Raw genomic sequence first — 44,990 nt, forward strand, 5'->3', positions numbered from 1 at the left:
CTGCAAAATAGCTATTAGTTTTGTGACATAATAAGCAATATGTGGTTGTGGGGAATTTGAGGTATGGGAAGTTCGTGTAAAAACTTATTATTCGATATACTGGACTACAGCCTGTATTATATGCTATCATAGGTTTTGCAAAATGGAACTACGATGATAATAAGGAGGGTTCACATGTTATCCGAAGAAAAATTATCAAAAATCATCGGTGATATTGCCGATAACTACGAACAGGAAGATTTATTTACAATAGAAAGCGGGCATCAGCTCCCAAATCGAGATGCAGTTATACACATTATCATGGGGCTGCGCCAGATCATGTTTCCGGGCTATTTTGACAAGGAACATTTAGAACGGACGATTCCGGAATACTTTTTAGGACACAACATTATCCGGATCTATGACACGTTGTCTGAGCAGATCCGCTTTGCACTGATCCGAGAAGCAAAGTCACAGGCAAATCTTACAGAGATCAATGAACGTACCGAGGAAATCTGTGAACAGTTCTTTTCTTCTTTCGCACATATCCAACAGCTTTTGTTAAAGGATGTTCAAGCAGCTTTTGATGGCGATCCGGCCGCCAAGACCAAGGAGGAGATCATCTTCTGTTATCCGGGACTGTTTGCTATTTTTGTATATCGTATGGCGCATGAGCTGTATCGCCTGAAAGTTCCTTTCATTCCGCGTATCATGTCTGAGTATGCGCACGGTCATACCGGTATTGATATCAACCCGGGTGCAGTGATCGGTGAATACTTCTTTATTGACCATGGTACCGGTATTGTTATCGGCGAAACAACAGAGATTGGCGATCATGTCAAGATCTATCAGGGTGTAACACTCGGTGCTTTATCGACACGCAGCGGACAGCTTCTTCGCGATGTAAAACGTCACCCAACGATTGAGGATAATGTAACGATCTACTCCAGTGCTTCTATTCTTGGTGGCGAAACTGTGATCGGCAAAGGCTCTGTGATCGGTGGTAATGCATTTATCACTTCTTCTGTTGCACCGGGCACGCGCGTCAGCGTCAGCAGTCCGGAACTCACCTTCACCGAGAAAAGAGAAAAGAAACCGGGAGACTTATTTGACTAAAATAATAAAGGCGGCGTATTACTGTTTTCACACTACAAAACAGTAACACGTCTATTAATCCAAAGAGATCGGCTCTGATTTTCACGTCAGAACCGATCTCTTTCTTTTCATCATTAATATTATCACGCTGCATCACGAAACTCTCCGCTCTTTCGTGCAAAGCTATATAGACCTTTTTAGATAACTTCTTTGATCGCTGCCATCAATTCCTCATACGTCTCATATGCCGGAAGTTGTGGATACTCTTTCTTTATCGCATCCGTACTCTTGAACAAAAATCCCGCCTTACTTGCCAGGATCATGCCAAGATCATTATGACTGTCACCGCTCGCAATCGTGTCATATCCGATAGATTGCAATGCTTTCACTGTTGTCAACTTAGACTGCTCACAACGCATCTTAAATCCTGTAATCTCTCCGTCCTCTGCAACAATGAGTTCATTACAGAAAATGGTCGGATAACCCAGTTTCTTCATAAGTGGTCCTGCAAACTGTGAAAACGTATCACTGATAATAATAACCTGTGTCAGGCTGCGAAGCTCGTCCAAGAACTCTTTCGCACCCGGCAGCGGATCAATGCCCGCGATCGTCTCCTGAATTTCTTTCAGACCAAGTCCATGCTCACGAAGAATATCTAATCGATAATTCATCAGCTTATCATAATCCGGCTCATCTCTGGTCGTTCTTTTTAACTCCGGAATACCGGTTGCCTCACTAAATGCGATCCAAATCTCCGGTACCAACACACCCTCTAAATCTAAACATACAATTTCCATGATCTTCCTCCTGTATTTTCTGTCATTACAATAATTTTAGTATATGATGTCCTCATCCGCAAGTATTGTTTTTCTATTTTTTACTTCTTAAGCTTCGCCCCTGCGTTGATGATAGCATGCTTCGCTAATACTTCAAGTACATCAAGACAATCGTTTTCCAATAATTCCTTAGTACGTACATGCTGTGCAAGCTCCGGCTCCCGCTTTAATAACGGCAGTTCCGTGCATCCTAGTACAAGACAGTCTGCTCCGCTGGCCAACATATTTTCCGCAATCTGTTCAAATTCCGACAAGTCCGCAGGTCTTCCGGCTTTGATCTGCTTATAAATAATGTACATCAGTCGCTCTCTGCTGTCTGGATCCGGCAATAAGACCTCGATTCCCCGATCACGGATCGCCTGTGCCAAAACTCCGCTCTGATGAACTCCGGTCGTTGCTAAGATCCCTACCTTGCGTGCACCACGAACTGCGAGCTGCTCCGCCGTCTCCTCCACGAGATTGACAATGGGAATGTCTACTGCCTGTGTCAACTGTTCGTAAAAATAATGTGCCGTCACACAGGGAATCGTCAAAAAATCTGCTCCGGCATTCTGCAAACTGCGGGCTGTCTCTACCAGCAATGGAAGCGGACTTTGCGTGCTCTTGCCTGTTATATATGCCGTACGATCCGGACTGTCTGAAATACTTTGCAACAATATACGGGGATGCCCCTGATCAACCATTGTGTCAACCATTCGTGTAAGCAACTCCAAATAATATACCGTCGCCATCGGACCGAGGCCCCCAATGATCCCTATTTTCTTCATACCAATCACTCATGCCTTTCTAATCCCGCAAACTTTGGGCCACAGGCACAAATTTGCCATATGAAAAAACTGTACTATATGCTTTTTCATATTATTTCGAGGCAAAATAACGAATTGCACTCACTTTATTTCCATTCAACATGATCTGCAGCTTGCTGCTTCCCTTTTTGAACGTATACACGCCGAATCTTGCCTTTGCTTTTCCGTACTTTTTGGTGACAGCTTTCAGAGAACTGCCAATGCGGATCCCTTCTTTTGTCACTGCCTTATTGCTGCGAAAACGGATCTCACTGACATATTCTGCACCATTGTTGGTTTTCGAATATGTTTTGAGCTGAAAATCCTTATAGGTATATGTACGATCTTTTCCCTTATAAGCACAACTCTTCTTCACTGTTTTTTTAGATGGTTTGCCGGCCTTTTTGATCAGCTTTTTGGCTGCACCGTTCATCGTAACGGATACCCCTTTGTACTTAAAAACATATCCCTTAGATTTTGCACTGGCTGGCATCGACACGCCTCCTATAGCAACCACTGCCGTTAGACATACTACTGCCAATTTACTCACAATACTTTTTTTCATATTCATCTTCCTTTCCATTCCCAATAACTATGGATCTTACCATATCCGTTAAGTTCCTTTTGTTACATTAATAGCTGCGGATCTCGCCATAACGGTCAAGTTCCTTTTGCTGTGCACGAATCATATTGTCGTGAATACGACACCTTTCATCATACACCTTTGCCAATGTTTTGTCACCTCGATGATCTTTGATCCCATAATCCTTGACCAAAACATTTCCAAGATATTTGGATAACTTTTCTGCACCACTTAAATTCATATGCAGACCACCATCGTAAGTATCTGTCTCATAATCTATGCCGGTTTCTTTCAGCAATTCATAAAAGTTAATATATGGCAGTTTATTCTTCTTCGCATATTCTACAACCTGTGCATCCTCCGAATCATACCACTGTGGTGCCAAACTCGGTGCCTTGATAAGGACCAGTTGTATATTATTCCTTTTGCAAAGTGCTGTCATCTTATCCAAATATTGCATTGGATATTTACCAAAGACTACGCCGCCGTCAGCCGAATCATCTTCTTTCTCAGTTGTTCCGGCTTCCTGCTCATCAACGGCATCCCATGGATCCGAACTATCCGTCTCCTCGGCATCATCCTCCGGAATATCATCCCACGGATCATAAACATCATCCTCCGCACTGCCGTCTTCCTCTTCACCAGCTGTATCTGCACCACTCATGTCCTCTCCGGCACCGTTTATCGTGGAGTTCTGTTTTCCAAGCAGCCACGTTGGATCTGCGACATCCGACTCACTTGCCGGAAGTACGTCGATACGCATATAATAACCGTTGTGCGTTACCTTTCTGGCACTCGCAAAATACGTAAGATCACTACGCGATAATGATGTGATCCTGGAATGATAACGCAAGATCGGAAAGATATAATCCAACATATTCTCCCCTTTACACATAGAAGCATTGATCGCATTCCATTTCGTTTTAGACCATTTCATGCCATCTAACGTCATACGGTTATACTCTTCTTTCTGCGGCTCTCCATGTGTCAATGCCTGCACATTATAAACAACCAGTTTTGGCTTTTCATATTTCAGAGTATCCTCTAACATATAATAAGACTGCCATGTGAGCTGCTGTGCATTGCCGCGAATATAACTGGTAATCCCGTAATCTTTTCACAAATAGATCGGATCGAAATTCTCATAGACTTCACAGTCACCTATCATGAGTACATCATGCTTTGTCGTCTCCTGATAGTATTCCGCCGTAAAATTCCCCTCCAAAATATCATCGGCATATTTTGGCTGCACCAGACGCTGCAATACTGCAAATAGCAAGACAACGACTGCAGCGGAAAGTATCCCGACTGCTATTTTCTTTCCTCGTTTCACTCTAATCTGCCATTCCTTTCCGGGTCCGCACACATTAAAACGCAGACACAATTGTTCTTCCAACGGTCAGACCTGCTTAAGGAATACCGTTTCTCCCTTGAAGTTAAAATTGATTGTAAATAAACTGCTGTGCCTCAAATCCTACGCCATAACTTCCCAGCAAAAGTACTGCAAAGAATAAGAGGACAAACAAACCATATCGAATGACATAAGGTTTTTGTGAAATCTTTTCACGCACGCTTCCATTTCTGCCACACATACTGACCGTAAACATTGCGACCACGCCAAATGCTACAATGCAGTAATCCTGCACCGATAATCCCAGATCAAGCAATTCCTTACCGGTAACTTTCGATAGATCGAACTGCGTAAACATATGTATAAACTGCCGAATCGCCCCGCGCACACTGGCGTAAGTATCAAACAGGCGAATACAGCACATCATCAAAAAGGTCCGGATCACCTGAAACGCACGATATCCCCAACTGTTTCCTAATTTCGGAAATCTGTGGTGAAATTTATTGTATAATGGCGTGCATTCTTCAGAGATCAGAATGATCACACCATTTACCAGTCCCCAAGCAACAAAATGCCACGCTGCACCGTGCCAAATACCGGTCGCAAACCAGGTAACCATTGTCGAAATATATACTGCAACGCGTCTTGCACCTGCCATGCCAAAATGTTTTTTGGTCGTCGAGGTCAGCTTTTTGAGCGGTTTGCTGATACTCATCGGATAAAAAACATAATCACGGAACCACGTTCCCATCGTGATATGCCATCTGCGCCAATATTCCGCAATATTCTTTGAAAAGAAGGGACGGATAAAGTTCTCTTCCACATGTATGCCAAAAAATTGTGCAATACCGATCGTAATATCAATACCACCCGTAAAGTCCGCATACAACTGTGCTGCATAAAATAACATCCCGATAAGCACATAAGCCCCGGTATAATATTCCGGATCTCCCATCAGCATGCTGATCGCACCACTTAAGCGATCTGCGATCACCAGTTTCTTAAAATATCCCCACAAAATACGTTCTAAGCTAAAGCGAACCTGCTTGCCATCAAAGGAATGTTTTGCATAAAGTGTCTGTGACAGATCCCCATAACGACTGATCGGTCCTTGGATCAACTGTGGAAAAAAAGACACAAACAGTATAAAACGCGGCAGATTTTTCTGTGCGCTGCATTTGCCCCAATATACATCCAGCAGATATGCAACTGCCTGAAACGTATAAAAAGAGATTCCTAACGGCAGGATCAGATCCGCATAAGGCAACTCTGTTCTGCCGGCTGCATCCAAAACGGTATTTACATTGTCGATCACAAAATTGGTGTACTTCAATACAGCAAGTATGCCTAAATTAAAGAGCAGACATACAAGCATGATGCGTTTTTTCTTGCCACCGATCTTTGCCTTGACCGCCTTCTTCTCGTCTCTGGACGGTTTCTCTATCTTTCCTGCTTTAATTTCAGCCTGGTATGACTGCCACTGTCCTTCCTGTCGATCAATACAAACACCGGCAAACCATACCGTCACTGACGTTGCCAGAATAAATAACGGATAAAATGCTCCCGCAGAATAATAAAACAAAAAGTTTGCGATCAATAATAGGATCCACTGAAACCGCTTAGGAATGACATAATATACCGCAAACAATACCAGCAAAAACAGGATAAACTCGTATGAAATAAACAAAACGCTACTTTCCTCCCACCACAGCTTATTCTTCTAACAGGCGAGCAATCATATCGGCAAGGCTGTCAACGGAATTGAAATTTTCAGCAATAAAATCTTTCGCTGTAATATCAACATCAAATTCTTCTCCAAGCTCTGTCACCAACGTGACAAGATCAAAAGAATCCAGTATTTTGTCTTCTACCATTTTATCTTCTGCTTCAAAATCAATATCCTCATGAAGTTCCTTTAAGATTGCTAAAACTCCTTCTCTGATCTCCTCTACATCCATTTCATTGTCCTCCATCTTATTATTATAGTTTTAACTGCGTTTCACAGATCTTCGTTTCTGAGCCGCATAAATTTCCTGCATCTTCAAACGATCCATTTTGCCGTTCGGCGTAAGCGGTAATGTCTCCAACCTCACGATCGCATTTGGGATCATATAACGTGGCAGCCGTTCCTTGAGTTCCACTGTCAACGCTCTCTTGTCAATATCTCCCACATAAAAGAGAACGATTTTCTTTGTCTCCTGTATAAAAATACAGCAACAGGTCTTGATCCCCTCTATCAGATCAACATCTGACTCGATCTCGCCAAGTTCTATTCGGTGCCCCATGTGTTTGATCTGATAATCTTTGCGCGATACAAAGATCAAATCTCCTGCTTCATTCTTCCTTCCTAAATCCCCGGTATGATAAATGCGGTCCGGAAAATATGGATTTAACGGATTCTGTGTAAAGACTTCCGCTGTTTTTTCCGGATTGTTGTAATAACCATGTGTGAGGCAAGTTCCGTGAATACAAATCTCCCCTGTCTCACCATCTTTCACCGGTTCGCCCTGCTCATTCAGCAACAAAATCTGTGTATTTTTGAACGGACGCCCGATAGGGATCACTTCTTTCTCCTCAAATACATGTGCTGCATGATAATAACAGCTCATACCGGTCGCTTCTGTCGGTCCATATAAATTAAAAAACTCTGCATCCGGAATTGTCATTTTCCATAAATTAAACTGTTTGACCGGGAACACTTCACTGCCAAACGCAATGGTATGTAAATGCTTAGGTGTCACTGTATCGAATGTACCAAATGCCGAGATCATTGTCAATGCCGAAACAACCCAGCATATCGTATTGATCTCATGGTCATTCAGAAACTCCACCAACTTGACCGGGAACATAAAACAACTCTTAGGAATAAGCCAAGTAGTTGCTCCATATTTCAAGGTTGGATATATTTCTTTCATACACGCATCCAAATACAGCGGCGTCTGATTTCCAAAAACGGTACTTTCGTTAAAACCTAATACCTCAGATAAGCTTTCAATGTAATCGATCACACCACGATGATACCCCACAACACCTTTCGGGACACCTGTTGATCCGGAGGTAAATAACACATAGATCGGATCAATATCCAGTGCACCCTCCCGGATCTTAGTCAACACTTCTTCATCCATCTCAGTCTTACTGCAGGTTTTGTATGGCAAAGCCGTTCCTTCAAAGCCAAGCGCAGCAATCTTATCCTTCGTACTCTCATCATAGATCAAATAATTTGCATCTGTATTTTCCAAGATCAATTGCATACGTCTTCGCGGCATCTCTTCGTCGATCGGCACATAGTAACATCCCGCGTAGATCACTCCGAAAAAAGCGGCGATCGTCTGCGGACATTTTTTCATATATACGACAACCGGCTCACGATATGCCCCCTGTCTGCTTAGCTCAGTTCCAATACTTTTGGCCTGTTCGGACACCTGTATAAAAGATAATGCACTTTCTTCATCTGCAAAAGCAATCTTATCCGGTACTCTATCCACTGTATTTTCCAAGTACTCCAGCACATTTGTCTGCATATGTATCCCCCTGTTAGTGTGTTTGCTTTAATATATCTCCACGTCTTAACACTTTTAAGATCTTTTTGATCGCGAAACGCGGACTGCGCTGCATCAAACTGTCCCATTGTTCCATATTTTCATCCGAATTTTCAATCTCGCGAACATACCAGTGCGCCAGCTCTGCTTTTTCATCGATCGTAAGCATATCATCATTTTCCATCCAGCGCATAAACCAAAGCTCACGAATGATCAGAACATTCACTACAGCCATTTTGCATTTAGCAAGCAGTTGTTCATCGTATGCACTGGTGCAGCAGTACACATATAGGAAATAAACCAGCATCTGCTCTAACTCGATCTCATCTTCCTGCTCCGTATATTCTGCCATACGGCCTCTGGACTCTTCTCGAGACATTTCTTCCCTGATATTTAATATACTCTGTAAAAGCGGCGGCCATTCAGGATTCAGTGCTTCCATCGTACTCAACGCAAAAAGCATATCTGTCATGATCGTTGACACCGGCTCCTCATTTTCCTGTCTAAAATATTTTTCATCATAAATAATCTCATCAAGCCTTTTTTCTATCTTTTCATAGGCAGTATCCTCACAATATGCTTTACGGATCTTGCGCAGTTGATGTTTCTCCCGATCTGTAAAATTCGGAAAAAAAGGAAGATTTTTCAATGGAAAAGAAGTGTGCTTACGTTCGGCACGATGATGGATCCGACTCTCCACATCGTGTGCCATTCCAAGTATCATTACCATTCGCTGGTTCATGCTGAATTTACGATCTTGTGCTATTGATAATAATGTGTCTCTGGTCGGCACCAATTCTGCAAACAGTTTATGGTCAAAAAACGGATCCCACTCTTTGCGGGCATGCACTTCATAACAATCAATGTTTACCGGCTCTTTACGCTCCAGCAGTTGTTTGCATGCGATCGGACACGTCATGGCTAACGAGCGTTCCCGCACATTTGGATATACTTCCTCGTGGCGCGGATGTGTATGGCATGTCTCACATAGCGCATTTTCGCCGAGTTCTAATACAATGTCACATAAATTGTCCTCATTTAAAAATTCACAACGATTATCCTCTCCATGCGGACAAATACGTCCTGTTGAAAAATCAATCTTTTCTGCCATACGTTTTCCTAACGGTCCTTGTACATGCCGATACTTCTTTAATGTATCCGGATCCACAACGATCTGCCAGCGAATACAGCAGCTATCCGGGCACTCATGTCCCGGAACACATTCAAAATCATCAAAATAATCAGGATAATAATATTTCATCGCAATAGCCATACCTTTCTTCTGCTCTGCAGGTTTTTCCAATCAGAACCCCATTCTTGCAGGCATCAATATATACTGTAATACATATAAAATCAACAAATGCACCGGATAAAACCAGTAAAAAACTGTGCGATTTCCTCTGCCTCGTTCGCCATTATACCACTGTATACACAAAAGTGCTACCAGCGAAGCCGGCTGCCAAAAAAGCAGCACTGCAGCTGCCAGATTCCTTTTTGTTTTTTGGTCATGAAAGACATAGAATACTACAATCAGCAAAATGCCATACCACGAGTAATCCACCCGCAGCAAATATGCTGCAGCGCAGCCGAATAATACGATTCCGTACATCGGAATGCTCCAAAGTTCTACTTTGGTGAGCATCCACATGACCAACAATCCGATTACAAACGTAAATAATACGTTCTGTCCATCCAGCTTAACAATCTTTCCATAAATTGCCAAATCATATGGTATCTCCGCCAAAAAGGCAAATCCAAGCATTCTTTGAACGTACTTGCGCAAATTACCTGTATGATAAAATCCTTCCACCAACAAAAAACAAAATAAAGGAAATGAAAGCCGCCCTATATAGCGGCTAAGCGAATACACTGACAACAGTGCATGGCTGCCATACGATAAATAAATCACTCCGATATGATCGATAAGCATCGACAATAAGGCGATCCACTTCAAAGTATTTCCATCCCATCCACGATGGTTGCCCGTGTTCATTCAATCCTTCCCTTTCCTTTAACTCATAAACTCATACTTCCCATACCGCAAATTCGCCACGACCACATATTGCTTATTATGTCAATGACTATATTGCATTTTGCAGCCACCAAAGAGCGATTTCTGCCATCCAAGAACTATAGTAATTGCCTTCCCGCATTTTCGTTTTTGGTGATTTCTAGATTTTGTTGTCTCTGATGATTGATTTACATGCCCTTCGGAAACTCGAAGTCCCGGAAGCAAGGTATTCATCATTTTTGAAAGGGACTTTGCGCTCGTCGTTACTTATGTCTCGTATTTCAGAGACATTAAGTAACGTAACGTAGCGCATCGTAGCGAAAGCGTCCCGTCCAAAAATGGATGATGCCTTGCTAAACCGGGACATCTCAAACAATCCTTCGGGCATGTATTCATCAGAGACTTAACAAAATAAGAAATCAACGAAAAACGTTGCGTTCTGCGGCAATTATCTTAGTTCTCGGATGACAGAACAATTTAGTTTGTTGGTTGCAAAATTTTTTGTTTATTGCCGACATAATAAGCAATATGTGGTTCAGGCAATAACTTCCGGTATAGGAAGTTTGAGTTATAAATATTACTGTCTAACCTTAATATGGACCTCTCGGAGCTGCTGTTCGGTCACCTCTCCGGGAGCACCACACATAAGATCCTGTGCGTTACCATTCATTGGGAACGGAATGATCTCACGAATATTCTCCTCATTGCGAAGAAGCATGATCATGCGGTCAACACCCGGTGCCATTCCTGCATGTGGCGGTGCACCAAACTGGAAAGCATTATACAATGCGCCAAACTTCTCCTTGAGATCCTCTTCCGTATAACCTGCGATCTCGAACGCTTTTACCATGATCTTCATATCGTGATTACGCACTGCACCGGAAGATAACTCGATTCCGTTACATACAATATCATACTGATATGCCAAAATCTCTGATGGATCTTTTGTCTCCAACGCTTCTAAACCGCCCTGTGGCATAGAGAATGGGTTATGCGTAAAAATATACTGCTTCAGCTCTCTGTCGTACTCATACATTGGGAAGTCATTAACATAGCAGAAACGATATGCATTTTTCTCCAACAGATCCAGGCGGTTTCCAAGTTCTGTACGAATCTGTCCTGCATATAACGCTGCCAGCTCTTCTCTGTCCGCAATAAAGAAGATCGTATCCCCTGCCTGAAGTCCTGCGATCTCAGCGATCTCTGTCTTCATATCATCCGGAATAAACTTATCGATCGGTCCCTTATAGGTCATATCTTCTTTCACTTCCAAATAACCAAGGCCGCCCATACCGATAGACTGCGCAAATTTCAAAAGTTTCTCATGTTGTCCCTTAGACAACTTCGCATGTACATTGATGGCACGAACTGTCTTACCGTGGAACGGCTTAAACGTACATCTCTGGAAGAAGTCAGTGACATCCACAATGCGGAGCGGGTTACGCAGATCCGGCTTGTCGGTACCAAACTCCAGCATCGCCTGCTTATAGCTTATGATCGGATATGGTGCCTGAGTCACTTCTGCTCCCTCCGGTGCAAATTTTTCAAAAGTAGCACTCAACACTTCCTCACCAACGCGGAATACATCTTCCTGTGTTGCAAAACTCATTTCAAAATCAAGCTGATAAAACTCTCCGGGTGAACGGTCTGCTCTTGCGTCCTCATCACGGAAACATGGTGCAATCTGGAAATATTTATCAAATCCCGATACCATTAACAACTGCTTATACTGCTGCGGTGCCTGCGGCAACGCATAGAATTTACCCTTAAACTTACGAGAAGGCACGATATAATCACGAGCGCCTTCTGGAGAAGATGCACACAAGATTGGTGTCTGGATCTCCAAAAATCCCATTTCCGTCATCTTCTCGCGGAGATAACTGATGACTTTGGAACGGAAGATCATATTATCGCGCACTTTGATATTTCTAAGATCCAAATAACGATATTTCAAACGAACATCCTCTCTCGTCTCTTTCGAAGTTGCGATTTCAAACGGAAGTTGACGATACACCTTGCCAAGAATGTCTACATGATGTGCCTCTAATTCAATCGTTCCGGTCGGGATCTTCGGGTTGTACGTCTCCTCGTCACGATGTTCAATCTCGCCCTCTACACTGATGCAATCCTCTTTGTTGATACCGTCCAACAAAGAAGTATCGCGCATAACAACCTGCATTACACCATACATATCACGCAGATCAATAAAAGATACACCACCGTGATCACGAATGTTTTCTACCCAACCTGCAATTTTCAGATTGCTTCCAACATCCTGTTCCGTTATGTCGCTCATTATTTTGTCGCGGTAAATATTGTTCGTATTAGTCCTCATAATATCCTCCTTCAAGATGAAATGTACTTTTAAATAAGAACTGAGGGGTTCTTATTCGTAAAAGAACAAAGAGTCGCTTGCGACTCTTTCGCGCTCGAGCGGTGCTGTTTACAGCTAACTTCTTCTCCGCGAGATGCGCATCCTCGCGGAGCGTTTTTTACTTTATAGGAAACGAGAAGTTTCCTATAAAGCAAAAAAAAGTCCGCCCCAAACACACTTGTTCAGGACGAACGTATTGTCCGCGGTACCACCCGAATTACTGTTCTACAGTCTCTCTACGGTCATAATAACCTTTCTGTTTGTCGCACAGCTGCGGCGCACCTACTAATGAATGTCTCACGTTCAGATTGCGGCTGATAAAGTGTTATTCACTAGGATTCCTTCTATGGGGTTCACACCATCCCCCACTCTCTGCAAGCGATTCTCCTGCTACTTCTCTTCGTCATAGCCATATTATGAAAATTCCGCAAAAACCGGAATTTTATGCAAAAAATTAATCATTTAACTCATTGACAGTCTCTGTCAACTGCGCAAGCTTGAACGTAATCTCCTTGCTCACGCTTGCCATTCCCTCTGCCAGCTTCTGAACCTCAGAAGCTACCACAGCGAAACCACGTCCGCTCTCACCGGCACGAGCTGATTCAATGGATGCATTCAATGCGAGCATATTCTGCTTCTTGCTGAATCCAACAATCTTTGATGTACTCTCATTCGCCTCACTGATCTCTTCAGCCGCCTTCGCAATGCCAACTTTCAAGCGTTCCAGCATCTGATTATTCTGATACTCTTGATAGCAGGCACGTACATACATGTTGATCACGTCCCCCAGCAACTGTGCAGACGCTTTGATCTGCTCTTTGGACTTAACACCAACTTTATGCAAAGCCTCAATATAAGCATCTTCATTAATACCAAGCTCTCTGGCAACACTGCGGAACTTGTCATCATCCGGATTCTCCGGTAATATCTGACCTCCGATCACACTTCCAAGAACGGTGCCGTCATTCAACGTGATAGGGATGCCGAAATCCATCAGACCGGCATGGCACTCATAGACACCCTCACCTTCACGGTCACACTTCTCACAACGACGAAGTCCTTCTTCGCTGCCTCTTGTCAGATCAATACAAAATTCCGTGAAATTATAACATTCGCTAATATACTTTCCATCGGCGCCAACTGCTACTGTCGCCAAACCTGTACTCTTCGCCCAATTGTTCATAATTTCTTCGAATTTAACCATATCGCAAAAATCTTGAATCCTCATTGTCATACGCCTCCCGTACTCTATACTGTAACATATATTATAGTGTATATTGTAGCATATATCTGTAAAATTGTAAATCCAAAGCAACCGCTATTTTTGTGCATAACGTTCGCTCTGTGTGCGGATCAGATCCTGATCCTCAAAATAATCGATCTTCATCGCTCTTTTGACCTCAGATAATGTCTGAGCTGCCGTTTCTCTTGCAACATCACTTCCCTTCTTAAGGATGTTGTAAACTTCCGGAATATCTTTCTCAAACTCAGCTCTTCGTGCACGGATCGGAGACAACTCCTCCTGCATAACGTTATTTAAGAAACGTTTGATCTTGACATCGCCAAGTCCGCCTTTCCGGTAATGTTCTTTTAATTCATCCAGATTTGCATAATCCGGCATGTATTCTTCAAAATGCTCCGGTCTGCTAAACGCATCCAGATACGTAAACACCGTATTACCCTCTATATGTCCCGGATCAGACACCTTAATGTGAAGCGGATCCGTGTACATTTCCATAATCTTAGCACGTACATCTTCTTCCGTATCCGACAAATAAATACAGTTACCTAATGATTTACTCATCTTTTGCTTGCCATCTATGCCCGGCAGACGCATACAAGCCGCATTGTCCGGCAACAGCACCTCAGGTTCTACCAAAACTTCATCATAAATACCATTGAACTTACGAACGATTTCCCTTGTCTGTTCTATCATTGGGAGCTGGTCCTCTCCAACCGGCACTGTCGTTGCCTTAAAAGCGGTAATATCAGCTGCCTGACTAATTGGATACGTGAAGAATCCCACCGGAATGCTCGTCTCAAAGTCACGCATCTTAATCTCTGATTTTACTGTAGGATTGCGCTGCAATCGAGACACCGTAACCAGATCCATGTAATAAAAAGTAAGCTCACATAATTCTGAAATCTGCGACTGGATAAACAATGTCGATTTCGTTGGATCAAGCCCGCAAGACAAATAATCCAATGCCACTTCTATAATATTCTGGCGCACCTTCTCCGGATTCTCAAAGTTATCCGTAAGTGCCTGTGCATCTGCGATCATAATAAATATTTTATCGTATTCACCGGAATTTTGTAACTCCACGCGCCGGCGCAATGAGCCAACATAATGTCCTACATGTAAACGTCCTGTCGGGCGATCTCCGGTTAAAATTATCTTTGCCATAATGTTTCATTCTCCTTCAGTCTGTTATTTTATTCCTCGCTGTCCATCATACCGCTCCAATACAGAAGATTCTGTATGGCGATCTTGCTCTTCCACCAGTTCTTGGCAACTCCCCAAGCGGCAGGATAACTTTTCCCCCACTCCCAAGTCACTTCCCACGAACCGTCTCCCAACTGTGTTTTGGCGATAAATTCCAATTCAAACTCTGCAATATTTTTGTTCATTTCATAATACATACTGTCTTTGGCACGCAAAAAAGTCGATGGACGGCAAATATTGACATCCCACATTGTAATGTATAAATTGACATCCTGCGTGATCGTTTGAAATACAACTTCCTTTAAGCGCTTTTCAAACGCTTCCATTGGAAACTCCGCTTCTAATCCTGCCTCTGCAATATAATCATAAAGTCTGCAAAAACAAGCGACCACATGCATCTCTTTACAATCTTTGATCATTAAAAACTGATTGATCGCCTCCGTCGCCACTTCCTTAGCCAGATCATAAAAATCCGTATCCGGATCCTCAAAATACAGAATAAATCCTGCCAGGCCTGCCGTTGGATTGTAATCCGTCGAAAAACGATTAGCCGGAGTGTCCTCCCACCATGAAGCATATGGATAGTGCCACCAGTCCGCATGTGGGTAATTGTTGTTCGTATCGATCGTATGCGCCCAACTATTATCTTCAAACTCTTTGCCACTGCTCAAATATTCCAAAATCCCCTGAATGACCGGATGATCTGCATCTTCGCGCTCCATTCCGATTTCCCAGATGATCTCTGTTGCCTCATAGGTCTGTGACGGTGATGAATGCGGATTCCAATAGTCCGGCTCCAATCCGTAGCCAAACCCACCATCCGTATTTTGGTAACAGGCAAGTGTATCCAAAACCGCCTCACGACTGCCATCCTCAAAGTGGTACTGCCACTTGGCCAGCTCCAGTGGTCGGGCGTTTTTGTACACAAATCGCCTTGCACGATGGTAAGCATTGTCAAATGCTTCCTTCTCCTCTTCCTTCATATGCTTCTCCCCCAAAAATATAATCTGAATCCCTTGATTCATTGCACAGTGTTTTGCCATACTGCAATAGTTTTCCAGAATTTACAGCACATTGAAATATATAATGATAGTATAACATATTTTACAATCATTGGGAAATACTAACATAGAAATTTTTGCCGGGAAAAAATTTGGAAACAGCTAACTTTGCAGTAATGTAAACGTAACACCAAAAGGAGGACGATATCCATGGAAACAAACAGCAAAGAGTTTGATACAATACGACTTTTACAGGAATGTGATGCCGGAAGCAAAATGGCAGTATCCGCCATTGACGAAGTGCTGGACCGCACACAGGACAGCGCCTTAAAAAATCTGTTGTTAGACACCAAACAGCACCACGCCAAACTCGGAAATGACATTCACTCCGAATTAGCGCACTATCACGGCAATACCAAGGAGCCAAGTCCAGTCGCAAAAGGAATGGCATGGGCGAAAACCAATATGAAACTGACATTAGAACAAAGTGATGCAACGATAGCAAATTTGATCACAGATGGCTGTGACATGGGCATCAACGCATTACAGCGCTGTCTAAATGACTACCCGGATGCCAGTCATGCAGCCAAAGATCTGTGTCGACGCCTCATGTCTATCGAAGATACTCTCCGCGAAGATCTTCGCAGCTATTTATAATCACCAATCGGTACCGGACAGCCGCTCCCGTAAAATACGGAAGCCCTGTATAATAATTGTTGGAAGTCCTGCTAATACAGCCACACTTGCTGTCTGCGCCCCTGTCAGAGACGATGCTGCGAATGCACTTCTTGCGGCCGGTATGCACAGTACCAATGCCAATAGCAGGACTCCAACACCAAATGCTGCAAGGCTCCATTGGTTGCTGCACAATCCGATCCGTACCAGCGAGTATTTACTGCGCAGATTGAACCCATGAAACAATCGTGCTAACGTTAATGTTGCAAACGCCATCGTCATTGCTGTCTGAACATTATGCACCGGATTGCCTAAGTAGAAAGCCGTAATAGTAACCGCTGCGATCATACTTCCATAGATCAACATATTGCGAATAAAGGAGCTATTCAATAATTTATCCGATGGATCCCGCGGCGCATCCTGCAGCAACCGTTCATCAACCGATTCCATGCCGATAGCTAAGGCAGGAAGGGAATCTGTCAACAGATTGATAAACAATAGATGTACAGCTGCAAAAGGTGCCGGCAGCCCTGCCACACAACAATACAATACAGCTAAGATTCCTGCCATGTTACCTGACAGCAAAAACTGAATTGCATTTTTGATATTACGATATACATTTCTTCCATTGCATACGGCCTTGATAATTGTGGCAAAGTTATCATCTGTCAAGATCATCGCTGCTGCATCTTTGGACACCTCTGTCCCTGTAATCCCCATTGCCACGCCGATATCCGCTTTTTTAAGCGCGGGCGCGTCATTAACACCATCTCCCGTCATCGCTGTGATCTTCCCCTTTTGCTGCCATGCGTCAACGATGCGAATTTTATTTTCCGGTGATACTCTTGCATAGACCGCAATCTTCTCCAATTGCTGCAAATGTTCTTCCTCAGACATCGCATCCAGTTCCTGTCCCGTAACCGCAATATCCCCCTCGCCAAAAATCCCCAATTGTTTTGCGATAGCGGTTGCCGTCACCTTATGGTCTCCGGTGATCATAACCGTACGGATTCCTGCACGCTTAGCATCCTCTACCGCTTTTCCAGATTCTATACGCGGCGGATCGATCATTGCCGCAAGTCCTATAAAGGTAAGATCCCTTTCCTGATCCAGTGTCAGGTGCTGGTCTTTTGCAACAGATCGCTGGCCAAAAGCTAACACTCTGAGCCCCTGTTCCGAAAACTGCTGATTTTGCCGCAGGATCATTCGCTTATCTTCCTCCGTGATCGGCTGCATTCCCTTTGATGTCAGAATGTGGGTCGTACGATCTAATAATACATCTACTGCGCCTTTCGTATACACAACATCAGATTGCTCTTCTTCTATTCCGAGATATTTGGTACTCATCAATTTGCGGTCTGAGTCAAAGGGAATTTCCTCTAAACGCTGCATAGTATTGCGAAGCTGTTTCGTATCTGTCAAATTCTGTGCCAACACAAGTAAACAGGACTCTGTAGGGTCACCAAGCTGTTTTCCTTCTGTCAATACAGCATCATTATTTAAGACCGCATTGTATAAAAATGCCTTCTGCACTAAGGAGTCACCCGTCAGCTCCTGCGGATCCACGCAATGTTTATCGAGATACAATTTCGTCACTGTCATCTTATTTTGTGTCAAAGTTCCTGTCTTATCAGAACATATTACTGAGACACAACCAAGGCTCTCAACAGCTGATAATTTTTTAATGATCGCACCCTGCACTGCCATTTTCTGCGTTCCCATTGCCTGAACGATCGTCACAATAGAGCTTAACGCCTCCGGAATTGCGGCCACTGCAAGTGCCACTGCAAATAACAGCGCTGGCAGCAGTCCATTGCCTTGATACCACTGCATTCCAAATACCAACAAGCAGATTACCATAATGAGCACCGCCAGCTTTCTGCTAAAATCATCCATGCTGCGTTGTAGTGGTGTTTTGACACTCTTAGTTTGATTCATCAATCCGGCAATCTTGCCCATCTCTGTATCCATTGCCGTCGCAGTTACCAAGGCCTCGGCTCTGCCATACGTAACAAGTGTACCTGAATATACCATATTCACACGGTCAGCAAGAGAGGTTTCCTCGGTTATTTCTATATCCTGTTTATCAACATTCGTTGATTCTCCGGTCAATGCACTCTCATTAACCTGCAACGAGTGATTGCACAGTATTCGTGCGTCCGCAGCGACCATATCTCCTGCCTCCAGCAGCAAAACATCCCCGGGAACTACCTGTGTAGAAAGGATTGCACATTTCTTGCCATCCCGCAAAACATGTGCATGCGGTGAAGAGAGCGATTTTAGTGCTTTCAGAGACTTTTCGGCTTTGACGCTTTGAACGGTACCAAGCACCGCATTTAATATCAGCACCGCAAAAATAACAATTGCGCTCTCAACATCGCCCGAAAATAATGATATACCTGCTGCGATCATTAATATCCAGACTAACAGGTCTGCAAACTGCTCCACAAAAATATTAACTACACTCTTTTGTTCTCCCTCTGCTAATGCATTTGGTCCGGTTTGAACCAGCCTTTGCTCCGCCTCTGCAGATGTCCATCCACATTCTGATGCCCCCAGATTGCGCAGTACATCTTCTTTTTTCATTTGATAATATGCCTTCATCATGATCACCCATTCCTTTCCCGCCGACAGCCACTAACCATATGCCCGCGGAGTGCTTTACTCATCAAGAATTACCGCAGCAATTCTTGATGATCTCTCGCTGCGCAATAGCAATTGCCAACAGACAATTTACGATTAAACAATTTGCGATTAACGAAAAAACGAGACTTCTTGTGTACCAAAATAGCACACAAAAAGTCTCGTTCAACGTTTCACGTTCCACAGGCTCCGGGTCTCACGACCGTATTGACGAAGTCCTGTAACATATCCAAAACGATATGCAACTACTCCCCTTTTGCAAGAGTTTCTAGATCTATTCTATTCTCTAATCCTGCAGTTATATCTGCTTAGTCGTATTTTATACGACTCACAGCAATTTGGCAAGTACTTTTATATTATAGTTTCTCTCCGGTGAGAAGCTCATATGCCTGTAAATATTTGTCAATTGTTTTATCGACAATATCCTTTGGCAAAGTCCAATCATGTCCATCATTTGCTTTAAGCCAATCTCTGGCAAACTGCTTATCAAACGATGGCTGACCATGACCCGGCTCATATCCTTCTGCCGGCCAGAAACGGGAACTATCCGGTGTCAGCATCTCATCACCAAGTACAATGTTACCATCTTCATCTAAACCAAATTCAAACTTTGTATCTGCAATAATAATACCTTTGCTCAGGGCATACTCTGCGCATTTTTTGTACAAGGCGATCGTATAATCACGAAGCTTTGCAGCATACTCTTCTCCTTTACCAGGGAAATATTTCTCCAAATGCGTAACGCTCTGCTCATAAGAAATATTTTCATCATGATCGCCAATTTCCGCCTTAGTAGATGGCGTATAGATCGGTTCCGGCAGTTTGTCGGATTCTTTCAATCCTTCCGGCAATTTGATGCCACATACGGTTCCGTTCTCCTGATAGCTTGCCCATCCGCTTCCGGTAATATAACCACGAACAATGCATTCGATCGGCAACATTTCTAACTTACGACATAACATGCTGTTTCCGTCAAATTTATCCTGTTGAAAAAACTCCGGCATATCTTTTACATCAACTGAAATCATATGATTTGGCAAAATATCTTCTGTCAAATCGAACCAGAATTTTGACATCTGTGTCAAAACAGTACCTTTCTTTGTCACCTCATTGTTAAGAATGACATCAAAGCAGCTAATGCGGTCTGTTGCAACCATGATCAAGCTGTCTCCATTGTCATAAATTTCTCTTACTTTGCCCTCTTTGATTGGCTTTAATTCCTTCATAATATCCTCCATTCCTTCCTGCAAGTTCGCTTATGTAAAAACCACCATATAACTATAACAGAATCCGCGAATGGGTGCAATAGCCTACACCTCGTAATCCATGCAGACACGATTCTGCGTGTATGGTCTTACATTACCATCTGCGATCTTAACATGCTCAGGATGCGTTGCATAGCCCTTCAATGCATCTGCATTTTCAAACGAACTGTCTAACATGATATCTGCATTTGACGATGGCAGACCTTCCGTCTGCACATGAATCGACAAAAGTCCCGGAATTTTTCCCTGAAGGCTTTCCAATCCAGCCTTGATCCCCTTCTTCACCGTCTGCTTTTCTTCCTCATCCATCTCTTTTAACTGCCACAAAATAATATGCTTTACCATACTTATCCTCCTTAACTTATCCCAAATCAATATCTTCATGCTGCTCTGTAACTTAGCAGCCTGCCGGGAAATTTAGACCTTTTGACACCTTAATCCTATAATACAAAAAAAGGTCTGCCACATTAATAAATGCAACAGACCCCATAAGACAATGATGTTACTTTAATTATTTAGCAACAACTGTGAAAGAGATCGTAAGCTTCTTCTTGAATGCAAATGCTTTAGCATTGTTTGTCTTAGAGTTGTCACCCTGATTACCCCACTTGTTGTAGAAAGATAATCTCCAGTTGTTCTTGCTAGCAGGTTTGTTCTTCTCGAAAGATCCCTGATATACTTTCTTAACTTTTACTTTCTTACCATCAGCCTTAACTGTGATACCAGAGCATTTTACTTTCTTGAAAGAGCCAAGAACATTTACTAAATCTACTGTACATACAGTAGCTCCTGTAACTTTCTTTAACTTCTTGCTCTTGCTGCCTACTTTGTATTTAGCAGGTTTCTTAATTGTAAGAGTAACTTTTGTCTTCTTACCCTTCTTAAGAGTTACATTCTTAGATACAGCCTTAGCGGTCTTGCCGTCACCAGCAATCCAAAGACAATCAGTACCTTTTGCATTACCTGCGAAGTAAACTCTAGCATTTACTTTCTTGGATTTTGCCTTTGCTGCGCTAGCATCCTTTGTAGGTGCTACTGCTACAGAACCAACTGCTACTGCCATTGCCATAGCTACTGCCATGGATTTCTTTGCTACTTTAGAAATTCTCATTGTAATATCCTCCTCAACTTTGTTTGTGAATTTTCTATGTTTTTTATTATACTCTTTTATGCATAATTGTCAATAAATTACGTTTCCGTTTTTTAATTTTGTTACTATTGTTATATTTCAGAATAACATTTTTATATTTTTCCACAAATTTTCTCTAGGATTTTTACAATGTATACGCACATTTCACTATTTTTTTCGATATCCATTTCTTCATCCGCCTTATACTCGAAGAAATCAAAGTCCGCATAGTATTTCAATAAAAAAGCAAGGCCAGCGCTTTGCTTTGCAAGAATTGCTAAGGCAATTCTTGTTGGCTTCCCTCTACGTTACGAGCATTTCCCTATAAAGTAAAAAAATGTCTGGATGCAAGTAAACTTGCACCAGACATTTTGTTATTGTTTATCGTTCGATCGACTTAACGTCAAAAGATTACTCGATGATTGTTGCAACAGCACCTGATCCTACTGTACGTCCACCCTCACGGATAGCGAAGTTAAGACCCTGCTCCATAGCGATTGGATGAATCAACTCGATTGTCATCTCTACGTTATCACCAGGCATGCACATCTCTGTTCCCTCTGGAAGGTTACATACACCAGTTACGTCTGTTGTTCTGAAGTAGAACTGTGGACGATAGTTGTTGAAGAATGGAGTATGACGTCCACCCTCGTCCTTAGTAAGAACATAAACCTGAGCTGTGAATTTTGTATGGCAAGTAACAGTTCCAGGAGCTGTTAATACCTGTCCACGCTCAACATCCTCTCTCTTGATACCACGAAGAAGAGCACCGATGTTATCACCAGCCTGAGCCTCATCAAGAAGCTTACGGAACATCTCGATACCTGTTACAGTAGTCTTAGTTGTCTCTTCCTTAATACCAACGATTTCAACTTCCTCATTTACATGAAGAACACCACGCTCTACACGACCAGTTGCTACAGTACCACGACCGGTAATTGTGAAGATGTCCTCGATAGGCATCAAGAATGGCTGATCTACTGCACGCTGTGGATCTGGAATGAAGCTGTCAACAGCATCCATAAGTTCCATGATCTTGTCTCCCCACTCGCCGTTAGGATCTTCAAGAGCCTTCAAAGCAGAACCCTTAATGATTGGGCAGCCTTCGAAACCATACTCTTCAAGGTTCTCAGTTACTTCCATCTCTACAAGCTCGATAAGCTCTTCATCATCAACCATATCGCACTTATTCAAGAATACTACGATATAAGGAACGTTTACCTGACGAGACAAAAGGATATGCTCCTTTGTCTGAGCCATAACACCATCAGTTGCAGCTACTACAAGGATAGCACCATCCATCTGAGCAGCACCAGTGATCATGTTCTTTACATAGTCAGCATGGCCTGGGCAGTCAACGTGTGCGTAATGTCTCTTCTCTGTCTGATACTCTACGTGAGCAGTAGAAATTGTGATACCACGCTCTCTCTCTTCCGGAGCCTTATCAATATCCTCAAAGTTCTCAGCCTCGTTACCAGCAACTCTAGCAGCAAGAACCTTTGTGATTGCTGCAGTAAGTGTTGTTTTACCATGATCTACGTGACCGATGGTACCAATGTTACAATGGGGTTTGGTTCTCTCAAACTTTTCTTTAGCCATTTCTAAAAATCCTCCTTTAATTCCTCGACGCCCTATGCGTCATACGGTTTGCGCAAAATCACGCTATGGGCACTATTATAGGGTATAACGCTTGTTTTTTCAAGTATTTTCTGCAATAATGCCCTGTGATTTCTATATTTCTATGAATTTCCATTCATATGATAACTTTTCCCATCAGAATGTGTGCACATCTCTGATTTCTCGACATTTTACAACGTCAACGGCAAATTATTCACTTGCCTTATTTGCAAGAACTTTTTCCTGTACGTTCTTAGGACACTGCTGGTACTTCTCGAAGAACATGGAGTAGTTACCACGACCCTGTGTACTGGAACGAAGCTCTGTAGAATAACCGAACATCTCAGCCAATGGTACGAATGCTCTAACAATCTTACCACCACCGATGTCGTCCATTCCCTCGATCTGTCCACGCTTAGCATTCAAGCTTCCAATAACATCGCCCATGTACTCCTCAGGCATTGTTACTTCAACCTTCATGATAGGCTCTAACAGAACCGGATTACCCTTCTTCATAGCATCCTTGAACGCCATAGAACCAGCGATGTGGAATGCCATCTCAGAAGAATCGACCTCATGGTAAGAACCATCCCATACATTTGCATGTACACCGAGTACAGGGAATCCACCAAGGATACCAGCCTGAGCTGCTTCCTCGATACCTTCGCCGATTGCTGGGATGTATTCCTTAGGAATAGCACCACCGACAACAGTAGACTCGAACTTGAATGTTTCCTCACCATTTGGATCCATAGGCTCAAACTTAACTTTACAGTGACCATACTGACCACGACCACCGGACTGCTTAGCATACTTGCTGTCAATGTCAACTGCAGTCGTGAATGTCTCTTTGTAAGCTACCTGTGGAGCACCTACATTAGCCTCTACATTAAACTCACGAAGCAGACGATCTACGATAACTTCCAAGTGAAGCTCGCCCATACCAGCGATGATTGTCTGACCTGTTTCCTGATCTGTATGTGCACGGAATGTAGGATCCTCTTCTGCCAATTTAGCAAGTGCCTCACCCATCTTACCCTGATCATTCTTTGTCTTAGGCTCGATAGCAAGCTCGATAACCGGCTCAGGGAATTCCATGGACTCTAAGATTACCGGATGCTGCTCATCACAGATAGTATCACCTGTTGTAGTGAGCTTAAATCCTACTGCTGCTGCGATATCTCCAGAGTAAACTTTGTCGATCTCGCTGCGGCTGTTAGCATGCATCTGTACGATACGACCAACACGCTCTTTCTTCTGCTTTGTAGCATTCAATACATAAGAACCGGAGTTCAATGTACCGGAATATACACGGAAGAATGCAAGCTTACCAACGAATGGGTCAGTCATGATCTTGAATGCAAGTGCTGCAAATGGTTCATCATCAGAAGACTTACGAACAACTTCGTTACCCTCTTCATCTGTACCAGTGATATCAGGGATATCTGTTGGTGCCGGCATATACTCAACAACACCATCGAGCAGCTTCTGAACACCCTTATTCTTGTATGCAGAACCGCAATATACAGGAACTGCCTCACAAGCGATCGTGCCCTTACGAAGTGCTTTTTTCATTTCATCGATAGATGGCTCTTCACCCTCAAGATATTTCTCTAATAAGTCGTCATCCAACTCACAGATCTTTTCTACGAGGTTGCTATGCCATTCATCAGCAAGGTCTTTCAAATCATCCGGGATCTCTGTGATCTCGATGTCCTCGCCCTTGTCATCCTTATAGTAATATGCATCCATCTCGAACAAGTCAATCAATCCGATGAAGTCATCTTCCTTACCGATCGGAATCTGAACAGGGATTGCATTCTTGCCCAAACGATCAATGATTGTCTGCACAGACATGAAGAAGTCTGCACCCATCTTGTCCATTTTGTTGATAAATGCCATACGTGGTACATTGTATGTGTCAGCCTGACGCCATACGTTCTCAGACTGAGGCTCAACGCCTGCTTTCGCATCAAATACACCAACTGCACCATCAAGTACACGTAAGGAACGCTCTACCTCTACAGTAAAGTCCACGTGACCCGGTGTATCAATGATGTTGATACGATGCTCTAATGCACCAGGTTTCTTCTTATGATGATCCTCAAGTGTCCAGTGACATGTTGTAGCAGCAGAGGTGATTGTGATACCTCTTTCTTTCTCCTGCTCCATCCAGTCCATTGTGGACGCACCGTCATGAGTTTCACCAATCTTGTAGTTTACACCGGTATAGAATAAGATACGCTCTGTAAGCGTTGTCTTACCAGCATCGATATGAGCCATGATACCAATGTTTCTTGTTCTATCAAGTGGATATTCTCTTCCAGCCAAGACTATTACCTCCTATATTAGTACACAAAAATGATACCAGATCCGCCAAGCAGCGATCTTATTACCATCTGTAATGAGCAAATGCCTTGTTTGCTTCTGCCATCTTGTGCATATCTTCTTTTCTCTTTACTGCTGCACCAGTATTGTTTGCAGCATCAAGAATTTCGTTTGCAAGTCTCTCCTTCATGGTCTTCTCGCCTCTCTTACGTGAGAAGAATGTCAACCAGCGAAGAGCTAACGCCTGTCTTCTGTCAGGGCGAACCTCGATAGGTACCTGATAGGTAGCTCCACCGATACGTCTAGCCTTAACCTCCAACTGTGGCATAATGTTGTTCATTGCCTCTTCGAACACTTCGATAGCGTCTTTACCAGACTTCTCTGCTACCTGCTCGAATGCGCCATAAACGATTTTCTGAGCAACACCCTTCTTACCATCCAACATGATGTTGTTGATAAGCTTTGTCACAACCTTGTTGTTGTAAACAGGATCTGCTAATACATCTCTTTTCTGTATATGTCCTTTACGTGGCACGTTACTTCCCTCCTTAACATGATTTAGCGAATACTAACAGCCGACACTGCTTCAAACGTATTCTCTAATATTAATTCATCGGTACTCACAATTGTTTAGTGTCCGCACCAGGTTAATCAGTGAAAATTAATCCGGCACTTCCCCAAATTAGTGAATTATTTCTTAGGCTTCTTAGCACCGTATTTAGAACGGGCCTGCTTTCTGTTGGCAACACCTGCTGTATCCAATGTACCACGAACGATATGATATCTGGTACCTGGCAAATCCTTTACTCTACCACCACGGATAAGCACAACGCTATGCTCCTGAAGGTTATGTCCCTCACCTGGAATGTAGCTTGTTACCTCAATACCGTTTGAAAGACGAACTCTGGCTGTTTTACGAAGAGCTGAGTTAGGCTTCTTAGGTGTAGCAGTACGAACAGCGGTACAAACACCTCTCTTCTGAGGGGAGCTCTGTGCTACCGTCTTCTTGTTCAGAGAGTTGTAAGTGTACTGAAGTGCTGGGGAGTTAGACTTCTTGGTAGAAACCTTTCTTCCTTTTCTTACTAACTGGTTAAATGTTGGCATTAATTTCACCTCCTGCGTGTTTTATTCAATATTTCCAAATTGTGGTACTTTTATTCATCGCCTCTTCCGTATCACTATTAGAATAGACAACGGGCTATCGCCTGCACGCCAAAAAAGGGCGCAAAAAAGCACACTCAATTAGTATAACGACGTCACCAAAACTTGTCAATACCCTTTGCATTATTTTTTCTTGTTATTTTGCGATGATCTGTTTTTTAGATGGATCCATTGAAGCTTGCCCTCTTGCAGTAGAAAATAGTTGCGCATTCCCTTAGCCGGAAACAAGCCATCTGCCTGTTTCGACAGCTTGCAGTCCCATTTCTCCACACCGTTCTTTCGGTAGATCTTACATCCTTCTGTCGTAACCATATATATTTCTTTGTCTGCCATCGTAACATTTGTAAAGTCTGTGGTAACCTGACGTTCAAATACTTTACCGCCCGACGTGTTAAACAGATACATCCGTCCACTGCCTTTCTTGCTGCCGGCGGCAATCACTCCGATATAACGGTCATCATAAAAAGCACTCAGTATCTCTCGGTTCCAATCTTTTTTGAATGCTTGTTTTGGCTTCTTCATATTCTTCCAAAGGCTGAAACCTTTTTCGCTGAAAAGCGCAGCATGATCTTCATCCAAATATTTCACCTCTGCGACAATGCGGTCCTTATACTCCTGCGCACCAACCAGGCAGTTCGTATTTTTGCCCACGTTTGTAAAATCGTAAAATGCCACCTGACTCTTAACTGCGCCACTGGTCACACAGATGCTTGCACAGATCACGCCCGTACCGTCCGGCGACAGATCGATCGAAACCGGGTAGCCTTCTTCTACGTTGGTCGGAATTTCCACGAGAAGCTTTTTATTGTCATCATACGGATTGTATACCTGGATCACATTAGATGACTGATCTTCTAACAATACAGCTACTACGCCCTGTTTGGAGACGCACGCCTGCAAGATCGGATAGTCTGTCGTCAGCTTCGTCCCGCTGTCACTTCCATTGTACACATATAAGTACTTCCCCTGTATATCTGCTACAACTGCATATTCCTCGCAAATATCTAATGCAGGATTCTCCATATCATAACTTCCATTCCACATTTCATTTCCATCACGATCTACTGCTGCCGCTCCGTCTCTGCTGTAGCGAAGCACCCCATTTTGATAGGCACTACATTTCATACCACTGCTTTTTTTTAGTGCGATCGTATTTTTCACTTCGTAACTGCTATATTGATGATTGACGTAAAAATAAATAACCGCTGCTAATATCACTGCCACCAATAGAATACAGGCGATACTCAAAAAAATCGTCCTTTTGATCTCTTGACGACGTTTCGTTACCACCTGAACATCTCTGGCTCTTCCTGCTAAAGTTTCCATTATAATTCCCCATATCTTCTATATATTATTGCTTTCAGATATAGTATAACTGATTTTTACGGTTCGGGCAATAAAATACACTGCCCAATATAGATCTCATCACTATTTTTAATCCGGTTGGTATTCTTGACCCGATCTAACAGGTCAAACGAATGATACTGCTGCCATACGATCTGACTAAGCGTATCACCCTTGCGGACTATATAGCTTTCCATCTGCGAACCACCTGTAACTGATGCTGCCACCGACCGCTCCGGCGCTGTTGTCGCTTTGGAGCCGGACCGAGCTGTCGCCTTCTGTCTTGCGGCGGTCTGTGTTTTTACTTCCTGTGCAGGAGTAGCAGTAGGTTTCACTGCGACAGTATGCTTCGATGTCTCTAAGGACTGCTGTGATGTTTCTCTGCTCTGCGGCTCCGCAGACTGCTTTGGCGCCTCGGTACTCTGTGTGCTCTGCAGCTCAGCCGTTTCCTTATCACGCAGTGCATCTGATACAACGAACTCGCGGTTATTCTGTTCCTGTGCCGTTACATATCCGGATAACGTCTGAATAGATTCTTCCATGGCCTGTATCTTGGAAAGACTTTTCACAAGAAGATTCGCTCCCATCAATACCATAAAAAACAAAATGACACCTGCGCTCCACGCAACCATCTGCATGCGTTCCTGTCTGGTCTTCTTTTGCCGGATCGTACTGCGGATCGCATCCGTGACCTCATCCTCATAGTCTGCTTCCCCACTGATCTCTTTCTGCTCCCGCAGCATATATTCCTGCATTTGTGGATTTTTTGCAAAATAAATATAATAACCGCTCAACTCTTCAAATGCTCCATCTTCATAAAAAAAGACTTTTTCTTCTTTTTCGGATAAGTCCGCCAAGAATAAGATCCTGCTCATTTCTCCAAATTGTTCTTCCTGAATATGACGAACCTGCTTGTCCACTTTACTGTTCCACATACCAACGCCAAGACCCCAGCCAAGCACTTTTGCACCGGCGAAATATTTATGTATGTCCTCGTATAACTTGTCCCACTGTGCATCCCCAAGGGCTCCTGTCTCGGGATCAAGTTCCACCTCTATGCAGCCATATAAAAACAAGCCGTCTTTTGCCTCCTTGATACCCTCTCTTCCCAAAAATACAATAATGGACTCTTCCTGTTTTTCTAAAAAGATCTTGCGGATATCTGTCAGCACATAATCTTCAATATAAATTCTTCTTGCCCCGCCGGTCTCCCCAATCTGCTTTATATTTTCCGGATAGGTTTCATATTCATACACGTTTTTTTCTCTGTTTTTGCTGCCCTGCTCCATATCACACCACAACCTTTCATTCACCTGTTCTCTATTACCGAAAAGCATTGTAACACGCTCTCCCGTGCACACTTTGTCGAAACAGAGGTGCAAACGCCCCTTTCTGACAACATCTTTCGACGAACAGATATGAACCGACAGCCCCTTTCTGACAACATCCTTCGACGAACAGGTATGAACCAACAGCCTCTTGGAGATACTGACAGCAGTTATGTGACGTTATGTGACGCCATGAAGCACCACACCGCAACAACCGCGCAGATCGTGCAGCACATTCACAGCATCACGTTTCCGCCTCACATGCTAATCCTACAGGAAGGTTACTATGATTATGATGACATCTTCGAAGCAGCAGCTTCAATATTTCAATCCGATAACTCCTCTCTCTATGTCCAATTTTACGGACAGCTTGACGGAACGACTGCAGCAGATCCACACCGCCTCACGTCCTATCATCTTAGTCTGCATTGGTTCCGATCGCGCCACCGGCGATTCCCTTGGCCCATTTGTGGGACACGAGTTGCTGCATCCGTTCCCCACTGACAGAAGACAATCTTTTGCAGACAAGCGCAATAGCAAAACCCGTTTTTCATGCAAAAAAGGACAGTACACTCGTACTGTCCCGAAATCTTCACGCTCTCTTTGGAACTTGCTGACGACATACTCTGCATTTCCAAAAAAGTATTATGTCTATGGTTCTCTGCATTCCCCGGTCCATGCTGTCAACTTAAAAGCAACCTTACAAGACATTTATCGTTCGTTTGATGATCCATATATCATCGCTATTGATGCTGCCCTTGGCGCTAAAGAACACATAGGCACGGTCACTCTAGGCGATGGTGCTCTCTTTCCCGGTATCGGTGTCAGCAAACAGCTCCCCGCTGTCGGCGACATCCATATCACAGGGATTGTAAATACCATCAACTGCCAAAACCGTAACTTAATCTTACAGACAACACATTTGTCAACAGTTGTCTCACTTGCCACCTTCATCAGCAAAGGGATCCGGCAAGCCTTGCTGCAACAGGATCTCACATGTCCGTGCGACCCTCTAGTGCACGATACAAAGTGACCTCATCAATATATTCCAAATCTCCACCTGCAGGCACACCACTGGCGATACGGCTGACTTTGATGCCTAGCGGCTTGACCAATTTGCTGATATACGTTGCCGTGGTATCACCCTCGAGATTCTTATTGGTAGCAACGATCACTTCATCAACATCTTTTTGCAAACGCACCATCAACTCGGATAAACGAATATCATCCGGGCCAACTCCTGCCATCGGAGAAATTGCTCCATGAAGTACATGATACACGCCGTCAAATTTGCCGGTCTTTTCGTATGCTGCCAAGTCTCTCGTATTTTCCACAACCATGATCTGCCGATGATTTCTTTTCGGATTTGCACAGATCGGGCAGATCTCGCCATCTGTATATGTACAGCATTCTTTGCAGTAATGCACATTTTTCTTTGCCGACATCATAGCCCCCGACAGCCCTGCCACCTGTTCTTCCGTCATGTTCAATATATGAAATGCTAGTCTTTGTGCAGATTTTGCGCCGATTCCCGGCAAGTGGGATAATTGTTCCACCAGATTCGTGATCTGAGAACTATACACATCCATAGGAAACCTCCATTCCCCACAGTCCATAGGCATGGGACTGTCCAATACAAAATCTGTCCTTAGAACAACCCACCAAGACCACCGGTCAACTGCTGCATCATCGCTGCATTTTCATCTTCTACTTTGCGCAATGCCTCATTGGTAGCTGCCACGATCAAATCTTCTAACATTTCAATGTCATCCGGATCCACTACTTCTTCATCCAATTTTACAGACAAAATTTCCTTTTTGCCGGAAACTTTTACGGTAACAGCTCCACCGCCTGCCGTTGCTTCCCACTCTTTTTCGCCCATCTCTTTGGACTTTTCTTCCATCTGGCGCTGCATACGCTGTGCCTGTTTCATCAAATTGTTCATATTACCAGGCATTCCACCCGGAAATCCACCTCTTTTTGCCATAATAATTCTCCATTCCTTTCTACTTGCTGGCGCATCGCCACAAATACTATATTTTCACTGCGAAATTTTTCGCATTCATCCATTTCATTAGATCCTACTACTGAATCTCGATTCCGTCAAACTGAATCAGCTCCATCACGTCCGGATACATAGCGTCCGTCTGCGCATCCACCGTGCGGGTCAAGATCACAACCTCTTTTTGGATCAAAGAACCAATGATCCGTTTTAACTGCTCCAGAGCATCTCCCTCTTTCTGCGTAAAATATTCCTCATTCAGCGGATCTGTGAACTGAAGTACCAGCCGATCATCATCCGGCACCGGTCTGCACTGGTCAAGCATATTGCGCATGACCGGATCACACATAGCACTGACGTCTCTCCATCTGCCAAGCACCGCTTTAACATCTTCTCCAATTGCCTTTGGCATGATCTTTGGTGTCGAAGCAGTCTTCTCATCCGCCGCCTGTACCGTTTCCGGGACACTTTGCGTCTGCTGCGGTGCTGCAACAATACCTTTTTCCAGCTGCGCCTCAATATTTGCAATACGATCTTTTAAAGTCGTAATATCCTGCTCGGTATCCATCTGTGGCTTACACAATTTGATCATCGCAACCTCTGTCAGAACACGTTTTTGCGATGCGAAACGCAAATTGCCGGACAGATCCGATAATATACGTATATAACGGATCAATGTTTCCGTATCCGCAAGCGTCGCCTCTTCTTTCATCTGCGCTAAACGCTCTGTCGAAACATCCAACATGTCCTCTCCTTGATCGGATGCAGAAAGCATCATCAACCCACGAAGATACCACACATATTCGTTGACAAACTGTGTAAGATCACGCCCATCGATCAAAATTTCACTAACGATCTCCACGCATCCAACGGCGTCCCCTGCTATCATCTGCCGAAACAAACGGCTGTACACCTCTGTATCTACCGCTCCAAGCACTTCCAGTGCTTTATCGTAAGTCAACGTCTCACCTAAGTTAAAGGCGATGCATTGATCCAATAAGCTAAGCGCATCACGCATAGAACCATCCGCAGCTTTAGCAATATAACGCAATGCCTTATCTTCTGCCGGGATCTGTTCACGCTGCATAAGATCTTGCAATCTTGCTGCTATCGTATCAATCGAAATTCGCTTAAACTTGTATTGCTGACAGCGCGATGTGATCGTAATCGGTATTTTGTGTGCCTCTGTCGTTGCCAAAATAAACACAACGTATTCCGGAGGCTCCTCTAATGTTTTTAGCAGCGCATTAAATGCTCCCGCTGACAACATATGCACCTCGTCGATGATATAGACCTTAAATCTGCCTTCTGACGGAGAATATTGCACTTCATCGATAATGTCTCGAATATTGCCCACACCGTTATTGGAGGCAGCATCAATCTCGATGACATTCATGGAAGTCTGCGCCGCTATTTTACGACACATCTCGCACTCTCCGCAAGGACTGCCATCTATCGGATGCTCACAATTGACTGCCTTTGCCAAAATCTTTGCCACTGTTGTCTTACCGGTACCTCTGGTGCCACAAAACAGATAAGCATGCCCGATGCGATCCGCCCGAACCTGATTTCTGAGGGCTGTCACAATATGATCCTGCCCCTTTACCTCGTCAAACTCCCCCGGACGAAACTTTCGATATAACGCTGTATACGACATTTCCTCAACCATGCCTTTCTATCTGTAATCAATATCCCTTATGTTAAGGACAACGCATTAGCACAGGCCTTTGCGTCACAATCTCTGTCCATTTTTTTACAGGCTGTCTCCAAAACAGATACCCATGTCTTTAATTTCTTGGATCAGCGGATCCTTTGGATCTACCATTTTAAGCTTACCGGCTACTTCCTCCAGCGGAACAGGAACTGTTTTGCCATCGCGCATACCGACCATATATCCATACTTCTCATCAAGGATCAATCTGGCTGCCGCAGCGCCCAGTCTCGTTGACAACACGCGGTCATAAGGGCACGGTTCACCACCGCGCTGCATATGTCCCGGTACCGTAATACGTACTTCCTGTCCGGTTCTCTCCTCGATCTCATGTCCGATCTGATAAGATACCGAAGGATACGTAGAATTCTTCCGTTTCGCCTTAAACTCTTTCTTGGACAATTCGGCCTCTTCTTTTGAAATACATCCTTCCGCTACCGCCAAGATTGAAAATCGCTTGCCCTCTTTGGTTCTCTTCTCTAAGGCCTTTACGATGGAATCTATATCATATGGGATCTCAGGAAGCAAAATAATATCAGCGCCACCTGCAATACCTGCATGCAATGTAAGCCATCCAACTTTGTGGCCCATAACTTCGACGATAAACACTCTTCCATGAGATGCTGCTGTCGTATGAATACAATCGATCGCATTTGTCGCAATATTCACTGCGCTTTGGAATCCAAAAGTGATGTCCGTTCCCCAGATATCATTGTCAATCGTCTTTGGCAGAGTAACTACATTGCACCCCTCTTCATGCAAAAGGTTTGCTGTTTTGTGTGTGCCATTACCACCCAAGATAACAAGACAATCCAGTTTCCACTTCTTATAATTGGACTTCATCGCCTCCACTTTGTCCAGGCCATTTTCATCCGGAGTGCGCATTTTCTTAAATGGCTGACGCGATGTGCCAATGATCGTGCCACCCTCCGTCAAAATACCGGAGAAATCTTTTGGTTCCATCTTGCGATAGTTGCCATAGATCAGACCCTTGTAGCCTTCCAAAATACCATAGATCTCTACATCCGGGCAGTTTTCATATAATGTCTTGGCAACGCCCCTCATTGTTGCGTTCAAGCTCTGGCAATCTCCACCACTTGTCAAAAATCCAATTCTTTTCATGGTTTTGCTCCTTTCCTATTTCATGTACGCCCGTAATCTTCAAACGAAGAATTTCGAGCATACATTTTATTTTAATTTCCAAATATCTTCATTGTACTGCGCAATCGTGCGGTCAGAAGAGAAAAATCCCGCTTTTGAAATATTCACGATCATTTTCTGTGCCCAAGCATCACGATCCTCGTAATCCTTAAGCGCCTGCTCTTTGACCTTAATATAATCTTTGAGATCAAGCAATGTCATAAACCAATCTTTGGTCACGATCTCCATATACAAACGGATCAAACTCTTCTTATTACCAATCGCAAACATCTCCTTGCTAATAATAAAGTCGACAAGTTTTGCAATTTCAGGATCTGCGTCATAGATCTTTTCTGCACTGTAAGCTGCCTTGTCATACAACGCAATGACATCTTCACTGGATTCACCAAAAATATAAATATTGTCATCGCCAACAAACTGATGGATCTCTACATTGGCGCCATCTTCCGTACCAAGCGTGATCGCACCATTCAGCATGAATTTCATGTTACCGGTTCCCGATGCTTCCTTAGAAGCGAGTGAGATCTGCTCTGAAATATCTGCTGCCGGAATAACCTTCTCCGCATAAGTGACGTTATAATTCTCTAACATGACAACTTTCAGATACGGACTCACTTCCGGATCCTTACTGATCAACTCTGACAGGCAGAGGATCAAGTGAATAATATCCTTTGCGATCGTATAGGCAGGCGCCGCTTTGGCACCGAAGATCATAGTGATCGGCGTCTTTGGCTTATTCCCCGCCTTAATGTCCATATATTTGTAAATAATATACAATGCATTCATCTGCTGTCTCTTATATTCATGCAGACGTTTGACCTGAACATCAAAGATGGAATGATCGTCGATCGTGATTCCCTCTTTATCCTGCAAATATTGCTTAAATTCTGTCTTCTTGGTCTGTTTCACATTCAAAAGAGCCTTGACAAATGCCGGATCACCTGCAAATTTCTGCAGGTTTTCCAATTCAGAAGCATCCTTTTTATAACCCTCACCGATCATATCCGTGATCAAAGATGTCAGTTCATGGTTACAATGCAGCAGCCAGCGGCGGAATGTGATACCGTTTGTCTTGTTATTGAACTTATTTGGATAAATATCCTTAAACGGCTTCAACTCACTCTTCTCTAAGATTTCCGTATGCAGTGCTGCAACACCATTTACACTAAATCCATAGTGAATATCGATATGTGCCATGTGCACGCGCTGATCCTTATCAATGATCGCAACGCGTTCATCCCCATATTTTTCTTTGGCCTTAACATCCAGCATCTTGATAACCGGAATCAACTGCGGCACTACTTTCTCCAAATACCAAATCGGCCAAGTTTCCAGTGCCTCTGCCAATATCGTGTGGTTTGTGTATGCACACATCTTAGATACAATGTCGATTGCTTCGTCAATATTAATATCACGAAGTAACAGCAGACGGATCAACTCCGGAATAACCATCGTTGGGTGCGTGTCGTTAATCTGGACGACTGCATAATCAGCCAGATCATGAATGTTACTGCCCTTAGCCACCGCCTCATCAATGATCAGCTGCGCTGCATTGCTGACCATAAAGTATTGCTGATAGATACGAAGCAGTTGTCCCTGATAGTCACTGTCATCCGGATACAAAAACAATGTAAGATTACGGCGGATATCCTCTTTATCGAAGTTAATTCCATCTCCTTCAACAATACTTTCATCCACAGTATCAAGATCAAATAATTTGAGTGTATTACACTGGTTATCATATCCTGTTACATCAATTTCATACATGACCGACTGCACTGTCTGCCCACCGAAAATAACCGGATAACTCACATTAGTACGTCGCAAGACACTCGGATCCGTAATCCACGGATTTGGCGTCTCTTTCTGCAAATTGTTTTCGAATTTCTGCTGAAAAAGTCCCAAATGATAATTCAAGCCGACACCATCTCCCGGAAGACCAAGTGTTGCGATCGAATCCAAAAAACATGCCGCCAAACGGCCTAATCCACCATTACCAAGAGATGGCTCATTCTCTATTTCCTCAATCTGTGCCAAACTCTTACCATGCTCTTTCAACGCATTGGCTACCTGATCGTAAATTCCTAAATTGATCAAATTGTTTGAGAGCAGCTTACCGATCAAAAACTCCGCTGAAATGTAATAAAGTTTCTTCTTGCCCTGAATCTGACCCTTCTGCTTTGCGATATCTTTCGTTAACTGCAATAGTCCTGCATAAATTTCTGCATCACTTTCTCTGGCTGCGATGCTTTGGATCTCATTCTCGTACATAATGTCCTCCATCCGTATTAAATTAACCATTTTCGCAATGTCCCACCCATCGGCAAAACACTCCGATGATATTTTACCACATTTTTTTTGAAAAGAATAGAAAAAAAGAGCAAAACATTTTGCTCTTTTTTCATCAAATAATATACCAGCGTTAACGTGGGAACATCAAGAAAAACAGGACTTTACGCAATTTACCGGCACTGTTTCGAATAGCCTGTACGTATTCTCTCGTCTGTTTCCAGAACTTCTGCTGTTCCTCCGGCGATATATCATCGGGACTATAACCGCTGCGCCAGATCGTCTCGATATACCATTGCCGCTGCTCTTGCGAAACTGCTCCCTGTAAATTGGTTTCTAAAAGCTTCTGCAGCCCCTGTTCACCAGAACCTTTTGGTACGGCATTTCCGGCAAGCCACAATGCATCCATCAGATAAGAGATACTGCGTCCAACCGCAATTTTTCCCTTCTTCCTGCTCGCTGTCACGATCCTATGTTTTCGATTTTCCTGCCGCAGTCTAAAACACAACACGACAAAAATCACAAGCAAAACAAGCAAAATCAATACTATCTGCGGTACTGTCAAATGAACGGACCGCTTCTGTCCATTGTGATGATCCTTGGCGTTCTTTTTGCCCGACACATCCGCCTTTTGCTTTGGTGTTGGAACAGGTGTCGGTTCCAGCGTCTCAAGCGGCTCTTCATCCGGTTCCTGTGTGATAGCTGCCGCTGTCTCCGTTGGCTCCGGTGTGGCACTCTGCGCTTCTGCCGGTGCTGTCGCCTCTGCCGATTGGTCATCTCCTCCATTTCCTGCCGTAGACGGCGTCATATCCCACGGCATCCATCCAAAGTGTTCGCCATATGTCTCCGTCCAGGCATGTGCATCAGAATCAATCACCGTCGCTGTGTACTTTCCGTCTTTCCCTTTATGAAAACTCTTCTTAGAAAGCCGATAACCGGATACATATCTTGCAGGCACACCCAGATCACGAAGTAATATCGTTGCCGCTGTCGCATAATGCTCGCAGTAACCTTTCTTTTGTCCAAACAAAAAATATTCCGCATAGTCCTGTCCTGCCGGTACGCTGTCAAGCTTCAGGCTATAGGAAGTATTTTCTGCCAAAACCTCTGCAACACCATTTACCGCCCACAAAAGATCTCCTTCTTGGTCCGCTGAATAATAACCCTTAAAATATTTTTGGACAAGCTTTTTATATTTTTCTAACTCCGGTGCATTGTAGGATCCATAATGTCTCGAAGCATACTCCGTATACTTCTTTTCTATAGACTGTTCGATACTGCTGTACTCTAACGTATCATCCGAATCGTAATCGTCTTCGTACAAACTCGGATCATCAATTGAGGAAATATATGATTTCTGCTCCGTTTGTGACATTAGATAATAATCTGTCGTATAGGATTTCTTAGCCCGCTTGATCTCTCCATCTCCGATCAGTTTCACGACCGTGTCCGACGAGTTGCTGTCCGCCGTCCTCAAATTTGCAAAATACGGCAAAAACGCCTTGCCGCCAATGGGTGACATTCCATGATATTCCACTGTGATCTCGCCATTCTGTATCGCACTTTGCAGACTTTTGGAATAGGAAGCCTCCACTGCCAGAACTCCATAGTTCTGCCCCCAAAGGTATGTTTGCACATCTTCAAACTGTTCCTTAAACTCTTTGTCGTCTCCCGCAGACCATACACCATTATGATACGTCTCACCGGTAAAACCGCGAAAATACAGATCACTATCCGGTTCAAAGTCCAAGGTGACCGTCATAATCTTTTTGCCGGTGTAATGCGGTGCAGTATTGCTCATGATACCCTCGCCGCCAATGCCACCTTTGCTACGCACAAACTGTGCCGCCTGCTGGATCTTTTCGATCAACTGCTTCTCCAACTTCATCTCTTTACGCTGAAAAACAGCCGAATGCTTCAAAACCGGTTTCTCAATCTTATGTGTTACGACACCACCGACACACATACTTACCGCCAGCAAAATACAGGCAGCAACTAACGCAGGCACGATGTTGTGCGGCATCATTTTGCGCCAATGTATTCGAACCATTTTGGTACGCGTTTTCGTACGCTTGCTCTGTTTCCGTATATACTCATATTGTCTGCGCAGCATATTCCAGACACGATCCCGCAAATTTTCTTGAATACTGATAATATATCCTGACTTTCTGCGAAACATTTTACACAACAACAAAATTACCATGCCGGCAATTAACTGTATGATCGTATTTTTGCCCGGTGCCCTGCCACAGCACAAGCAGCCGGAGATTGCCAGATAAACCGGCGTATACGCTAATATCTCCCAAGAAAGCTGCAGCATCATAAATGCCGCCAGATAACCGATCAAGATGCATCCAAAAATAAGTGCCATGTCTGCATGTCCATTCACTTTACGCAAGCTTTCTGCGATCAGCCCACTGCCTGTATAAGCAGAATATCTTTGATTGACCCTGTCTGCAAAATACATCGCACTGTTCATAAGCGCACGGTATTTTACCCAGACAAACAAAGCCAATACGCATAATATTGCAATATGACCGATCACCGCTGCTTTACGGCGATCTATCATAGAAACCACAGTAATTAACACGGCTGCGATTCCAAAAAACAGCACAGCTCTCTCTCTGTGAATCGACGCATCAAACGTCTGACTCAACATGCAAACCGTTCCGTTCATGATCAAAAACAACCCTGTAACAGCAAGCAGTCTAAGCAGCAACTGCGAGAGAAAACTTCTTTTACTCATCTCGTTTCCTCCCCTCTTGTTCCAAGGCAAATTCTGCAATCTCTTCGCCATCCAATGTCTGACACACTGTATCCGACAAGATCCACTCTGCCGATTGTGATTGTCCATATCTATCCTGATAGGCAATTCGCATTTGATCAATATCTCTGCTGCCAACCAGCATATCTACACGCAGCAGCGCAATACAATCATTCAGATCACCTTCATCTTTTATTTTGCATCTTCCTACCGCATCCTCTAGGCAATACACCAAAATGTGTGCACAGCCTTTTTGCAGCAGCTTAATGGATAGTGAAAACAAAAATGTGATATAAGCAAGAAGCTGTTCTGCATCTTTTACCGGTGCCAAATAAATAACCGGCATAATATTCTGCTCAGAAATAAATTCGTACACCATAATCTCATCCCGCTTCGCCGATAGTTTCCAATGTATATTGTGCATACGATCTCCCGGACGGTATTCTCGAATCTCTGATACTTCCGGTGGATTCTTTTCCATTGATGTACTGTCGTCTCCCTCTTGCTCCAAATGCTGTGTATGATATTTAACTCCCGCCGATATTCCTATTTCATGATAAACCGGCAAGACTGCCAGCACTTCACTTTGATCCAGATTGCGACGCGACACACCGATACTCGTAAATCCAAAGTAATCATAATGTCTCACAGATACCAACCGAAAATAAACACCTCCCGGATATGAAGGCGTCCACTCTCCGCGAATTCGTATCGGCTGTGCCGATCTGCGCTGCAGACCTCCCGGAAGCATGCAGTCTATAATGATCTCCCCTGTCGTATCGTTCAGCACGTGATATGCCTCTACGACAATACGAATACGACCAGATGGCAAAAAGCAGCGATTCTGTGCCAAAACTGCTAATGTCATTTGCTCGCCGGAGGCAACTGTTTCTGTGATTTTGTCAAAAGAAAACCGAAGTTTACGAAAAAAAAGTAAATGAAAACCTAACAAAAGCAGCAAAAAGCATACGATCCATACTGCACAATAGAGCATCCCCGTACTATGATAGATCAGTGCCACATACACTACGACCCCTGCCGTAATGAGTCCCGTAATAAAATTTTTCATCCGTACCCCCCTGCATTTCTTAACGTCTTGCAGCAGTCGGCTTTTTCACGTTCTGCATTACTTCGATCAAAATAGATTCTGCTGATCTCTTTGCCGCCTTTGCTTTAGCGCTTCGCACGAGCCTATGTGCCGCAACATCCAAAAAGATTTCATCGATATCCCCCGGGATCACATAATCTCTGCCATGTAAAAATGCGACTGCTTTGGAAATACGCATCAGTGCAACGCTGCCACGTGGGCTGACTCCCAGCTCGATCAATGGATTGGTTCGTGTTGTCTGGCAAAGTTCACACAAATAACGATAAATATCGTCTGCCATATAAATCTGTTCCACTAATTTTTTGCAATACAACAACTGCTCTGCATTGATTACCGGCTGTAACACTGACTTGTCATCTTGAATCTGACGTCCTTTGACAATTGCAATTTCATTTTCTAACGATGGATATCCAAGACTTGTACAAATCATAAAACGATCCAACTGGCTCTCCGGTAAAAGCTGTGTTCCAACACTTCCCGCCGGATTTTCTGTAGCAATGACCACAAACGGTTCCGGTACTTTTCGTGTTACACCATCTACTGTCACATTTCCTTCTTCCATAACTTCCAATAATGCTGACTGTGTCTTCGGTGAAGTTCGATTGATCTCATCCCCCAAAAACAAATTGCACATCACTGCTCCGGTCTGATATTCAAATGTTCCCGTCTGTTTCTGATACATCGAAAAACCTAATAGATCGGATGGCATGACATCCGGCGTGAACTGCAGTCGATTATTCTGCAGTGCCATTGTCTCTGAAAATGCCATCGCAAGCGTTGTCTTACCGACACCCGGTATATCTTCCAATAAAATATGTCCTCCAGCCAAGATCGCTGCCATTACTTTACGAACACACTCTTCTTTACCAATTACAATTTGATTTACCTGTGCCAAAACCTCTGCTACTTTCTGCTGACACAAGATCATGTCATCTCTCATTTTTTTCTCCCCTCTTTCATTACGTTATATGCCTCAAACTTTGCACATCAAAAGAAACGGAGAGGCGTAGTCCTACGACTACGCTTCTCCTACATATTCTCACCTGACACAGGCGCAACCCTTTCTGCTCTTCTGAAAAGTTACTACAAAACTCTTCCTCACATTAAATGCAGCCACCCCTGTGTCCAATCTTTTATAATTTGTAAAGCGGGCCATAAGCTGCGCATGCTCTATAATCCTGACCCTCTTTATCCATACCAAATGCATTCCATGCAGCTGGTCGGAAAATATCTTCCTCCGGCACATTGTGCATACATACCGGAATACGAAGAATGGAAGCCAATGTGATCAGATCCGCACCAATGTGTCCATAACTGATCGCACCGTGGTTTGCTCCCCAATTGTTCATAACATCATAAGCTGTCTTAAATGCACCCTGACCCGTTGTGCGTGGTGTAAACCAGGTACAAGGCCATGTATAATCTGTTCTCTTCCACAACTTGTCAGATACTTCATCCGGAAGATTTACGGTATAACCCTCACAGATCTGTAATACCGGACCCAAGCCTTTGACAATATTGAGACGGATCATAGTAGCAGGCATCTCCGCTCTCGTTAAATAACGGGAGGAGAAACCGCCTCCACGGAAATATCCGGAATCAGCACAGCACCATTCTGTTGCGTCCAGACATGCCTTCTGATCTTCTTCTGTCATCTCCCAGAAAGGTTTCATGACACCATTGCCATTCTCATCTTTCACTTCACCACAAGCATCCAGACACGCTGCACCGGAATTGATCAAATGCAGGAAACCACCTGCCTCTTTCGCAATACCCTCTAACTCATAGCCGGTTGTTCTCTTTACAGCTTCCGGACTCCAATAAGTACGAACATCTGCGAAAATCTGTGCTCTTCCGGTAAGCAGTTTCATGAAAAGCATACCAATACCGTTGAGTGTATCGTTCTCTGTTGCTAAAATGTACGGCTCACGCGCTCCATTCCAGTCAAAGGAGGAATTGAGCAGTGCCTCTGCATAATCACCATTCGGATAAAAGTCGGTCCACTGTCTCTGACCCTGAAAACCTGCTGCGATTGCATTATGTCCTACCATCTCTTCCTCTCTGCCTTTCGGAAGATTTGGATTACCGTTCATTAAATCCTTGATAATGCACATCATCTTAACAACAAATTCCCAATCGCGTTCCTTCTGCTCATCGCTTCGTTTCACGATCTCAGGATTCTTATCCCATCCCTCACGGCAATGAGACTTTGTCCAAGACATTGCTTTCTCAAACTCTGCTTCATCGTATATACCTTCTGTCATTCGACGAATGATCTCCACCTCATCAACAGACTCAACACGCATTCCTAAATACTCTTCCATAAAGGAGGAGTCTACGATAGATCCTGCAATACCCATACAGATCGATCCGATCTGCAGCCAAGATTTGCCTCGCATCGTTGCTGCCGCTACGGCTGCACGACCAAAACGAAGTAATTTTTCCTTAACGTCTTCCGGAATCTCCGTTGCATCCGCTTCCTGCACATCTTTGCCATAAATACCAAATGCCGGCAAACCTTTCTGTGCATGTGCTGCCAATACTGCTGCCAAATATACTGCTCCCGGACGCTCTGTACCATTAAAGCCCCATACACCCTTAATCGTATCTTTGTCCATGTCCATAGTCTCGGATCCATAGCACCAGCATGGTGTCACGGTCAATGTAATATCCACACCTGCTTTACGGAACTTATCTGCACAAGCCGCTGCTTCTGCTACACGTCCGATTGTCGTATCCGCAATGATAACTTTAACCGGTTCTCCATTGGAATAACGGATATTCTGACGGAACAGCTCTGCCGCACTCTTAGCCATATTCATCGTCTGTTCTTCCAAAGATTCACGAACCTTAAGCGGTCCTCTTCGTCCATCGATCGTCGGACGAATTCCAATCACCGGATAATCCCCAATTAGTCTGCTTTTTGCCATTTGCTACTACCTGCCTTCCTTGAATATATTCTCACACCCTGATACCTTTTTATTTTACTGCATTTTGGCAGAGAATACAATCATCAGAGACTACAAAATTTCACGGTTTTAACTTATCTATTTTATATAGTTGTTTTTCTTCATATAATGCTTTAGTTTCCAATAATCCGAGACTTTCGCATAATTATCTTCCTCAGGAAGCAACATAATCCTTGACTCTGATTTTTTTACACAACCAACTGTATGTATCGTTTCTTTCTCTCCTGAGATAGTGATTTCTGATGCCATTTTATCTGGAATAAATACTCCATCTTTTCCTATATCTTCCGCATATAGTGCCATCTCCGAATCTATCACATATACGCTCTCACCTTTCTGAAAACCACCAGCAATATTTTTTACCACTTTCAGCTCTACGAGATTACATGCTTGATACGTATTCTCCTGGCTATCTTTTTTGTATAATGTTTCTACTTTTTTAACAGTTGCGACGCACGCCTTCGTCTTCAAAAACGGTAATACACTTTTTGATTTCAATGGAGCAAAATCAATCACTCCTGGTTTTTGTATAGCTGCCTTCTGCGCTGATACTGTTGCTTCTCGATAAAACGTTTCCTTTGTTTGTGTTACAGAATCCACTTGCACCATTATAGGTGCTACCCACAATGCCAACAGAGCTACCAAAGCTACCAAACATACTACACACACAGTTCCTGCAATTTTTTTCCTCATAAGAATCCTCCTCATTTTCATATGGTAGTGTCAAAAAACTACCTAGATTTATTGTTCTAATGCATTTGGCAATAATTCTGCCTAATGCAAAGCAGTAGCCTCTTTTACCACGTTTCTTCATTCACAGTTTTCTCTTTATCTCATTACAGCATCATTCCTCCCCCTCTATTAACTATAACGAACAAACCACAATAAACCTGACATACTTTTTTAAAAAAATTTTAGTATACCTTTTTTTCACTGCTTGCCCCAACTTTTCCTGACTTGCCATCCTTCCATACAACAGCCGTTATATGACTTCGATAAGTTCCCTTTTGATTGTCTCTACTTATATGACTATTTAGAAGTCCAAAAGGTTCATTTCATCTTGCAATAAAAGAATTTCACTTACTGATACCGCCTACGCATCAGATATTTATGATCGCAGAGCTGAACCAGACTGCGCCAGTCTTTTGACGGATACGTATCATCCTGCCTGATCACCGCCTGAAAGCAGTGATCAAGCAGATCATAGCACTGCGCACCAAAGAAAACCTCATTGAGATAGTCACTGCCATCATGAAAAGATTCCGGGCATACTGTACGGTTTAAGTAACAGATTCCATTTCCTGGTGCAATATAGTCCATAAGCTGTTCTTTCACGTACCCTGGCACAGAAGAATACTGTGCGGAAGTGACTCGATACAGATAAATTCCATACTTCCACATACCATCCGGCACTAAACGAAATGCTCTGTCAAGTTGATCATATGTGATCTTCTTGGTGCCATATTTTCCACGTTCGAAATTATCCGCAATAT

Annotated in this window: 38 protein-coding genes; 3 read left to right on the plus strand and 35 right to left on the minus strand. The window is 43.6% G+C overall.

Annotated elements, in window-relative coordinates:
• Window positions 1–174 precede the first annotated feature (174 nt).
• Entirely contained in the window at window positions 175–1,095 is a 921-nt protein-coding gene (gene epsC, locus DXB73_RS11720; RefSeq protein WP_118691256.1) for a serine O-acetyltransferase EpsC, read from the plus strand.
• A gap of 176 nt (window positions 1,096–1,271) precedes the next feature.
• Here the strand turns inward: epsC and thrH are convergent, their stop codons facing one another.
• From thrH to DXB73_RS11800, 14 genes are all read right to left on the minus strand, one after another.
• A complete protein-coding gene (thrH, locus tag DXB73_RS11725) occupies window positions 1,272–1,871 on the minus strand; it encodes a bifunctional phosphoserine phosphatase/homoserine phosphotransferase ThrH (protein ID WP_022025818.1) in 600 nt (199 codons plus the stop codon).
• Between the two features lie 80 nt (window positions 1,872–1,951).
• Window positions 1,952–2,677 carry an amino acid racemase gene (locus tag DXB73_RS11730; RefSeq protein ID WP_118691257.1) on the minus strand — a complete coding sequence of 242 codons (726 nt, stop codon included), beginning with the start codon at window positions 2,675–2,677 and terminating at the stop codon, window positions 1,952–1,954.
• A gap of 91 nt (window positions 2,678–2,768) precedes the next feature.
• Window positions 2,769–3,260 (minus strand): hypothetical protein, encoded by a 492-nt coding sequence (locus tag DXB73_RS11735; protein ID WP_118691258.1) that lies wholly within the window; start codon window positions 3,258–3,260, stop codon window positions 2,769–2,771.
• 67 nt (window positions 3,261–3,327) lie between these two features.
• Window positions 3,328–4,329 (minus strand): SGNH/GDSL hydrolase family protein, encoded by a 1,002-nt coding sequence (locus DXB73_RS11740; protein WP_118691259.1) that lies wholly within the window; start codon window positions 4,327–4,329, stop codon window positions 3,328–3,330.
• Between the two features lie 66 nt (window positions 4,330–4,395).
• Window positions 4,396–4,674, minus strand: a complete 279-nt coding sequence (locus DXB73_RS11745) for a hypothetical protein (RefSeq protein ID WP_118691260.1) — start codon at window positions 4,672–4,674, stop codon at window positions 4,396–4,398.
• A gap of 40 nt (window positions 4,675–4,714) precedes the next feature.
• The gene (locus tag DXB73_RS11750; protein ID WP_243104110.1) at window positions 4,715–6,316 is read right to left on the minus strand and encodes an MBOAT family O-acyltransferase; all 1,602 of its coding nucleotides are present in this window, start codon (window positions 6,314–6,316) and stop codon (window positions 4,715–4,717) included.
• Window positions 6,317–6,341: 25 nt separating this feature from the next.
• On the minus strand, window positions 6,342–6,587 hold the full coding sequence (locus DXB73_RS11755; protein ID WP_022025823.1) for a phosphopantetheine-binding protein: 246 nt from the start codon (window positions 6,585–6,587) through the stop codon (window positions 6,342–6,344).
• 30 nt (window positions 6,588–6,617) lie between these two features.
• Complete coding sequence (locus DXB73_RS11760) at window positions 6,618–8,153, minus strand: amino acid adenylation domain-containing protein (protein WP_182448327.1); 1,536 nt, start codon at window positions 8,151–8,153, stop codon at window positions 6,618–6,620.
• Between the two features lie 13 nt (window positions 8,154–8,166).
• Window positions 8,167–9,474 (minus strand): flagellin lysine-N-methylase, encoded by a 1,308-nt coding sequence (gene fliB, locus DXB73_RS11765; RefSeq protein ID WP_118691263.1) that lies wholly within the window; start codon window positions 9,472–9,474, stop codon window positions 8,167–8,169.
• Window positions 9,475–10,164, minus strand: coding sequence for a TraX family protein (locus DXB73_RS11770; RefSeq protein ID WP_118691264.1), 690 nt, complete (start codon window positions 10,162–10,164; stop codon window positions 9,475–9,477).
• Window positions 10,165–10,759: 595 nt separating this feature from the next.
• A complete protein-coding gene (gene aspS, locus DXB73_RS11780) occupies window positions 10,760–12,517 on the minus strand; it encodes an aspartate--tRNA ligase (protein WP_118507301.1) in 1,758 nt (585 codons plus the stop codon).
• A gap of 493 nt (window positions 12,518–13,010) precedes the next feature.
• Window positions 13,011–13,784, minus strand: coding sequence for a PocR ligand-binding domain-containing protein (locus tag DXB73_RS15090; RefSeq protein WP_118691267.1), 774 nt, complete (start codon window positions 13,782–13,784; stop codon window positions 13,011–13,013).
• A 90-nt stretch (window positions 13,785–13,874) separates the two neighbouring features.
• Window positions 13,875–14,963 (minus strand): tryptophan--tRNA ligase, encoded by a 1,089-nt coding sequence (trpS, locus tag DXB73_RS11795; RefSeq protein WP_118507299.1) that lies wholly within the window; start codon window positions 14,961–14,963, stop codon window positions 13,875–13,877.
• Window positions 14,964–14,992: 29 nt separating this feature from the next.
• Window positions 14,993–15,985 (minus strand): hypothetical protein, encoded by a 993-nt coding sequence (locus tag DXB73_RS11800; protein ID WP_118691268.1) that lies wholly within the window; start codon window positions 15,983–15,985, stop codon window positions 14,993–14,995.
• A gap of 228 nt (window positions 15,986–16,213) precedes the next feature.
• Between DXB73_RS11800 and DXB73_RS11805 the strand changes: the two genes are divergently transcribed.
• Window positions 16,214–16,660, plus strand: a complete 447-nt coding sequence (locus DXB73_RS11805; RefSeq protein WP_118691269.1) for a hypothetical protein — start codon at window positions 16,214–16,216, stop codon at window positions 16,658–16,660.
• Here DXB73_RS11805 and DXB73_RS11810 read toward each other — a convergent pair whose 3' ends face one another.
• From DXB73_RS11810 to DXB73_RS11855, 10 genes are all read right to left on the minus strand, one after another.
• Window positions 16,661–19,282 carry a cation-translocating P-type ATPase gene (locus tag DXB73_RS11810; RefSeq protein WP_118691282.1) on the minus strand — a complete coding sequence of 874 codons (2,622 nt, stop codon included), beginning with the start codon at window positions 19,280–19,282 and terminating at the stop codon, window positions 16,661–16,663.
• Between the two features lie 395 nt (window positions 19,283–19,677).
• Window positions 19,678–20,547 carry a phosphoribosylaminoimidazolesuccinocarboxamide synthase gene (locus DXB73_RS11815; protein ID WP_118691283.1) on the minus strand — a complete coding sequence of 290 codons (870 nt, stop codon included), beginning with the start codon at window positions 20,545–20,547 and terminating at the stop codon, window positions 19,678–19,680.
• An 84-nt stretch (window positions 20,548–20,631) separates the two neighbouring features.
• On the minus strand, window positions 20,632–20,931 hold the full coding sequence (locus DXB73_RS11820) for a Dabb family protein (RefSeq protein ID WP_118691270.1): 300 nt from the start codon (window positions 20,929–20,931) through the stop codon (window positions 20,632–20,634).
• 166 nt (window positions 20,932–21,097) lie between these two features.
• The gene (locus DXB73_RS11825; RefSeq protein ID WP_118691271.1) at window positions 21,098–21,697 is read right to left on the minus strand and encodes a hypothetical protein; all 600 of its coding nucleotides are present in this window, start codon (window positions 21,695–21,697) and stop codon (window positions 21,098–21,100) included.
• A 429-nt stretch (window positions 21,698–22,126) separates the two neighbouring features.
• The gene (gene tuf, locus DXB73_RS11830; RefSeq protein WP_118691272.1) at window positions 22,127–23,314 is read right to left on the minus strand and encodes an elongation factor Tu; all 1,188 of its coding nucleotides are present in this window, start codon (window positions 23,312–23,314) and stop codon (window positions 22,127–22,129) included.
• Window positions 23,315–23,542: 228 nt separating this feature from the next.
• Window positions 23,543–25,663: an elongation factor G gene (gene fusA, locus DXB73_RS11835; protein ID WP_118691273.1), complete on the minus strand. Its 2,121-nt coding sequence runs from the start codon at window positions 25,661–25,663 to the stop codon at window positions 23,543–23,545.
• A gap of 61 nt (window positions 25,664–25,724) precedes the next feature.
• Complete coding sequence (rpsG, locus tag DXB73_RS11840; RefSeq protein WP_022024292.1) at window positions 25,725–26,195, minus strand: 30S ribosomal protein S7; 471 nt, start codon at window positions 26,193–26,195, stop codon at window positions 25,725–25,727.
• Between the two features lie 155 nt (window positions 26,196–26,350).
• Window positions 26,351–26,764, minus strand: coding sequence for a 30S ribosomal protein S12 (rpsL, locus tag DXB73_RS11845; RefSeq protein WP_022024293.1), 414 nt, complete (start codon window positions 26,762–26,764; stop codon window positions 26,351–26,353).
• Between the two features lie 180 nt (window positions 26,765–26,944).
• Window positions 26,945–28,147, minus strand: a complete 1,203-nt coding sequence (locus DXB73_RS11850) for a DUF5711 family protein (RefSeq protein ID WP_118691274.1) — start codon at window positions 28,145–28,147, stop codon at window positions 26,945–26,947.
• Between the two features lie 56 nt (window positions 28,148–28,203).
• Complete coding sequence (locus DXB73_RS11855; RefSeq protein WP_118691275.1) at window positions 28,204–29,502, minus strand: LysM peptidoglycan-binding domain-containing protein; 1,299 nt, start codon at window positions 29,500–29,502, stop codon at window positions 28,204–28,206.
• Window positions 29,503–29,779: 277 nt separating this feature from the next.
• On the opposite strand from DXB73_RS11855, the gene yyaC reads away from it, so the two are divergent.
• Window positions 29,780–30,526 carry a spore protease YyaC gene (yyaC, locus tag DXB73_RS11860; protein WP_118691276.1) on the plus strand — a complete coding sequence of 249 codons (747 nt, stop codon included), beginning with the start codon at window positions 29,780–29,782 and terminating at the stop codon, window positions 30,524–30,526.
• Here the strand turns inward: yyaC and recR are convergent.
• From recR to DXB73_RS14585, 11 genes are all read right to left on the minus strand, one after another.
• On the minus strand, window positions 30,486–31,082 hold the full coding sequence (recR, locus tag DXB73_RS11865) for a recombination mediator RecR (protein ID WP_022025766.1): 597 nt from the start codon (window positions 31,080–31,082) through the stop codon (window positions 30,486–30,488). The genes yyaC and recR overlap by 41 nt on opposite strands.
• 59 nt (window positions 31,083–31,141) lie before the next feature.
• Window positions 31,142–31,480 carry a YbaB/EbfC family nucleoid-associated protein gene (locus tag DXB73_RS11870; RefSeq protein WP_022025767.1) on the minus strand — a complete coding sequence of 113 codons (339 nt, stop codon included), beginning with the start codon at window positions 31,478–31,480 and terminating at the stop codon, window positions 31,142–31,144.
• Window positions 31,481–31,577: 97 nt separating this feature from the next.
• Entirely contained in the window at window positions 31,578–33,152 is a 1,575-nt protein-coding gene (gene dnaX, locus DXB73_RS11875; RefSeq protein ID WP_118691284.1) for a DNA polymerase III subunit gamma/tau, read from the minus strand.
• A 96-nt stretch (window positions 33,153–33,248) separates the two neighbouring features.
• On the minus strand, window positions 33,249–34,328 hold the full coding sequence (locus DXB73_RS11880; RefSeq protein ID WP_118691277.1) for an ATP-dependent 6-phosphofructokinase: 1,080 nt from the start codon (window positions 34,326–34,328) through the stop codon (window positions 33,249–33,251).
• A gap of 66 nt (window positions 34,329–34,394) precedes the next feature.
• Window positions 34,395–36,638, minus strand: coding sequence for a glycogen/starch/alpha-glucan phosphorylase (locus DXB73_RS11885; protein WP_243104107.1), 2,244 nt, complete (start codon window positions 36,636–36,638; stop codon window positions 34,395–34,397).
• Window positions 36,639–36,789: 151 nt separating this feature from the next.
• Window positions 36,790–39,402: a transglutaminase-like domain-containing protein gene (locus tag DXB73_RS11890; protein ID WP_182448326.1), complete on the minus strand. Its 2,613-nt coding sequence runs from the start codon at window positions 39,400–39,402 to the stop codon at window positions 36,790–36,792.
• The gene (locus tag DXB73_RS11895) at window positions 39,395–40,489 is read right to left on the minus strand and encodes a DUF58 domain-containing protein (RefSeq protein WP_118691280.1); all 1,095 of its coding nucleotides are present in this window, start codon (window positions 40,487–40,489) and stop codon (window positions 39,395–39,397) included. The genes DXB73_RS11890 and DXB73_RS11895 overlap by 8 nt, the downstream gene beginning before the upstream one ends.
• Before the next feature lie 19 nt (window positions 40,490–40,508).
• Window positions 40,509–41,468 (minus strand): MoxR family ATPase, encoded by a 960-nt coding sequence (locus DXB73_RS11900; protein ID WP_243104105.1) that lies wholly within the window; start codon window positions 41,466–41,468, stop codon window positions 40,509–40,511.
• 193 nt (window positions 41,469–41,661) lie between these two features.
• On the minus strand, window positions 41,662–43,458 hold the full coding sequence (locus DXB73_RS11905) for an L-fucose isomerase (protein WP_118691281.1): 1,797 nt from the start codon (window positions 43,456–43,458) through the stop codon (window positions 41,662–41,664).
• A 117-nt stretch (window positions 43,459–43,575) separates the two neighbouring features.
• Window positions 43,576–44,190 carry a hypothetical protein gene (locus tag DXB73_RS11910; protein WP_022025778.1) on the minus strand — a complete coding sequence of 205 codons (615 nt, stop codon included), beginning with the start codon at window positions 44,188–44,190 and terminating at the stop codon, window positions 43,576–43,578.
• Between the two features lie 387 nt (window positions 44,191–44,577).
• The coding region (locus DXB73_RS14585; protein ID WP_182448512.1) for a hypothetical protein at window positions 44,578–44,990 on the minus strand (413 nt) is incomplete at its 5' end.

The organism is Clostridium sp. OM05-6BH (genome assembly GCF_003481635.1).
Classification (GTDB): domain Bacteria; phylum Bacillota; class Clostridia; order Lachnospirales; family Lachnospiraceae; genus Butyribacter.

What these genes read in the sequence shown, in the direction of transcription:
- DXB73_RS11880 (WP_118691277.1), bottom strand. Translation starts at nt 34,328, where the DNA reads ATGAAAAGAATTGGATTTTTGACAAGTGGTGGAGATTGCCAGAGCTTG.
- aspS (WP_118507301.1), bottom strand. Translation starts at nt 12,517, where the DNA reads ATGAGGACTAATACGAACAATATTTACCGCGACAAAATAATGAGCGAC.
- DXB73_RS11895 (WP_118691280.1), bottom strand. Translation starts at nt 40,489, where the DNA reads ATGAAAAATTTTATTACGGGACTCATTACGGCAGGGGTCGTAGTGTAT.
- DXB73_RS11730 (WP_118691257.1), bottom strand. Translation starts at nt 2,677, where the DNA reads ATGAAGAAAATAGGGATCATTGGGGGCCTCGGTCCGATGGCGACGGTA.
- DXB73_RS11810 (WP_118691282.1), bottom strand. Translation starts at nt 19,282, where the DNA reads ATGAAGGCATATTATCAAATGAAAAAAGAAGATGTACTGCGCAATCTG.
- DXB73_RS11910 (WP_022025778.1), bottom strand. Translation starts at nt 44,190, where the DNA reads ATGAGGAAAAAAATTGCAGGAACTGTGTGTGTAGTATGTTTGGTAGCT.
- DXB73_RS11770 (WP_118691264.1), bottom strand. Translation starts at nt 10,164, where the DNA reads ATGAACACGGGCAACCATCGTGGATGGGATGGAAATACTTTGAAGTGG.
- yyaC (WP_118691276.1), top strand. Translation starts at nt 29,780, where the DNA reads ATGATTATGATGACATCTTCGAAGCAGCAGCTTCAATATTTCAATCCG.
- tuf (WP_118691272.1), bottom strand. Translation starts at nt 23,314, where the DNA reads ATGGCTAAAGAAAAGTTTGAGAGAACCAAACCCCATTGTAACATTGGT.
- DXB73_RS11825 (WP_118691271.1), bottom strand. Translation starts at nt 21,697, where the DNA reads ATGAGAATTTCTAAAGTAGCAAAGAAATCCATGGCAGTAGCTATGGCA.
- dnaX (WP_118691284.1), bottom strand. Translation starts at nt 33,152, where the DNA reads ATGTCGTATACAGCGTTATATCGAAAGTTTCGTCCGGGGGAGTTTGAC.
- DXB73_RS11905 (WP_118691281.1), bottom strand. Translation starts at nt 43,458, where the DNA reads ATGGCAAAAAGCAGACTAATTGGGGATTATCCGGTGATTGGAATTCGT.
- recR (WP_022025766.1), bottom strand. Translation starts at nt 31,082, where the DNA reads ATGGATGTGTATAGTTCTCAGATCACGAATCTGGTGGAACAATTATCC.
- DXB73_RS11755 (WP_022025823.1), bottom strand. Translation starts at nt 6,587, where the DNA reads ATGGATGTAGAGGAGATCAGAGAAGGAGTTTTAGCAATCTTAAAGGAA.
- DXB73_RS11805 (WP_118691269.1), top strand. Translation starts at nt 16,214, where the DNA reads ATGGAAACAAACAGCAAAGAGTTTGATACAATACGACTTTTACAGGAA.
- trpS (WP_118507299.1), bottom strand. Translation starts at nt 14,963, where the DNA reads ATGGCAAAGATAATTTTAACCGGAGATCGCCCGACAGGACGTTTACAT.
- rpsL (WP_022024293.1), bottom strand. Translation starts at nt 26,764, where the DNA reads ATGCCAACATTTAACCAGTTAGTAAGAAAAGGAAGAAAGGTTTCTACC.
- DXB73_RS11870 (WP_022025767.1), bottom strand. Translation starts at nt 31,480, where the DNA reads ATGGCAAAAAGAGGTGGATTTCCGGGTGGAATGCCTGGTAATATGAAC.
- epsC (WP_118691256.1), top strand. Translation starts at nt 175, where the DNA reads ATGTTATCCGAAGAAAAATTATCAAAAATCATCGGTGATATTGCCGAT.
- DXB73_RS11850 (WP_118691274.1), bottom strand. Translation starts at nt 28,147, where the DNA reads ATGGAAACTTTAGCAGGAAGAGCCAGAGATGTTCAGGTGGTAACGAAA.
- DXB73_RS11760 (WP_182448327.1), bottom strand. Translation starts at nt 8,153, where the DNA reads ATGCAGACAAATGTGCTGGAGTACTTGGAAAATACAGTGGATAGAGTA.
- DXB73_RS11740 (WP_118691259.1), bottom strand. Translation starts at nt 4,329, where the DNA reads ATGTTAGAGGATACTCTGAAATATGAAAAGCCAAAACTGGTTGTTTAT.
- DXB73_RS11815 (WP_118691283.1), bottom strand. Translation starts at nt 20,547, where the DNA reads ATGAAGGAATTAAAGCCAATCAAAGAGGGCAAAGTAAGAGAAATTTAT.
- DXB73_RS11855 (WP_118691275.1), bottom strand. Translation starts at nt 29,502, where the DNA reads ATGCTTTTCGGTAATAGAGAACAGGTGAATGAAAGGTTGTGGTGTGAT.
- DXB73_RS11800 (WP_118691268.1), bottom strand. Translation starts at nt 15,985, where the DNA reads ATGAAGGAAGAGGAGAAGGAAGCATTTGACAATGCTTACCATCGTGCA.
- thrH (WP_022025818.1), bottom strand. Translation starts at nt 1,871, where the DNA reads ATGGAAATTGTATGTTTAGATTTAGAGGGTGTGTTGGTACCGGAGATT.
- DXB73_RS11900 (WP_243104105.1), bottom strand. Translation starts at nt 41,468, where the DNA reads ATGAGAGATGACATGATCTTGTGTCAGCAGAAAGTAGCAGAGGTTTTG.
- DXB73_RS11735 (WP_118691258.1), bottom strand. Translation starts at nt 3,260, where the DNA reads ATGAAAAAAAGTATTGTGAGTAAATTGGCAGTAGTATGTCTAACGGCA.
- DXB73_RS11890 (WP_182448326.1), bottom strand. Translation starts at nt 39,402, where the DNA reads ATGAGTAAAAGAAGTTTTCTCTCGCAGTTGCTGCTTAGACTGCTTGCT.
- DXB73_RS15090 (WP_118691267.1), bottom strand. Translation starts at nt 13,784, where the DNA reads ATGAGGATTCAAGATTTTTGCGATATGGTTAAATTCGAAGAAATTATG.
- DXB73_RS11885 (WP_243104107.1), bottom strand. Translation starts at nt 36,638, where the DNA reads ATGTACGAGAATGAGATCCAAAGCATCGCAGCCAGAGAAAGTGATGCA.
- DXB73_RS11820 (WP_118691270.1), bottom strand. Translation starts at nt 20,931, where the DNA reads ATGGTAAAGCATATTATTTTGTGGCAGTTAAAAGAGATGGATGAGGAA.